General features: G+C 41.1%; 45 protein-coding genes and 1 riboswitch. Of the genes, 20 read left to right on the top strand and 25 right to left on the bottom strand.

The window, feature by feature from the left end; all coding sequences use genetic code 11:
- Positions 1-192 precede the first annotated feature (192 nt).
- Positions 193-519, bottom strand: coding sequence for a YbjQ family protein (locus tag GNF10_RS08515; protein WP_012411120.1), 327 nt, complete (start codon positions 517-519; stop codon positions 193-195).
- Positions 520-1162: 643 nt separating this feature from the next.
- Here GNF10_RS08515 and GNF10_RS08510 point away from each other — a divergent pair.
- Positions 1163-1843, top strand: coding sequence for a tetratricopeptide repeat protein (locus GNF10_RS08510; protein ID WP_114086120.1), 681 nt, complete (start codon positions 1163-1165; stop codon positions 1841-1843).
- Between the two features lie 378 nt (positions 1844-2221).
- Here the strand turns inward: GNF10_RS08510 and GNF10_RS38435 are convergent, their stop codons facing one another.
- From GNF10_RS38435 to GNF10_RS08485, 5 genes are all read right to left on the bottom strand, one after another.
- Complete coding sequence (locus tag GNF10_RS38435) at positions 2222-2329, bottom strand: hypothetical protein (RefSeq protein WP_260446237.1); 108 nt, start codon at positions 2327-2329, stop codon at positions 2222-2224.
- A 508-nt stretch (positions 2330-2837) separates the two neighbouring features.
- Positions 2838-3089, bottom strand: a complete 252-nt coding sequence (locus tag GNF10_RS08500; RefSeq protein ID WP_185585303.1) for a hypothetical protein — start codon at positions 3087-3089, stop codon at positions 2838-2840.
- Positions 3090-3091: 2 nt separating this feature from the next.
- A complete protein-coding gene (locus tag GNF10_RS08495) occupies positions 3092-3949 on the bottom strand; it encodes a hypothetical protein (protein WP_185585302.1) in 858 nt (285 codons plus the stop codon).
- 165 nt (positions 3950-4114) lie between these two features.
- On the bottom strand, positions 4115-4891 hold the full coding sequence (locus GNF10_RS08490; protein WP_114086117.1) for an RNA polymerase sigma factor SigF: 777 nt from the start codon (positions 4889-4891) through the stop codon (positions 4115-4117).
- An 809-nt stretch (positions 4892-5700) separates the two neighbouring features.
- Positions 5701-6534 carry a photosystem II manganese-stabilizing polypeptide gene (locus GNF10_RS08485; RefSeq protein WP_012411115.1) on the bottom strand — a complete coding sequence of 278 codons (834 nt, stop codon included), beginning with the start codon at positions 6532-6534 and terminating at the stop codon, positions 5701-5703.
- Between the two features lie 830 nt (positions 6535-7364).
- On the opposite strand from GNF10_RS08485, the gene GNF10_RS08480 reads away from it, so the two are divergent.
- A complete protein-coding gene (locus GNF10_RS08480) occupies positions 7365-7715 on the top strand; it encodes a hypothetical protein (RefSeq protein ID WP_114086116.1) in 351 nt (116 codons plus the stop codon).
- 100 nt (positions 7716-7815) lie between these two features.
- Here GNF10_RS08480 and GNF10_RS08475 read toward each other — a convergent pair whose 3' ends face one another.
- Entirely contained in the window at positions 7816-12861 is a 5046-nt protein-coding gene (locus GNF10_RS08475) for a hypothetical protein (RefSeq protein WP_185607138.1), read from the bottom strand.
- A gap of 99 nt (positions 12862-12960) precedes the next feature.
- Positions 12961-14292 (bottom strand): P-loop NTPase fold protein, encoded by a 1332-nt coding sequence (locus GNF10_RS08470; RefSeq protein ID WP_185585565.1) that lies wholly within the window; start codon positions 14290-14292, stop codon positions 12961-12963.
- Between the two features lie 703 nt (positions 14293-14995).
- Here GNF10_RS08470 and GNF10_RS08465 point away from each other — a divergent pair.
- The 3 genes from GNF10_RS08465 to ftsZ all read left to right on the top strand — a co-directional run bounded on the left by GNF10_RS08465 (position 14996) and on the right by ftsZ (position 18074).
- The gene (locus GNF10_RS08465; RefSeq protein ID WP_185585566.1) at positions 14996-15850 is read left to right on the top strand and encodes a cell division protein FtsQ/DivIB; all 855 of its coding nucleotides are present in this window, start codon (positions 14996-14998) and stop codon (positions 15848-15850) included.
- Between the two features lie 561 nt (positions 15851-16411).
- Positions 16412-16699 carry a hypothetical protein gene (locus GNF10_RS08460; protein WP_260446127.1) on the top strand — a complete coding sequence of 96 codons (288 nt, stop codon included), beginning with the start codon at positions 16412-16414 and terminating at the stop codon, positions 16697-16699.
- Between the two features lie 58 nt (positions 16700-16757).
- Positions 16758-18074, top strand: a complete 1317-nt coding sequence (gene ftsZ, locus GNF10_RS08455; RefSeq protein WP_185585567.1) for a cell division protein FtsZ — start codon at positions 16758-16760, stop codon at positions 18072-18074.
- 835 nt (positions 18075-18909) lie between these two features.
- Here the strand turns inward: ftsZ and gshB are convergent.
- From gshB to crtW, 6 genes are all read right to left on the bottom strand, one after another.
- The gene (gene gshB, locus GNF10_RS08450) at positions 18910-19875 is read right to left on the bottom strand and encodes a glutathione synthase (protein ID WP_185585568.1); all 966 of its coding nucleotides are present in this window, start codon (positions 19873-19875) and stop codon (positions 18910-18912) included.
- 211 nt (positions 19876-20086) lie between these two features.
- Complete coding sequence (grxC, locus tag GNF10_RS08445) at positions 20087-20350, bottom strand: glutaredoxin 3 (RefSeq protein WP_185585569.1); 264 nt, start codon at positions 20348-20350, stop codon at positions 20087-20089.
- Positions 20351-20721: 371 nt separating this feature from the next.
- A complete protein-coding gene (locus GNF10_RS08440) occupies positions 20722-21537 on the bottom strand; it encodes an XDD4 family exosortase-dependent surface protein (protein ID WP_311774138.1) in 816 nt (271 codons plus the stop codon).
- Between the two features lie 660 nt (positions 21538-22197).
- The gene (gene hflX, locus GNF10_RS08435) at positions 22198-23943 is read right to left on the bottom strand and encodes a GTPase HflX (protein ID WP_185586416.1); all 1746 of its coding nucleotides are present in this window, start codon (positions 23941-23943) and stop codon (positions 22198-22200) included.
- A 155-nt stretch (positions 23944-24098) separates the two neighbouring features.
- The gene (cofG, locus tag GNF10_RS08430; RefSeq protein WP_185586402.1) at positions 24099-25070 is read right to left on the bottom strand and encodes a 7,8-didemethyl-8-hydroxy-5-deazariboflavin synthase subunit CofG; all 972 of its coding nucleotides are present in this window, start codon (positions 25068-25070) and stop codon (positions 24099-24101) included.
- 199 nt (positions 25071-25269) lie between these two features.
- Complete coding sequence (gene crtW, locus GNF10_RS08425) at positions 25270-26031, bottom strand: beta-carotene ketolase CrtW (RefSeq protein WP_185586403.1); 762 nt, start codon at positions 26029-26031, stop codon at positions 25270-25272.
- Positions 26032-26866: 835 nt separating this feature from the next.
- On the opposite strand from crtW, the gene GNF10_RS08420 reads away from it, so the two are divergent.
- Positions 26867-27685 (top strand): SDR family oxidoreductase, encoded by an 819-nt coding sequence (locus GNF10_RS08420; protein WP_185586404.1) that lies wholly within the window; start codon positions 26867-26869, stop codon positions 27683-27685.
- A gap of 26 nt (positions 27686-27711) precedes the next feature.
- On the opposite strand, the gene GNF10_RS08415 is transcribed toward GNF10_RS08420, so the two are convergent.
- From GNF10_RS08415 to GNF10_RS08400, 4 genes are all read right to left on the bottom strand, one after another.
- Positions 27712-28161, bottom strand: coding sequence for an SRPBCC family protein (locus GNF10_RS08415; RefSeq protein ID WP_185586405.1), 450 nt, complete (start codon positions 28159-28161; stop codon positions 27712-27714).
- A gap of 19 nt (positions 28162-28180) precedes the next feature.
- Positions 28181-28369, bottom strand: coding sequence for a CPXCG motif-containing cysteine-rich protein (locus tag GNF10_RS08410; RefSeq protein ID WP_185586406.1), 189 nt, complete (start codon positions 28367-28369; stop codon positions 28181-28183).
- A 111-nt stretch (positions 28370-28480) separates the two neighbouring features.
- Entirely contained in the window at positions 28481-30136 is a 1656-nt protein-coding gene (locus tag GNF10_RS08405; protein WP_185586417.1) for a radical SAM protein, read from the bottom strand.
- 167 nt (positions 30137-30303) lie between these two features.
- Positions 30304-30501 carry a SemiSWEET transporter gene (locus GNF10_RS08400; protein WP_228038468.1) on the bottom strand — a complete coding sequence of 66 codons (198 nt, stop codon included), beginning with the start codon at positions 30499-30501 and terminating at the stop codon, positions 30304-30306.
- Between GNF10_RS08400 and GNF10_RS38430 the strand changes: the two genes are divergently transcribed.
- From GNF10_RS38430 to GNF10_RS08390, 3 genes are all read left to right on the top strand, one after another.
- Positions 30428-30613: a hypothetical protein gene (locus GNF10_RS38430; RefSeq protein ID WP_260445862.1), complete on the top strand. Its 186-nt coding sequence runs from the start codon at positions 30428-30430 to the stop codon at positions 30611-30613. The genes GNF10_RS08400 and GNF10_RS38430 overlap by 74 nt on opposite strands.
- 54 nt (positions 30614-30667) lie before the next feature.
- Positions 30668-30832, top strand: a riboswitch (cobalamin riboswitch).
- 21 nt (positions 30833-30853) lie between these two features.
- On the top strand, positions 30854-31273 hold the full coding sequence (locus GNF10_RS08395) for a DUF1636 family protein (protein ID WP_185586418.1): 420 nt from the start codon (positions 30854-30856) through the stop codon (positions 31271-31273).
- Complete coding sequence (locus GNF10_RS08390) at positions 31273-32016, top strand: cobalt-precorrin-6A reductase (RefSeq protein WP_185586408.1); 744 nt, start codon at positions 31273-31275, stop codon at positions 32014-32016. Before GNF10_RS08395 ends, GNF10_RS08390 begins: the two co-directional genes overlap by 1 nt.
- 88 nt (positions 32017-32104) lie before the next feature.
- Here the strand turns inward: GNF10_RS08390 and GNF10_RS08385 are convergent, their stop codons facing one another.
- Complete coding sequence (locus tag GNF10_RS08385) at positions 32105-35734, bottom strand: AAA-like domain-containing protein (protein WP_185586409.1); 3630 nt, start codon at positions 35732-35734, stop codon at positions 32105-32107.
- A 441-nt stretch (positions 35735-36175) separates the two neighbouring features.
- On the opposite strand from GNF10_RS08385, the gene GNF10_RS08380 reads away from it, so the two are divergent.
- Positions 36176-36637 carry a hypothetical protein gene (locus GNF10_RS08380; RefSeq protein WP_185586410.1) on the top strand — a complete coding sequence of 154 codons (462 nt, stop codon included), beginning with the start codon at positions 36176-36178 and terminating at the stop codon, positions 36635-36637.
- A 218-nt stretch (positions 36638-36855) separates the two neighbouring features.
- Here GNF10_RS08380 and GNF10_RS08375 read toward each other — a convergent pair whose 3' ends face one another.
- Positions 36856-37134: a hypothetical protein gene (locus tag GNF10_RS08375; protein WP_185586411.1), complete on the bottom strand. Its 279-nt coding sequence runs from the start codon at positions 37132-37134 to the stop codon at positions 36856-36858.
- A gap of 290 nt (positions 37135-37424) precedes the next feature.
- Complete coding sequence (locus tag GNF10_RS08370) at positions 37425-38567, bottom strand: BMP family ABC transporter substrate-binding protein (RefSeq protein ID WP_185586412.1); 1143 nt, start codon at positions 38565-38567, stop codon at positions 37425-37427.
- A 236-nt stretch (positions 38568-38803) separates the two neighbouring features.
- On the opposite strand from GNF10_RS08370, the gene GNF10_RS08365 reads away from it, so the two are divergent.
- From GNF10_RS08365 to cobJ, 4 genes are all read left to right on the top strand, one after another.
- Positions 38804-40303, top strand: coding sequence for an acyl--CoA ligase (locus GNF10_RS08365; RefSeq protein WP_185586413.1), 1500 nt, complete (start codon positions 38804-38806; stop codon positions 40301-40303).
- A 40-nt stretch (positions 40304-40343) separates the two neighbouring features.
- On the top strand, positions 40344-40733 hold the full coding sequence (locus GNF10_RS08360; RefSeq protein WP_174712835.1) for a hypothetical protein: 390 nt from the start codon (positions 40344-40346) through the stop codon (positions 40731-40733).
- A 147-nt stretch (positions 40734-40880) separates the two neighbouring features.
- Entirely contained in the window at positions 40881-41462 is a 582-nt protein-coding gene (locus GNF10_RS08355; protein WP_185586414.1) for an NADPH-dependent FMN reductase, read from the top strand.
- 97 nt (positions 41463-41559) lie between these two features.
- Complete coding sequence (cobJ, locus tag GNF10_RS08350) at positions 41560-43287, top strand: precorrin-3B C(17)-methyltransferase (RefSeq protein ID WP_185586415.1); 1728 nt, start codon at positions 41560-41562, stop codon at positions 43285-43287.
- A gap of 622 nt (positions 43288-43909) precedes the next feature.
- Here cobJ and GNF10_RS08345 read toward each other — a convergent pair.
- Both GNF10_RS08345 and GNF10_RS08340 read right to left on the bottom strand, forming a co-directional pair.
- Positions 43910-44455, bottom strand: a complete 546-nt coding sequence (locus tag GNF10_RS08345) for an RNA 2'-phosphotransferase (protein WP_185580876.1) — start codon at positions 44453-44455, stop codon at positions 43910-43912.
- Between the two features lie 71 nt (positions 44456-44526).
- Positions 44527-45714, bottom strand: a complete 1188-nt coding sequence (locus GNF10_RS08340) for an anion transporter (RefSeq protein ID WP_185580875.1) — start codon at positions 45712-45714, stop codon at positions 44527-44529.
- Positions 45715-45784: 70 nt separating this feature from the next.
- Between GNF10_RS08340 and GNF10_RS38425 the strand changes: the two genes are divergently transcribed.
- The 4 genes from GNF10_RS38425 to GNF10_RS08325 all read left to right on the top strand — a co-directional run bounded on the left by GNF10_RS38425 (position 45785) and on the right by GNF10_RS08325 (position 52116).
- The gene (locus GNF10_RS38425; RefSeq protein ID WP_260445861.1) at positions 45785-45919 is read left to right on the top strand and encodes a hypothetical protein; all 135 of its coding nucleotides are present in this window, start codon (positions 45785-45787) and stop codon (positions 45917-45919) included.
- Between the two features lie 198 nt (positions 45920-46117).
- Positions 46118-46948, top strand: coding sequence for a peptidoglycan-binding domain-containing protein (locus tag GNF10_RS08335; protein WP_185580874.1), 831 nt, complete (start codon positions 46118-46120; stop codon positions 46946-46948).
- 414 nt (positions 46949-47362) lie between these two features.
- The gene (locus GNF10_RS08330) at positions 47363-48550 is read left to right on the top strand and encodes a TRC40/GET3/ArsA family transport-energizing ATPase (RefSeq protein ID WP_185580873.1); all 1188 of its coding nucleotides are present in this window, start codon (positions 47363-47365) and stop codon (positions 48548-48550) included.
- 254 nt (positions 48551-48804) lie between these two features.
- Positions 48805-52116: a GAF domain-containing protein gene (locus tag GNF10_RS08325; RefSeq protein WP_185581618.1), complete on the top strand. Its 3312-nt coding sequence runs from the start codon at positions 48805-48807 to the stop codon at positions 52114-52116.
- Between the two features lie 240 nt (positions 52117-52356).
- On the opposite strand, the gene GNF10_RS08320 is transcribed toward GNF10_RS08325, so the two are convergent.
- Entirely contained in the window at positions 52357-53340 is a 984-nt protein-coding gene (locus tag GNF10_RS08320; RefSeq protein ID WP_185581617.1) for a CHAD domain-containing protein, read from the bottom strand.
- A 287-nt stretch (positions 53341-53627) separates the two neighbouring features.
- Here GNF10_RS08320 and GNF10_RS08315 point away from each other — a divergent pair, with 287 nt between their 5' ends.
- On the top strand, positions 53628-54695 hold the full coding sequence (locus GNF10_RS08315; RefSeq protein WP_185581491.1) for a DUF3616 domain-containing protein: 1068 nt from the start codon (positions 53628-53630) through the stop codon (positions 54693-54695).
- Between the two features lie 24 nt (positions 54696-54719).
- On the opposite strand, the gene GNF10_RS08310 is transcribed toward GNF10_RS08315, so the two are convergent.
- Positions 54720-55124: an NIL domain-containing protein gene (locus GNF10_RS08310; RefSeq protein ID WP_012411079.1), complete on the bottom strand. Its 405-nt coding sequence runs from the start codon at positions 55122-55124 to the stop codon at positions 54720-54722.
- A gap of 184 nt (positions 55125-55308) precedes the next feature.
- On the opposite strand from GNF10_RS08310, the gene GNF10_RS08305 reads away from it, so the two are divergent.
- Positions 55309-56883, top strand: a 1575-nt coding sequence (locus GNF10_RS08305) for a response regulator (RefSeq protein WP_185607137.1), incomplete at its 3' end; no start/stop codon positions are given.

Genomic DNA, 56883 nt, shown 5'->3' with positions numbered 1-56883 from the left:
ACAATATTAATCTTATAATTGAGTATTTATTTTTTAATAATTTTCTAGATATGTTTCAAGAAAATACTTAAATTAAAATACACTTCTCTCTTGGCATAATAAAACAATCTATCTGACTGGAGCTTTAACTTAGTAAAAAAGCTTGTAGTACTTATTAAATTCCTAACAAATAATTTAGATAGCCAATAAAAGCTAACGCATTTTTACAGCAGTGCCTGTGGCAGTAATCAGCAAAAGAACTCCTGATTGGTCAAGATTGATTGTGCCAGTATCAATTTCAATCCCGATTACAGCATTTGCTCCTAAACGTTGTGCCCGTTGTTCTAATTCTTCTAATGCCTTGCGTTGACCCTGCTCAAATAAACGCTCATAGCTAGCAGTGCGTCCACCGATAATATCACGAATACCAGCCAAAAAATCCCGTAAGAAATTGCTGCCGTAGACTACTTCGGCTGTCACAATACCTAAATATGACTCAATCACGGCTCCTTGAATTACATCAGTAGTAGTTATAATCATAAATTAACCTCCTAGATAATATACATATTGATTATTCAGATCTTAATCCAAATGTGTGAAAAATTGTAACTTTGATTACAAAATATTAGGTTGAATAAACATCTTCTCCCACAACTTGAGATTGCGCTTTCAGCTTTAGTATTGTCCTCACCAGAAACTAGGACTTAAAGGAACATTTGACTGATTAAATTTATCTTACCGTGTAATGACCATAAAAAGATGTTAATGCCGGGATGATTACTTCTAAAAAGGTAGTATAAAAGACTAGAAATAATATGCAGAGTTAGCAAATTATTAAATTAAATAATAAACATCAATGAATATCAAACCCTGTAAGGTTGACCTATCAAGATATAGGATTAAGTTAAGTGCCTATTGATATTTTTCGAGGAATGCGTATAAATACCGATTAAAAAACGTGTCGTTTTGTTGCTGTACTGTTTTATATAGGATAACTGCATTCGATTGTTGATAGTTTATACTTATTCTTCAGTCAAAACTCTCTTATGGAGTGCTGAATGTAAAGGAACAGTGAATGAACTATTAACATCTAAATTCATACGAATAAATACAGTTTTCAAAAATCCATATTTTTGTTTTAATGTACAAGAAAAAAGTCCTCTAAAATTTCAGGAAATTTACTGTGTACAAGCCAACATCATTCGTGTTTAGTGTGGTGTTACTAGGATGTTTTGCCTTCACCATACCTTCAGTAGCTCAAGCTCAGGTATTAGTGGCGCAAGCCAAAAACCCACAATTAAAGCAACTACTAGAAGAAGGACGGAGGTTAGTAGATAGTGGCGATTATGGTGGTGCGATCGCAGTTTATCAGCAAGCAGCTAGTCTAGATCCCAAAAATGCTAAAATCCATTCAGGTATTGGCTACCTATACGCTCAACAGGGAAATTACCAGGCAGCACTAACTTCTTATCGTCGTGCGATCGCCATCAACCCTAACAACAGTGATTTTTATTACGCTGTGGGTTACATCAAAGCCAATTTGGGAGACACCGCTGGGGCAAAAGAAGGTTACCGTCGGGCCATACAGCTAAACCGTAATAACGTTAACGCCTATTTAGGATTAGCTGTGACCCAATCTCGTATGGGAGACTATAATGCTGCGACTTGGGCATATCAACAAGCAATAGATTTGGATAAAAACAACGCCCAGACTTATGAGTTGATGGGTTCGATGTATAAACAGCGACGACAAACCAAACAAGCCAACAGCTTGCTTCAAAAAGCCCGCGACTTATACAAGCGGCGCAATGACTTACAAGGAGTGGACAGAGTAGAAGCTATGCTGCGGCAGTTAGGAGGATGAGGTTAATCTAACTAGCGTCCCGTTAATTCCACAAAAATATCTTCCAGATTAGAGGGACGCAGCACCATTCCGGTTTGATCGGGCTATTCGTTTAAGTAGACATTTACTGCTTCCAAAGATTGGGAAAAACAAATATTCTCAACTACGAACGCTATCATTTCCCACTTCAGACACACCCAATTGCTTCATCACAAACCTTTTCCGTTAACAGAACAGAGCTGTTGTAAAGTTCCCAAACAAATCAGCCTATCGCTATCCATAATACCGATGTGTCCTCGCTTGGTAAAGCAAAAAGCATCGCAGAAAAATTCAACCTCATCCATATAATGGGTCGTCAGTAGCATCGTCTCCTTGTTTATTTAAATACCGAATAATTTCCTAGAGACTTCGCCTGGTTTGGGGGTCTAGTTCTATCGTTGGTTCATCCAAAAACAGAATTTGCAGTTGATGCAATAAGGCTCTCGCAATCTGCAACTGTCCTTTCATACCCCCAGACAGGATTTTTACCAAATCATTACATTTTTCTGCTAACTCAACATCCTTCAGCCATTACCTCAGTACTAATACAGATTTTCTCTGAGGTTGCTCCCAAACAAGGGGCAAAATTCCCAAGTTTCACCAAGCTTGGTTTTGTGCAGTTTAATAAATAATTGGTAAGTATCTAGGCATAAATAAATTTAAAGTTTGTAGTAAGGACTTTAGTCCTGATAATCCTTGCTCTGAGCGATAAATCGCTCACTACAAACTAAGAGTTTATTTTATATTTAATTATGTCTACCTACTTATTAAGTCGTCAAACACCATAGTCCTACTCGGTCATTTATGAAGTAATACAGTTCAGATCAGACCAAAACACTTGTAGAGACGGCGATTTATCGCGTCTCAAAAACCCAAGATTTTATATAAGTAACGCTTTGAACCATATTGATTTATGAACAACAAAATTCCCGACTTCTTAGAGAAATCGGGAATCTAAGGCTTGAATTTTCACAAATCAAATAGGATTTATATAGCGATTTTGATAGTAAGCCAAAATTTGCTTAACTTGTTGCCGACTTTGTGAACCAGAATTCGCTGTCCACGAGATGGACAAACCACCAATTTGACTTTGATTATAATCAAACTGTTGGGATGATTGGGGAATTAAATCCACTTCCACCCCTTCAACTTGACGTAAATGAGCTGCTATCTCTCTATAGACAGCTAAAGGACAACCAGCGAATTCAATTTTTTCCTTAGTCTCCATCTCTATGAAGCTCCAACATTAAGAGGATTCGAGGAGGGCGTTGCCACTGAAATAGGATTGCCATTAGCAGATGTAGCTGATGGTGTTGAGTTGACAGGCCCTTCCCCTACCATTTTGGCAACTTCGATACCAAATTGTTCGAGAATTACAATCGGGTTAGAGCCTCCATTCATTTCAATCCGCTTAATCAGTACGCCATTTGCTAATCGCTGTCCCGCTTGCACATAGCGACTCGTTGGCTCATCTGGTACTTTGATAATTGCCTGCGGTTCCTTACTAATTAGAACTACACCAGTCACAATAACTGCCCTTGCTAACTCAGGTTGTGCTGCTGGTGGCAATACAGATACTAAAGTCGGGTTGGGGACAACTTGAGGCAAAACCTTAGGTAAGACTGAAGTCAAAGTAGAATTAACTTTTTTTGGTACAGAAGCAATATTATTTTTCTTCTGATTTAAAGCTATGCGAGGTGTTGGAAGTTTGCGTCCTGCTAGAGATGCAGTCGGTAGCTTAGGCAAGATAGGAACAGGTTTTCCAGTCCCGGATGTTTTAGGTATTCCCGAAACCGCCTGTCCAAAAATTTGGGCAAACGGGTCAGTCCGCTCTTTTGATACTAGAATTAACGGTGCCCGCTCTGTAGGATTAGTGGATTGAATCAAGTTAACAGATGCAGGAGTAACTTGTGAAACCTGTTTGGCAGGTATCACTGGATTCTTAAAGGATTGAGCCGTTGGTGGAGACTTTGCTACTATTTTAGGAATCGGCGCAGGATTAACGGCTTGTTGTGTATCTTCAGAAGCACATCCAGCGATCGCTAAGGCTAAAATAGCTGCAATTGTAATTTTTGAATTTCTGCCCATGAGCTGTTCTCAAAAGCCATTGGAAAATTGAAAAATGGAAATATACATGCCTAAAATTTGTATCAAAGGCAAAGTATGTTACCTTTATAACCTAATTTTTTACATTTCAAGGGTTATTTTTAACACTAACATCCCAGCATAACTGCGGGTTTAGTTTATTTGCAGTTAATCGTCTGCTACACCCATAAGCTGTTTCATCAAATCCAGACCTTTCTTGACTCTACGGGAAACTGTCACGACACTTATCCCGAGATGTTCTGCAACTTGTTTTTGTGTCAAATCTTGTAAAAACACGCATTCCAAGACATCACGGGTGCGTTGTTCGAGTTGAACCAATGCTTGTTGCAAGCGAAGTTGGTCTTCTTGTGCCAATTGAAAGCTGCGATAGTGAGGATCGGGAACCAATTCTCCTAAACAAGTAGAACCTTCTTCTCCATCTTGGATTGGCACATCAAGACTCAAGGGAGCGCGATTTATCCACGCTAACTTAATTTCTTGCCATTCATTTGGAGAAATTTCTAGCGCTGTTGCTAATTCGGTATCTGTTGGTTGGCGATTATGCTTTTCACGCCAAGAACGTGACACTCCTATTGCTTGCTGTTGGAGTGCTAACCACTTCCGAGGAATTCGCACAGTAACACCTTTATCTCGGAGATAGTGTTGAATTTCACCCCGAATATAAGGAAGCGCATAGGAACTAAAGGCATGTCCCTTGGAAAGTTCAAATTTTTCAATCGCTCTGATTAAACCCAAACATCCAACCTGGAGCAAATCATCGTAGGTTTCATGACATTGATTTGTCCAGTAGTGAGCTTCTTTTCTTACAAGTCCAAAATTGAGTTTTACGAGTTGATTGCGAACATTTTCTGACCGAGATTGCTGATATTCTCGCAACAACTGCCAAATTTCATGTTTTAGTTCATTGGTGACTGTGGTAGGCATAGCACCGTGTTTATTGAGTAAATTAACAATCAATTACTCACTTTTAAATAGTTGCGATTGTGCGATATTAAACAGAATATCGCGCTATATGTAATAGCAATTACTATGGGATTAACAACTTTTTTTCAGCAAAATTCCAATAGAATTGTTTGACAACCGCGCAAAATTTAAATGGGTGAAGTTGGTATTTAGTTTGTTATTTATCTTTGGGATAATCTGTAGCTATTTTTAGAACTACATAGAAATAAAATATAAAATTAATCACTAAATATCAAACCGAGATTTTACGTAACTTTAATTAATTAATGGTGAAGCTAATTTCCCAAAACAAAACAACAATAGTCGGAATTTTATTAGATAGTAAAAGTTTGATTTACAGTAAAATTACCTGTCAATTAAACCGAAATTCATCTAACAATTAAAATTAACTAATAATATTTGAAAAATAGTATGTATATTTACGCAAGTAAACACAACAAAGAGCAATCTCGCACTTTGTTGTACTGAAGAGATATTGCAGGGCAAAATATCACTAACCCAAGCATATTAGGCTTTATACTTTCCCCGCTTTGTGAGAAACCTATGTACTACCCTGAAAAAAGGCAGGGCTGTTTCATTCTTTCAAAGCCTCTTGAAAAACTGGGGACAAGGGAAGTATAAATTCTTCTCTTGTCTCTTTTCGTCTCTGTAAGGCTTTTATAGGAATGAAACAGCCCTGAAAATGTGGGCAAAGAAGTTAGTTTTTGCGAACAAACCTGATATTTACAGAATTGTAGTTCTGAATGCCAGGTTAGTTATCTAACTCTAGATTAGCTACGAGTCGATTCAACCCGTGCAAAAAATAGACCGCGAATCTTGACTTCTTTCGGTTCGCCAGCACCTAAGTCTGTATCAGATGGCTGTTCGCTCTCGAAAGTACCAGCAATTTCACCACTAGAACTATCTACTTTAGCGATTTGCAGAGAAATCTTACCGTTAAGATTTTCAGCACGCTTGACGTTAGTGCGGGTAAGTTCTTCATCATCCGCTTGGGCGGGGAGAGCTACGGCATTATCGTAGCCACTGACGACACCACGGCCTTTGGGATCTAGGAAGGCAGCACCACGGTAGGAAGGAACTTTGAAAGTGCCTTCAAAGTCCGTAGAGGTGTTAATACTGCTCAAACTGGGTTGGGTTTGAGCAACCAAGTTTTTGATGGTGAAGAGGAAAGGTACTCGCTCACCGCCAGGAAGTTGTACGGTGATGGCTTGGAAGTCAAGACCATCAGTTTCTTCAAAGGTCAAGCTATTATCTGAGTTGATTTTTAGGTTGCCTTGTACCTGGTCAATAGTGGAAGTGTATCTAGTTAACAATTTACCAGCAACAAATTCTGCTTCTTGGCGTTTATTAGCAGGTTCTTCTTTGATGAAAAAGCTAGTTGGTTCTAAGCAAAGTTCTTTGATGGCATAAGACTGGCTAGAATCAATGGGAATGGAACCACGGCTTGTTTCGGCTAGTTGGGGGCATTTGTTTGCCAAGCCAGTGCCACGAATTTGGTCGTAAGTAAGTACATCTCTACTACTAGTAGCAGGAGCATCACTACAAGCAGTTATTAGTCCCAGGCACAAAGCCAAGAATGCAACAATTAAAGCGCGATACCTCATGGTCAACCTCAATCTCAAAAATTAATATCTAAGTTGTAAAACTGCATCGAAGCTTTGATTTATGACGAAAAGCCATCTTCGAACTGACACTGCGTTGCTCTGATTACCAGAATTGAAACAAATGTCAGGGCGTATAGGCTGGAAGTCGCCAGTCAAACTTTTCTCTGCTAAACGTAGTTAAACGTGTCGTTCTCTTGAGCTTGGGGAGTAAACCCCAGAATAAGTCGCACACTGTATCCTTTTTGGATGTGTGTAACTAAGGAGCAAAAAACCAGCAGTTTTACTGTTGGTGGCATTTGTTAGAGTTGGGCGGGTAGATGAGTAAGCGCTACACAAAGCAGCATAAGTGCTTGCCTCAAAGAGTGCGAAGAGAGTTGTCTGCTTTGCACTTTGCTTTTGCCAATTGCAAAAGCAGCGTCGCCCAAGTCTTTTTGTATCATGTATGTGACGCTACTACATACAGCCCATTGTTTGATGGGTAAATTAGCCAGATCATACGATTTTTTTTAACTCAAAATCAAAGTACTCTTAATTAACAAAGTCTCGTCCCCATCGCATCTAGCTGATGTGGAGGCTATGCTAAAGGTTACTACGCTCTTTTGGGAGCGATCGCAATTGCTTTTAATAAAGATACAAATCTAGTTATATTCAACCCTTACTTAGGTAAGTGCAGGGAAGAGCAAAGGCGTCGACTCTAGCAAAAAACCATCTAAAAGCTTACATTAGCTTCATTTTCTTGGCTCAATGTCTAGAGTAAGTACTGGCAAACTAGGGAAAATTAAAAATCTCCGGTAAATTTGAGTTGGCCTCATTTATACGGAAAAGTTGGCATGAACCATAACAAAAATCTGGAATCAGGGGAGTTGTCCTGTAAACTGCAAGCGATCGCAACTGTGGTGTATGATGCCGTGCAGGGTTGTGAAGGTGAGACTGTAGCTCTTTTGGCTTTGCTTAGGCAATTGGAACAGTTACACAGAGAGATCCGAGATGGGGTTTTTCAAGAGAGTCTGCCTGTTAACCGTCGGCAACTTTACTCACTCCTAAAAGATATTGAGTCTGAGGGAGGCTGGCCTTATATCGAGCGTATGAGACTACAAGCTTTTCTAGCGAATTTGCCACAAGAGGCTTCCCCAGAAAATAGCCGTGAAGTTTTAGAGAGCGATCGCTCCTTTGCTGATTAGCTCGAAAATTATTTTCTAGCTCTGAATTAACAACTTTGATCGCCTCATCAACCGCTAAACCAAGAGCGGTTGCTCATTGAGGCTTCAACTTAATTCATAATTAAAAAGAGTTTTTAGTGGATATGCCATTACAAAGAAAGCGATCGCGCTCCTCAAGATTACGGTTGTGCTTGAGATAATCACCCACCCAGTCGCAACCACGAACAAGCAGATCGTCAAGATTTAAATTCCACAGAATTATCGTGTTGTCATCACTAGCTGATGCTAGTGTTTGACCATCTGGGCTAAAACTGACACTTAACACTGGGGCACGATGCCCATTCAGACTTTTAATTAATTTGCCTTCATGACTCCAAAGTTTTACTGTACTATCCCAACTGGCGGCGGCAAGCAATTCACCATTGGGGCTGAAAGTTACAGCGTTGACGCTATCGCTATACCCTTTTAATAAGGTTTTTAACAACGTACCATCCCGTCGCCACAGTTTTACTGTGTTATCCCAACTGGCAGAAGCCAGCAACTCATCAGTGGGACTAAAGCTGACACCTAACACCCAACTGTCATGGGGCGAAAAAGTTTTGAGCAATTTGCCTTCACGGTTCCACAGTTTTACAGTTTGGTCATCACTGGCAGAGGCTAAAATCTGACTATCAGGGCTGAAATTTACGCTATTTACCCACCCTTGATGCCCCACCAAGGTTTTGAGTAACTTACCTTGACGATTCCAAAGTTTCACGGTTTTATCTTTGCTAGCTGATGCCAAAAACTGACCATCGGGGCTGAAATTCACGCTCATCACACTATCGCTATGTCCGTGAAGAGTCATGATTAAAGTACCGTCAAGCCGCCAAAGTTTCACGGTTTTGTCATAACTTCCTGAAGCCAGCATTTTACCCTTGGGGTCAAAACTGACACTAGGAACTTTACTTGTGTGCCCCACTAAAGTTTTGTAAAGTCGAGTTTTGACCTCGCCATTACTAGTGTATTTCTTCCAGAGTTTTACAGTGCGATCGCTGCTACCAGAAGCTAGCATCTGACCGTTAGGGCTCCAAGTAACGCTTAAAACTCGATCTTGATGCCCTTGAAGAGTAGAGGGTGTGGGGGCATTTAAATTCCATAGTTTCACACTTTTGTCGAAACTTCCTGAAGCCAGCAATTTGTTATTCGGACTGAAAGCGATAGTAACAACAGCATCACTGTGTCCTTTGAAGGTTTTGAGTAAAGTACCAGTTATACTCCAGAGGTTTATGGTATTGTCTTCACCTGCGGAAGCTAACTTTTTACTATCAGAACTAAAGCTCAAACTCCATACTGTACTGCTATGTTGTCGTAAATTTTTGTAAAGACGAAAGTCAAAACCGTCTTTAGTATCGTTAATCTCCCTCTGCCAAAGTTTTACTGTCTTGTCTCGACCTGCTGAAGCTAAAAATTTACCGTCGGGGCTGAAGACAGCTATAGTTACACCCTGCTGATGTCCCTGCAAAGTTGTAACCAGGCTACCATCCCGTCGCCAGATTTTCACTGTCTTGTCATCGCTGGACGAAGCGATTAATTGACCATCGGGACTAAAGTTTACCCAGTTAACCCACCCTTGATGTCCTCTCAGGATTTTTACTAATGTACCGTCTTTGCGCCAAATTCTTATGGTTGTATCCTTACTGGCAGTAGCTAACAACTCGCCATCAGGACTGAAATTAACGCTATAAACCCAATCTTTATGTCCTTTCAGGGTTTTATATGGCTTGGGATCAAAATCACCTGTAACCGGGTTTTTACTCCAGATTTGTACTGTTTTATCGAGGCTGGCGGACGCTAGGGTTTGACCATCTGGGCTGAAGCTTACACAGGTAACAGCATCAGTGTGACCTTTGAGGGTTTGGAGTAAAGTACCATCAGGATGCCAAATTTTCACAGTCTGATCTCGGCTACCTGATGCTAAAGTTTGACCATCTGGGCTGAAAGTTACTCCCCAGACAATATCAGTGTGCCCTTCCAGGCGGTTGACTTCTGTCACCCCATAAACCGCCTGTTGCAGGGCTGTTATCACCCGCATTCGCGTATCTGGTTGCACTCCGTCTGCGTGTTTTAGTTCTCTCCAAGCCCGCAAACTTTCTAATAAAGCATCAAACTCTTTATTAGACGCAAATAGAGCTTCGCTAGCAGCTGTGATTCCACTAATCCTCAAGTTGGTTTCACTACGTTCAGCCCGTAGAGTTTGGTGAATTGCTGCTGTTTTCTGCAAGTCGGCTTGCCACCATAATGCTGCTATTGTTCCCCCCATGATTGCCAACATTGCGCCTACAAACCGTGCTTCTCGTAGTCGCCGTTGCAACACTAAATTGAGTTGCTTTTGACTCAGTTGTTGAGCTACTTCTGCTTTAATCTTTTCAAGTTTGATTTTTTCAAACTCGGCGAGCATACCATAGTTGTTTTTTTGGCGAATTGGTTCAACTAAATAATCATGAACTAGCTGGTAGCGATCGCCCAACTCTTCTCTGACTCGCAACACCAAACCTGAACCCACCAATATTTCTAAAATCAGTTCCCCAACTGTGTTAAAGCTTGATATTGTTTCTATATCATGGTTATTAACTAATGCAGCTGCTAAATCAGCTTTACTTTTTAACGGTCGCGTCCCTTTTTCATCAGTTAACTCAAATAATAATTTCCAACTTAACTCTTCATTCTCTGGGCCGCAGTCTTTGATCACTTCCCCTAGCCAGCGTTCAACCAATTTTGCCGAGCCCCCGCAAAGCTTGTATTGTCCAAGGGTAGTAATATTTTCTATTTGTAGTTGAGCGCCAACTATTTGTAATTCAATTGGATGTACTTCATCTAGTTCTCCTGTCAAATCCTGGACTAATCGGTTAATTAATTCATCACTCAGTTCATAATGAGAACGTTGAGTAAGACTATGAATTATGGCTTTAGCATCCTGACTAGAGAATTTTCCTAGATAGTAGCGAATGTCCTTATCGAGAATATTTTTATTAATTATACCTAAATCATATAGTCCAATACTATTTTTTTGGCTCAAGCGTTCAAATTCTAATAAATGATGTAAGTAATCTTCTCTTAACGAAAGAATAATTTTTACAAATGAAATATTTAAACATTCACTAAAGAATTGATAAAATTCTATTCTTTGCGTAGGAGGATTACTTATAAAAAACAATTCTTCAAACTGGTCTAATATGATAATTATTGTATAGTTGCGCTCGGTTGCTAAACGAATTTTTTCTAACAGTATATTGAATGTAGAGTCAGGATTAACTGATATTCCTGTGTATGCCAGTGCTTGGTTGAGACTGCTTATTAAGACTGTGAGCCAATCAGTATAAACAGATAAAACAATAGGTATAGGAATGCGTTCTCCGATAACTTTTCCTGTCAGTGCTGGGACTAAACCAGCTTTGAGAATTGAACTTTTACCTACGCCTGATGGCCCATAAATTACTGTAAGTTTATAGTCAGCACGACTAATTCTTTCAATCAAACGATTAACATCTTGCTGTCGTCCTGAAGCTGATATTTCTTGGGCAACTCCTTCAGGAATAAACGGTATTTTTTGAGGTTCCAATGCTGGGTTAATTCTAGATCGTTGCGGCTGTAACTGACTTGCGCCAATGAAGGCGCGAAACCCATACTGATGTTCTATCTGAATTTTTTCTTGCTTGAGTTTAAAGGCTTCTGTATAGTTATGACGCTCAAAAAAGTAAAGCGATCGCAGTTCCTCTAAAATCTCTAAATATAGTGATGGCTGATGTTGTAGCTCACAAACTACCCTCGCCCATTCTAGGTTATTTATCGCTTCTTCTGATTCACCTAAATTTCGCTGTGTACGTGCAAGCAACAGAAGATACCAACTTTCTTGTCGTCGTGTTTGCAAAGCATCTCGCAGAGAAACTTCTGTTGCTTCTTCAGAAATAGAAAGTGCTGCATTCGCTAATTCATGAGCTAGTACCCAATTCGACTCTGAAATTGCCACATTTGCCAAAAAACCATAATTTTGAGCAATTTGTGCAGGAGTTCCATAGGTTTTATTTAAAAGTAATGACTTTTGAGCTAATTTTTTTAAGTCGTCCCAAGTTTGTAACCGTTGCAGCATTTCACAAGCAGGCAAAATAAATTTAGCAACTAAGTCTTCTCTTTGTACTTCCTCCAATACATCCAGGCATTGTTTAAACCACAAGAGAGCATGTTCACAATACCTAGTATTACTATTGTGGTGTAAGTCTGCCATGCGGTGATAACACAGCCCCAGGTGGAATAGTACTATTGCTTGCTTGAGTAAAAGCGAGGGAGGGTGAGGAAATGAGAGAGGTAAAGCAGAATTACTCTCCAACTCAGCTACTCTCTTGGTTTCCTGCTGCCATAATGCTAGGCTTGTTTGATAATTACCTAAAGCACCATTAAGTTGATCGTTGGCATATTTATCTCGTCCTAACACAAATTCCAAACTAGCTTCTAATCCTGGTGTTAATTGAACACCATATAGGCGCAGCAAATCATTACGGGCTGATTCTATTTCGTGGCGGTGTTGAGACTTAGGATCTAAATCTAGAGAGGCATTAGATAAAAATGTTTCAGCACCTGCTTCTAAAACTTTGGCAAATAAAGATTCTGCTTCTTGATGGATCAAAGCAATTAAATCTGCTTTTGCCATTTCAAATTTAATCGTAGTTGCAGCCCAACTTTTAAAATCAGGTGCTAATCTGGACAACAATGATGCAACTTCATCTTGTAGCCACAACACTACTGGAAATGGGAAAGTTGCCGCATAGATATCTCGCGCTTGGTTAATGCCTGTAAGTAAGTTTTCTAGGTCGATTGCTGACTCAATACCAAAAACCATAACAGCAGATGGCAAAGAGTCTGTGAGAACAGCAGGATTATCTAAGGATAGTTCTGTGACTATTGTGTTGTGTAAGGAAGTTGTTGATGAATTGAGGACGATTTCTCTGATATTGGTATCTTTAGTGATGAAGCGAATATTTCCTAACATTTGCTCACGCAATTGCCCATAGTTACACCGAACTAAAATTAGGGCAAATTGACCTTCAGAAAGTGCGATCGCTCTAATCAGTCTTTGCAAGGTATACTGATTTTCTTTTGTGGAGACGTGTAGCTGCTTGTCAGTAATCATTTGTTATTGGGTGGGCATGGGGTATGGGACATGGGACATTAGTTATTAGTCCAATGGCCAAGGACAAAGGACTAATGACTATTAACTTACCCAGCGCTATTACTTGTTTTGTTGCCAAGCTAAAACTTTTTCTGTTTCTGCCAAGGCTGGACTGATGCCAAACCAGCGTCCCACAGGGTCACGATATTCGAACAAATACATACTTCGTAGTAAGCTTTGATAGTCAGACTCACCTTTGACTCTCTGTTGTTGCACTACTTCAAACAATAATTCCCACTGGGATTCATCAATAGCTAATAGCAGATCGTCGCGGTAGTCTTTAATCACAGCTTCTAAGCATTCTCTAGAAAAAGGTGGATCTTGTCGTTGCAGGCAGCTATAAAGTAAACCCAATAAGTTGCGAATGTGGCCACCGCTAACGCGACATATCCGATCCAAGGTTTGGGAATGATCGAATAATTCTGTAATTAGTAAAAGCCTTTCATTCAAAGAAACTTCTGGAAAAGCTCTCGCTAAGACTAACTGGCGTACTAGTGACATCCCTGGTTCGTAGTCACTGCCATCTCTTTGCCGCACTAATACCATTGGCAAGACTTTTGGCGCAATGCCTCCCCCCAAGCGGTTTTTCAGTGTCTCATACTCATTGGAGAAAATTAATGTTAGGGGAATTGTGTAAACTAGGTGGCATTTGAGCCGACGTAGCTGTTCGCCTCGGTCTATAAAGAGATATTCTGGTTGCGATCGCCCTGATGCTAAGGGACGCATATCAACTCGATCCAAATTATCTACGATCACTACCAGTCCTTTTTGACCTCGCAGCTTTAACTGTTCAATAGCCCTTTCTAAAATTTCTTCGTTAATCGCTTGTAAAATACTATTGGTACGTGGTTCTAAATATTGCCTCAATTGATTCCGCATCTGAGTGCTATCTTTGGTTTTGGCGGTAATTTTGGCAATACCCAAAGATAATTCTGCTTGTCCAGAAAGCTCTATAGGGCTTTGTAAAAAATCGCCTACTTCTTTAAACAAATTGGTAAAGTAACCACCTTTAAATTTGATGTTAATGCCTTCTAAACTGGCACTGACTTGACGGGCTACACTCAGCAAAATATCGCTGATATCAATATCCGCCATGTCTAAGTCTTGACTGGACTCAAAATAAACCACATGAAATCCTGCCAATTCTAATTCTGTTTTGAGGCGCTGTAATTCCGTTGATTTACCGCAGCCAATGTGACCCGTAAATAATTGACAGGTTGGCTCATCAGGAGAAATCCGAACTATAGTCCGTTGCAATTCTTCGACAATTTTGCAACCACGGACATCAGCAAAATCTATGTAATACTGGCGATCTAACACGTTGCTTATATTAAGCGTGTAGCTTGGGTTACATGCTTTATAAAAACGTGACAAATTGAATGTCGTTTTCATGTATGTATAGGTGTATGTAGACGCGCGTGTAGATGCAATTAACTCGTATTTTTTATACAAACAATCTCTAACTTTGATGTAGGCACACAATTAATTCGCAAGTTGGTAGTGTCTTGCAAAAGACAGCACTTATTACAGGATCACTGTCAGTATCTGTCAGTAGTATGATAGAGATTTAATTGACCCTAATAACCTTAAACATATCTGTCCTTTTTACACCTACTATTGAGGTTTTGACAATCTCATAGCTTTTCTTTAACCTGACACAAACCTGGATGACGGAGTTAATCAGTAAAAAAAGCTACTCGATTATATTATTCCCTGTTTGTATAGTTGATGAGACATGACTAGTATGAATTATAGCAATCTATACAGAGATAAAGGAAGACTTATCTATCACTTCACATTCTATTTGTCAATAAAACAAAATCAGAAATATTTAAATTAAGATTTTGTAATCTTTAAAGAAAAAATGTTTTATGTCCCTTGTCAAAAAGACAACAGTGAGTTAAGAATGGACACCGGAAACTTTAATAGGAAGGATAACTAGAGACTACGTTCGTTGTGTACTTACTGTAAAGTGTTACTAAAAATAAAAAAAGTCTTGAGGAGAGCGGCTAAGAGATGCCGACAGTGTTTACTGAAATTAATTAATGATACAAGCGCGTCAAGGAATTTGGATTGTAACCAGAAAGGGGTTTGAATGGCTGGCATAATATCAGTTTCCCGCACGGATCTTGCCCAGCGTCGTAAAAAATTACGTCGGCGACGGCAGATGAGAATTATTCAAGCTATTTGGCGAACCTTTGCCATTACCGGTTTGGCAGGTGGATTGTTGTGGGTAGCAGTTCAACCAGTATGGGTGTTAAAAACTCCCAAACAAGTAGTGATGAAATCAGGCAATCAATTACTGTCAGATGAGACGACTCAATCCCTATTAGTGCTATCTTACCCCCAATCTTTGTGGCGGATTGAACCAGCAGCGATCGCAAACTCTTTGAAAAAACAACCAACTATTGCTCAAGCGATCGTGAGACGTCGCCTGTTTCCCCCCGGATTAAACATCGAAATTCAAGAACGAGTCCCTGTTGCAATGACTCAAACAGCAAGTGGGGTAAATCAGGGCACTGGCAATAAAAAAGTCACAATCGGCTTATTAGATGCAAGTGGGGCCTGGATACCTTTAGAAAAATACACATCACTGAATCCCACTAAGAAATTACCCAATCTCAGAGTAATTGGATCGCCCAAACAATACTGTCTCAACTGGACTCAAATTCATCAAGCTATCAGCCAAAGTACTGTGAAAGTAGTGGAAATTGATTGCCAAAATCCAGCGAATTTAATTTTAAAAACAGAACTAGGAAATGTGCATCTTGGCGTTCCAGGTACCCTGTTATCTGAACAAATTAAGGTACTCGCCCAAATGCGCCATTTATCAGCGAAACTCGATTCTGGTCAAATAGAGTATATTGATCTGAAAAATCCCGATTTCCCCTTAGTACAAATGAACCAAAAAGACCAAAAATTAACTCCCAAAAACCCTAAAGATATCTAGCGTGTTTAATGTATTAATAGCTCTTAGTAAATTAAGAAGCTTTATGCTGATAAATATATTTATTATTTTCAGTTTTCTAGCAACTCACGCGAAAATCGGCATTAACTTCTAATTAAAATGAGAAGATCAATCATGAAATCTCTCTTGTGAGTAAAACACTCTCAAATTGTTACCCTAACATCTAATAGTAGGGTGCAAGATGTCTGACAATCGAACTTTGGTCTGTTGAGGATAGTTCCAAAGACAGGTTACTGAAATTAAAAACTGTAACTTAAAGTACTACCAAAGGTTGCGTAAAGGCTACTTTTGGGCAATCAGTTTGGACTATTCTGTACCATAATTCTTAATTGGGTTACGAAACCTCTAGGAAAATCTTGATTTGTTGACCACACTAGTGAGGGTTCTCGTAAGATAGACTATTGCTCTAACAAAGTGTCCATTAAGACCACCCAAACAACAAATTAATCAGGTATAGTCTGACAAGTAAATTCTTGCTTGCTTCAACCTTAAGAATAAGTAAGTATCAGGTAAATATTGTGTCTAAAGTTGCAATTATCCCCAATGGTGAAACCTATTAACAATATTATTGAGGCAGATAAGATACGCTGTAGTGTGTCTTTAGAAGTTATGCCCTCCGATGAGAAGAATGAAGAGATTAATGTCTGGTTGAAGTTATACAAGTCACTTTTGGATAAATATAGGTATACTTCTCTAGAATTGGCTGTGCGATCGGCTGCATTAAAAGCTGATCTCATAGCAAATTTTCATACCGCCAATTCTGTTAGGCTTGGCAGTAGTGAAAACAATAAAGAACAGTGCCATAGGATTGTGGCAGTGTCAAACTTATAGTTGACTCTTAAGTGAATAGCACCTGGAAAAGTCGTTTATCTACCCTCTCACAAATCTAATGACACTTGATAATAACCAAGGACTCACCTATAAAAATTCCCAATCTCCGGGACAGCCTGGGTTTTCTCTGGCAGTTAACTCGACCAATCCCTTTAATAATTCTGGGATGAACTTCGGACAAAATCACGATAATAAGAAAATTTTTACGGAAAATAGCCGCATTGGGGAAATTGTTCCTGGTAGGGTTGCCAACATCAAAGTGATTGGTGTCGGTGGCGGCGGTGGCAATGCCGTTAACCGCATGATCGAATCTGATGTCTCTGGTGTAGAGTTTTGGTCAATTAATACTGATGCCCAAGCTTTAACTCTGGCAGGCGCTCCTAGTAGATTGCAAATTGGACAAAAGCTAACGCGGGGCTTAGGAGCAGGTGGTAATCCTGCGATTGGTCAAAAGGCAGCTGAGGAATCACGAGACGAAATTGCTACAGCTTTAGAGGGTGCAGACCTAGTATTTATCACAGCTGGTATGGGCGGTGGTACTGGAACAGGTGCAGCCCCAATCGTGGCAGAAGTAGCCAAAGAAATGGGCGCTCTCACTGTTGGGGTAGTTACACGTCCATTTGTGTTTGAAGGTCGCCGCCGTACCAGTCAAGCGGAACAAGGTATTGAAGGGCTAAAAAGTAGAGTAGATACACTGATCATTATTCCCAACAACAAATTGCTGGAAGTGATCCCCGAACAAACACCTGTGCAAGAAGCTTTTCGCTATGCAGATGATGTGTTGCGTCAAGGGGTACAAGGTATTTCTGATATCATCACAATTCCCGGTTTGGTAAATGTTGACTTTGCTGATGTTCGGGCTGTGATGGCAGATGCAGGATCGGCATTGATGGGAATTGGCGTTAGTTCTGGAAAATCTAGAGCCAGAGAAGCTGCGATCGCAGCTATTTCTTCACCGTTACTAGAATGTTCTATTGAAGGTGCTAGAGGGGTTGTATTTAATATTACAGGTGGTACTGATCTTACTTTACATGAAGTGAATGCAGCCGCAGAAGCAATCTACGAAGTAGTTGATCCCAACGCCAATATTATTTTTGGGGCTGTAATTGATGACAGGCTCCAAGGTGAGGTCAGAATTACTGTAATTGCCACCGGGTTTACAGGTGAAGTGCAAGCTGCGGTACAACAAAGCGTGGCTAGCGTTCGAGTCGCACCTAATACCTCCAAGCGACCAACAACACAACAACCCGCAGTTAATCCCCCAAACTCAACTCCAAGTTCAACTCCAACTCCAACTCCAACTCCAGAACCAAAAGAAAAACCTGGATTGGATATACCTGACTTCTTGAGAAACCGACAAAGACCACGGAATTAAAAGATTTTGGATTTGAGATTTTAGATTAAATTAGCAGTCTCAGGTTAGGCTGAGTGCTGTATAAAATCTGTTAGTTTCAGGGTTTACCAAAAGCAGGGATAAGCAATCCGTTGCCATCCCTAATTTTGCTAATTGGTAAAGAAATTTGTTAACGCTACTTATAAAATTAACTTGGGCAGGGTTCTGCTGGCTCCCATGTCTAGCTTTGCTTTTGGAACAAATAAATCAGAAGACCTGGCCAACTAGAAATGCTTAAATGTAGCCCGTCGTACCCGGATTTCTCATGCATAGTGTAGGCAGAGGGAGAAGAGGAGTGTGGGGAGTGTGGGGGGTAAGACTTCTTCCTCATCCTCCCACACTTCCCACACCTCCTACACCCCTTGGATTTCTCACTTGTGAGAAATCCAGACGTAGACATTGCACATCTACCACCGCCATTCATTAAACTTATATTCTGTATAAACAAAGCTGCGTGGGTGCAATACTTTTCGGGTTTTGGGGGAAAGGGGAAAGGGAAAGGGTTTAAATTTACCTTTCCCCATTGCCCTTTAACCTTTCCCCAGTCCAAAAAAGAGATTATTGGGTTTAACCGAAAAGTATTGTGCGTGGGTGGGTGAGTTGCCTACGCAAGCACCCGAAGTAATTGTATTTTTTAGAAAATAGGACACCAAGTAAAAATAATTTACATTTATCAATGAAGGCAAGAGGCAGAATGAAAACCGCCTGTATTTTTGAACTGCCTTCACCAGTAGATAAGACCTTGAGTGAACTTTAATTCAGTGGCTTCAAATCAGCAGGGGATTTGACCCCTACTGATTTACTCTTCCTGCGTTCTTCAATTCAATGACTGTTCAATCCATTGAATAACCTGATGACCAAGGTTAGTACCATCTAGACGATCAATTTCACGAATTCCCGTAGGACTGGTGACGTTAACTTCAGTTAAGTAGCCACCAATAACATCTATACCCACAAAAATTAAACCGTCTTGGCGTAAGCGTTCGGCTACTTGAGTACAAATTTCATGTTCTCTTGGGGTAATTTCAGTTTGAGCGACTGTACCACCAGTTGCCATATTATTGCGAAAATCACTTCCGCTAGAGAGGCGATTGAGCGCACCAATCGGTTCGCCATTGAGCAGGATAATGCGTTTATCACCTTCTTTTGCCTCCGGTAGATAGGTTTGTACCATTACTGGCACTCGACCTTGGAGGGTACTGAGTTCGACAATGGAGTTAAAATTGCGATCGCTCGATTGCAAAAATAAAATTCCTTCCCCGGCTTTGTTCCCCAGTGGTTTGAGAACAGCTGCCCCCTTTGCTTCGACAAATTGCCGAATAAACTGCTTATCAGCACTGACAATCGTTTCTGGAATCACTTTGGTAAACTGGAGGGCATACATTTTTTCATTTGCCCCTCGAATACCACTAGGACTGTTAATCAGCAGAGTTTTATTTTGGTCAACATAATCGAGAATGTAGGTGGCATAGAGGTAGGAATCATTGACAGGTGGATCTGTCCGCATAAATACGGCATCCATTGTCTCTAAAGAAGTTAACGAGGAATCGCTCAACTTATACCAAGGATTCGCCGCTATCCAGCGTCTCTCCACCAACTGCACTGGTACAAGTTCGACTCGCTGTAGGACAGCCCAAGCTTTGCCCTCCACTACACTCAGCAGATTTCCTTGAGTTACCCAAACTTCGTGTCCCAGGATTTGCGCTGCTTCGATCAGGGCAATGCTGGTATCATGACATGGGTCAAGCAGATGGATGGGATCAATGATAAAAGCCAGTTTCACCCTGTATACCTCAATCACCAAGAAATTAAATGGTTGTTCAATTATTATCTCTTGATGATCTGACTAATTGACGTACATCTGTACTGCTGAGTAGGAACTGGAGGGTAAAGTCTTGTGGACAAATACTTTTGCGAGAAAAATTCGTAAACAGAGTTGTAGCGACTGCCGTGTAATTTGCAGTGGCTTGTCGCTAGTGCAATATCTTCTAGACTTACACGGAAGTTAGTAGCTCATCTAGCTTGCCTTGACTGTCTAAAGCGTGGATATCATCACAACCACCAATATGGTCATCATTGATGAAAATTTGCGGTAAAGAGCGCCGTCCATTTGCTCTTTTAGCCATTTTATTTCTGGCTGCCTCATCTCCGTCAATGCTGTATTCTGTAAATTCAACACCCTTACTCTTCAGCAAACTTTTGGCACGGATACAAAACGGGCAAGTCCTCCAAGTATAAATTTCTACTTTTGCAGCCATAATGTCCTCAACTTGATTTAATACTTTTTAATTTTAGAACGTTGCAACTGGCTGTAGGTGTTCTATGCCGTTTTGACTTTACTTTCAGAAGTGGCTAACTAAATTCAGTTATTGGTTTCGCTGAGTTCCTTCGAGATGCGTTACACTTAGCCAGCTTTTTGTGCAGAACTATGCAAAACGAAAAATCGTTGAAAAGCCTAGAAACAATGAAAGCTTTGCAACGATTTATAATTATTAGCCTATTTACACCATGTTGTACTTAATCAATTTTTACAGAATATAGGGTATGCACACTTGATTTTCTAAAAACAGTATTTACTTTTATGGAAGTATCTAGTATCTCTCAGTATTGAGAACTAGAAAACTGTCACTTAGGCTACTACTAAAGATTTTTTCCTCATTACTTTCAATGCACCCACTGCAAATAAACCAAGAGCGGCTGTTGTCCCAGGTTCAGGTACTTTTTTAGGTGGAGGAGGTGGAGGACTATAATAATTTCCTTGTGCTTTTATAATGCTAGGCTCACTTAAATTGGTGCCATATTGGAAGCGAACACTACCAATTTTGCTTATATCAAAGTTAGTGGGCAGTCCTGACAAAACGAACGTGGCCGAATTGTCAACAAAGCTTCCTCCTTTAATTGGTGAATTTGCATTAGCATTGTAGCCATCAATAATGCCGTAATTCACTTGCTGCTGTCCACCAATATCTTGAAAAATACCCAAGCCGGCAGTACCTAAACCATAGTCTTGAGTTATTCCCTTAAGTCCTGCGGAATTGGTAGTAGATGCAAATGCCCATTCTTTGCCATTAGGAGTATTGAGAAGATTTACATTATTTGTAGTGGTAGAGGGGGTTTTTTGAGTGACCGTTGCAGCTGTTGCTGAAATTAACGATAAATTTAAGGGAGATCCAGCATAGTCCCAAAAGACTGATGTAAGAACATCAGAAGGGACTGATACATTTTTCATGTTCGTCAGGGTCACTGTCAACTTACCTGGATTGAGTAAGTCATCAAAGACAACTGATGATGCCAAAGCATTCTTTGATGCTGAGTTAGTTCCTGTGACTGAGAAAGTCATAGAGGCTGCATCTGCTTGGGACATCTGTGAAACTGTCACCACAGCTAATGCTGATATACAACAGACTGCATAACCCGCTATTTTCTTGGAATATGGTTGAGACACTCGATTGAAACTCCTTTTCTTTTTATTGAGGATATTTAAGACCTCTCAAAATAACTCTTTGATGGAAGTTACCAATGTCTAAATTTACACAAAGTAATACCAATTGTCTACGTTGTTTGTCGAGGTTAGCTAAAAATTTAAATTTGGAATTATCAATATATTTTTTCTGAATTAATGGAGATTTTCAGTATTTATACTTGATATAATTTTTAAATTAAAATTGTTTATATTCACGCTGAATAATCAATATTTTGTTTCTCACTATTATTACTTAATCAACAGATTTTTAGGAGTGTTGATTATTCTATGAGGAAGAGTTGTAGGTTAATAGAGTGCAGCCTTACCTGGATAAAACCAGGCTGTAACAGGTATCTCACGCCAATCTACACGATTAGATATTTTAATATTTCACTAAGTAGATGAGCTAAATTAAATATAGGGCTCCTATTTGATGCTTGAAAACATACTGAGGTGAAAAGACAGCTTTATCAGGGTTTTATTTAAAATATTATTCAAAATCAGACTTGATTTTTGAACAAACTCACTGGAACTCAAATATAAAAATGCAATAAATAAGGGAAGGCAATTTATCGCCTTCCCAAAAGTTGAATATTCACGACACTAATATAAAGTGCTAACACTGAATTAGTTACTCAACATTTACCTACTGTCAACGGCATATTCAATTAGTTGAGCAAGGCGGTGACGTAGGGTTTCTAATCCCAAGCGCTGACTCGCTGAAATAAATACCGCTAGGGGGAATTCTTCTCTAGCTAAAGCTAGTGTCTCACTATTTGCTTGATCGATCTTGTTAAAAATAACTAGCGCCGGGCCAGGAGTTATTGGCATTTGCGCTAAGATTTCTCTGACTGAGCGAATATGACGCAACCAAGCTGGGTGTGACAAATCCACCAAATGCAGTAGGGCATCAGCTTCTGTGACTTCCTCCAAGGTGGCGCGGAAGGCATCCATTAATGATGCAGGCAGTTCATGTATGAACCCTACCGTATCTGTAATCAGAATTTCCTGATGTTCATTGGTTTCGCCATAAGGAATCACCAGGCGGCGGGTGGTAGGATCGAGAGTGGCAAATAGTTGGTCGGCTGTATAAACTTCTGCATTTGTGAGAGCATTCAACAGGGTAGACTTACCAGCGTTAGTATATCCAACCAAAGCTACTGAGGGAATTTCTCGATGCTGCCTTCGTTGCCGTAACCGCGAACGATGGGCTTGCAACTGGGTTACTTCTTTTTGTAGCCGAGAAATACGCTGCCCGATCGCACGGCGTTCGGTTTCTAGTTTTGTTTCACCAGGGCCACGAGTTCCTATGCCACCACCCAATCTGGACATGGTGCGACCTCTACCAGCCAGTCGCGGTTGCATGTATTCTAACTGTGCTAGTTCTACTTGCAATTTACCGGCACGGGACTGAGCGCGTTGAGCAAAGATATCCAAAATTACTTCGGTGCGGTCAACTACCCGGATACCAATTTGCAATTCTAAGTTGCGGACTTGGGAAGGTGAGAGGTCGCGGTCAAAGACGACAAGATTAACTCCTAGTGTTTGGGCAGTTAGGGCAATTTCTTGCACTTTACCTTCACCAACTACTGTTTGGGGATGAACGCGCGATCGCTTTTGTTGTATTGTCTGTAATACATCTCCCCCAGCAGTATCAACTAAACGTGCCAATTCTGCTAGAGTATCTTGGAATTGTAGGGGAGTTGTCTCACTGGTCATCAGCCCCACAATTAGCACGCGATCGTGGTCAGCATGTACTTCCTGGGCAATAAATTCGCGCTGGAATTCTGCTTCCAGATTTTCTACCAAGTCTACTAAATCTTGGTCTGCCAAATCATCCAAGCCCATAGGTGGCGATATATTCCAACTTGGGGTTTGAATTTTGCTCTCTTCTACTTTGAAAGCAGCAGGACTAGTAATCAGGGTGCGAGACTCTTGGGGTATTAGATGAGCTAGATAAGCTTCTTTGACATACCCAGTTGCACCGCCTCCCCGCCGTGTAAAACCGGTTCCGGTAATATTTAGGACAACTAGGGCATCTAAGCGTTGCAGGGCCATAGCCGTGAGTGCCGCTTCATTTGGCGGTTCTGGCTTCAGATGGGTGGCAATACAACGAATACCACTGAGTCGTTCTGCACCGTAACGGGGCAATTCCATCGGTGGTATTTGCGTTTGACGCGGTGTGCCTACCCCGACGCGAATCACTTGTCCGCGACGGTTGATGTAGGCGCACACAGGCTGATTGACTTCTGTGCTAATTGCTGCCAGACGCTGGGAAAACTCAGGCGTGGTGATGCGATCGCCTGGTATACGCTGGTGATACAGCCGCTGTAGTTGCTTCAGCTGGCTGGACTTTAAACCTTGGAGATTTCCGTAGATAGTTTCTATAGGCGTTTATGACCAGTAAATGGCCCCCCAATCCTTCTTATGTCTATTTTACAACAGGGTTTAGGCTGTTATCTATATCTTCTGAGGGATGCATTGGGAATTTGTCGCCTATAGTCTTGATTTGAAGCTAGTTTGGTGGTATGGGTGTAGCAATGTTAAACCAATAACATAGCATTCCGCGATCGCTTCACTGCGGTTTGTAATTCTGCCGATAGCCAGCTGTCAAATTGCGGATAAACTGGCGATCGCGGCACTAATTCCCACCCAGCAGGTTGTAAAATATTTCTCAAAGTCTGTTCCTGAAGATGGGGATAATCAGGATTCACTTCATCTTTTGGCCCAATTCCGCCTAAATCTCGCGCACCAGCTTCGATACAAGCGAGTAACCAGGAGTTATCCTTAACTAAATTCGGCGGAATTTGAATAGTAATATCTGGCGATAAAATCTTACGTGCTTTAGCAATTACTTCTGGTAATTGATGGGGATTAAAAGGAGGTGCATCAAAAGTTTGCTGATTTCCTGGGCTATGAGGTTGCAGGATAACTTCTTGAATGTGATGGTAACGTTGGTGCAAGTTAGATATAGCTTCTAAAGTTTCCCACCAATCATCAGAGGTTTCTCCAATTCCTAAGAGTAAGCCAGTAGTAAAGGGAATTTGCAACTCTCCCGCCCATTGCAATTGTTGTAAACGAACTTCTGGCAATTTACTTGGTGCGTGTCGATGTACACTATTTAATAATGTTGGCGTTAGCTGTTCCAACATCAGCCCCATCGAAACATTAACATTCTTGAGTTTTTGCATTTCATCAAAACTCAATGGACCTACATTGGTGTGTGGTAAAAACTCCATTGAAAGTGCTAAATTGCACAAATCATAAATTCGCTCGAACCACGCCTCACGCCTTGACGAATGGGGATGCACTTCACCACTGAGTATGAGGATTTCGCAGACTTTTTCGTTTTGAAGTGATTTTAAACTATTCTTTGCATCTGAAAGACTCATCCAGGGACTTTTACCAGGTTCACTACGAAAGTTGCAGTAACTACACCGATTAAAGCATTCGTAAGTCGGAACGATTGTATAAGCAGGGCTATAGGTGACAAGATGAGAATTATTAGTTGGCATTATTAGGATAATCTCAAAGAATGCCTTGTTCAAGCTATATGTAGCGATTTTATCTGAGTTGTGAGAATTACTTTTTTAATGAACCACAGAGGCGCAGAGAACACAGAGATAAGAATCAATAGAAATTTAAAAAAATGATCTGCTAATGCTAGAGATTACTGTGTTATTCTTCTTGCCAAGATATTTAGATAAACGAGAACTATTTTGTTTTGTAAATTTCTGGTAACTGCCACCAAGGAACATGGGGATACTCATGATGTTCCTCATGGTAGCCGAAATGGTAGCACGTGATAAATGACCACCAAATTGGACGGTTAATTGTTTGTGAACGATGAGGCTGAATATAACCTCCTATTGGTTCGCTATGGGGTAGGAAAGTACCAAAATAAAATAATTGGAATGAACTTAAAAGTGAAGGAATCACCCAAAAGTAAGTTAAATTAGCAGTTGGTATATGGAGGACATGATTATTAAAGTGATAGATAATAGTCAAGGCAATGATTTGTCCCCAACTCCAGTAACCCTTCATAAAATGAAAATACCACGCGAAGAAATTTTTGTGTTTACCATTATGAAAATCTGGGTCGATTTGGCTTGCTGGATTGTGATGGTGTATCCAATGTTTTTTTAATAATTTTTTATATGGTAAAAGACCATATAAAGATAAGGTTAATGTCCCAATCAAATGATTAATTTTGGTGTTCTGGGGAAAGACTACCCCATGCATAGCATCATGAGATGTAATAAATAATCCTGTATATAAGAATGTTTGCCAAAGTATGCTAGGCAATAGCATCCAAAATGTTAACTTGGAGATGTCAAGGGAAAGTAATAAACTCAGGCTAATGATCCATGTAGCAACGATAATCGTAGCAATGAAAGTTCCCTTAAACTGAGATATATTTTTCACTACTGGGGTCAGTTTTGTTTGATGATTAGGTGGTTGTTCTAATTGAATCATGCTTTTACTCTGCCTAGTATTCAGATGAAAATTCCTAAAATATAGTCACGATAAAAAGCACTAACTACCATCAAGAAAACTCTATTAGTGGTCAGTGTTTTTAATTGGACAGTGCGAATACTCTAATTATATGTACAAACATTAAGATACTTTAACTATTATTACACAAGCAACTGCTATTCTAAAAACTGTTTTCGCTTAAAAGGTTGGGTGATATGAGCGAGGACAGTGTTCAACCTGGTATCTGCAATAACCACGGTCTTCTCTTTGCTCCTTTGCAATCCGTCTGTAACAAAAACAGTCAGATTAATGGGGAGTAGAGGAAATGAGCCCCGATGCATACTGCACTCGGCTGTAGCCGTTCCCAAAGTAGGTAAGATAGAAAACAAATAATACTTAGGCGGTCGTTCCAAATTTCAGGGTGAGGAGTCAGCACAAGTTCAGCAGCATTGCAGTTTTTGGTGTTGATATGAGGTTTCAGTTTTATCACTAAAGATAAAGTGCAATTATTAAGTTAATTTAAGGAGCTAATTACATTCTTCATATTACTTAACTTACCCATTTAATGCTATCTGTCTCTAGTTTCAAAGTAAATGCAACTCTAAAGAATGAGATTTTAAGGGGGTTGAGAAAATATTTATCTAACAAAAGATCAATAATAGCTTTGAGGAACCTATAGTTCAGAGGTATTTTTACCAAACAACTGCTATTGAAAACTTGTAATCTCACTAAAAACCTATTTTGGATACAATCAAAATCCAACGAAAGTTAGAAGGTTTCTGGAATGTTATTATCCAGACTAATAAATAGTAAATAGGTTTTTTAAACTTAAAGTATGGCTCCTACGGTACTAATTACAGGTGCTTCTGAAGGCATTGGCAAAGCAACGGCTCTTTTATTTGCGCGGCAAGGATATGACTTGGTACTTGTAGCTCGTCATGCTGACCGCTTGGAAGCCTTAGCGCAGGAAATCCAAAGCATTGGCCGTCCAGCACCATTAACGGTTACTTGCGATGTCACTGACTCATCTCAGGTAAACGCATTAGTGCAAAAGGCATTAGAAAATTATGGCTATATCGACGTGCTGATAAACAATGCGGGTATCTTTGCATCGGGGACAGTAGAGCAGTTTTCTCTTGGTGATTGGCATCAAATTATAGACACTAATTTATGGGGATATATCCACACTATTAATGCCCTTCTGCCTCATTTCCTTCAGCGTCGAAGTGGAACTATAGTTAATTTAAGTTCCATCGGTGGGAAGGTACCAAGTGCTTACTTGGTTCCCTATTGTACTAGTAAGTTTGGCGTAACAGGGTTGACGGAATCGCTACAAATAGAACTACAGCCAAAAGGTATTCATGTTTGTGGGATTTATCCGAATTTGATTAAGAGTACTTTAATGGAACGGGCAGTTTTTCGAGGTAAGGATGAGCAAGATACTCATACTCGTCGTGGACAACTTGAGAATGTGCTGAAAAATCCGGTGGTGGAGAAGCCTGAAGATGTAGCAAATGCTATTTGGGATGCAGTCAAGAATAAGAAGTCAGAAGTGATGGTTGGTTCTGCAAATTTCTCGCAAGCTTTGTATCGCCTGTTTCCTGGGTTGATAAAGTGGGTTTCGCGGCAAGGGTTGAAGAATCAAGATAATTGATTTTTGCTACCAAACAAAATATTTTCCTATCGTGACTCACATTCTCGTTTGGTTACATAATGGCGATAGCGAAACATTGCTTCTAGTTGCGCTTGCACTAACCAACCACTAACAAATTCAACTGTTTCTCCACCAGGCATGGAAAAGGAAATAGCATCAGTCAGCCTAGTTTTGCCAGCTTCTGGTTCAAATTCATGTCGATGTACCCAAGACTCAAAGGGGCCAGATACCTGTTCGTCGGTAAACAGGCGATATTTGTCGCATTCAGTATGACGCGCTAGCCAAGTTAGTGGTAATGGGCCGAGAAACAGGCGAAATTCTGTGATAGCGCCCACGTTCAGCCCTCCCTCACGACGAACCACTTGGACTGGCTGCCAAGGTGGATTCAGCATTTGCAAAATATCTGGCCTTTCATGAAATTTCCAAACTACTTCTGGTGTGGCATTAATAACTGAGGAATGTTTAAAGTGCAGCATGGAAAGAAAAACCTAAAATTCAACTTTCTGATTCTGTATCAATCTCGATATTTAGGGTATCTTCGTCAACCCTTACATACAAAATATTTGGGTTACAGCAAACTTGACAATCTTCTACATAAGATTGCTGTCCTCCAGCACTCAAATCAATAAAAGTTAAGTTCGGTTCGCCGCAATAGGCGCAGTAATACTCAGCTGTGTTTTGCATCAATTCATGGGTACTAGGTACTGGGTATTGGGTATTGGGTATTGGGTACTGGGTATTGGGTAGTGAGTATTAACTTTTAATTCCTAGTTTCTATTCCCCAGTCCCCAGTCCCTAGTCCCTAATCCCCAATACTGGCTGTAGTTCTTTTGGAGATGGGTTGATATAACTCTTAGCATCAGCCAAATGCTTTAGTAGTGTAGACTGTGGCAGAGGCCCTTGCAAGTGGTTCCAAGGTAATACTTGTTCTGTAGACCAATCAGCGTGGACGTAGAAATCTAAGTCAGGGATTTGTCCTTTGAGTTGCTTGAAAGCACGTTTGTAGCTACCCAAAGAGTCGCCAAAGTCACGAGTCATCAGAAGAAGTTGGGACACTCTGCGATCGCCTCTCGATAACAAAGCTTGTATAATCGACCAATTATAGCTTTCTGGGCGAAACTCTATCCCCTGCGGTTTTAGCTGTTTTTGCAAAAACTGTAACCGCTTTTCTGCTTGACGATTTACTCCAAACCATTGAAAGGGTGTGTGCGCTTTGGGTACAAAAGTGCTACATCCGTATGTTAACCGCAATCCCGGCGCAGCTTTTTTGATATTACGCATCATCGTCACTGTTTGGTCTAAATCATCTGCTTCTTCACCAGGAATTCCTGCCATTCCGTAAAGTTTCAAGCTTTTTAATCCGCCAGCTTTGGCATTTATCGCCGCTTGGATAATTTCGTCGTTATGCAGCTTTTTGTTGATGATTTGCCGGATTTTCTCAGAACCACTCTCTACAGCAATGGTAAGCGATCGCGTGTCTCGTTTTGCCAAAGTTTCTGCTAACTGGACTGTTACAGTATTAGTTCGCACTGAGGCAATACTGAGACGGACATCATCATACTTTGGCTGACTTATATAATCTAGCAAAGCTTCAAATTCTGGATGCTGAGTTACAGAAGCCCCTAATAATCCTAGCCGATTTGTGACTTCTAAACCTTTTGCGATCGCTGGAATTAAGGAATCTTCTAGACTGGCTGTTCTAAAAGGCAGTGTGAGATAACTTGCCAAACAAAAACGGCACATTTCTGGACAACTTCTCACCACTTCCACCATGTAAATATTTTCCCATGCCGCTTTTTCGGTGACTACAGTTGAAGCCGATAGAGTATTTCCTCGATAAGTCTGCTTTTGCACCACTGCGGGAATTTCTGGAGAAATTGGTTTAATTGACTTTATTGCACCATCTTTTGTGTGGTATTCGACTTCATACAAACTGGGAATATAAATTCCTGGTATTTGTGCAAGTCTTTTGAGTTGAGTTTGTCTTGAGGCATTTCTTACTTCTTTGTACGCCTCAATGAAATTTCCCAGTAAATTTTCGCCATCTCCCAGTAAAATTACATCAAAAAAATCTGCAAAAGGTTCTGGGTTAGCTGTGAGAACGGGGCCACCACCAAAAATTATCGGATGAGAATCATCACGAGAAGTTGCTTGAATAGGAATTTCTAAAGATTCCAGCAAATTTAAAATATTCACATAATCCAGTTCCCAGGAAATCGAAAATCCCACAATTTCTGGCGTTCTGGGGAGTTGTTCGTGAGTATCTGTAAACAGGCGACTCACCTGCACATCATCACGCATTGCCAAGGTTGCCCAAACTACCTGATAGCCAAGGCTAGTGATACCTACGCTATATTCATTGGGAAAGGTGAAGATTATGGGGATAGCGTTGGTGTCTGGGGTGGTGGGGGTGAAAAGGAGGCGTTCAGAGTCAAATACAGATGATGTCATGATAATTCGTAATACCTCGACTTCGCTCGGCACAAGTTTGTAATTCGTAATTCGTAATTAATACAGTTAGAGCCAGGTTATATACAGGCAGCATTAATTGTTTTTCTTCCTGCTATTCACAGAATATATCCTTTTTATCCTGTCAGAGGTTTTAGTTATAAGCAGGGTTATCTATATTTAATTTTAAGCCATAGAATTATCAAGTTAAAAAGCAATGTAACGCTATTAGCAAGAATAATTGGTAAAGATTGTAGATATATCCCATAAATTAACCATAAAAAAATACCAGCTATGAATGTAATCAGCGTTAAAAAAGAAACATCTTTTGCTGATTTTGTTTGCCATGTTTTAAACATCTGTGGCAAAAAAGAGATTGTGGTTATTGTGGCAGCCGCTAATCCTAGAATTGTCAAGAAATCCATTCCGATACAAACCTATAAAATAAAGTTTTTAGTGGTTGAAAAATTTAAAAGCTGATTTTTATAATTTTGTTGCATAGGTAATATCCTTTTCTTAGATAACCCTAGTGTATGATCGATAAGGTTATTCGGTTCTGGTGGGGAGCAGCTACCAGAGGTAACGGGGAAAGTTCGGTGCAAATCCGGCGCTGTCCCGCAACTGTAAACCAATTTGAGATGTAATCTAAAATCCCAAATTGAGTGAGTCAGGATGCCCGCCGAAATAGATTTACTAGTTCCACATATCTGCGAGGTACAGATGACTACTACTGTGAATATTTCTCCAGCGAATCCCTTTGGTGTTGCTGACCATACTTTATTTGTTTGCAAAACTTGTGCCAGCGTTTGGCAAGAGGGAAAACGCTTAGGTGAAAGTGGTGGTGAAAAACTTCTACACCAACTTCAGCAACTTGCACAAGATTGGGAGTTACGAGATGAATTCCCAATTCAAGAAGTTGAATGTATGAGTGCTTGTAATCGTTCCTGTGTGGTTGCCTTTGCTGCCAAAGGTAAATTAACATATTTGTTTGGTGATTTAGCCGTTGATGATAGTGCATCTGCGATACTAGAATGCGCTAGTCAATACTATGTCAAAGCAAATGGTTTGCTGCCTTGGTCAGAGCGTCCAGAAGCCCTGAAGAAGGGCATTTTAGCAAAGATTCCACCTTTATCTCACTAATGCGCGTTTTGATTCTGGGTGGTACAGGAGATGCCGCAGAACTAGCTGCTAGAGTCGCGACTATCCAAGGGGTAGATGCAATCACGTCTTTAGCCGGTCGCACCCGTGAACCATCAGTTCCGTTGGGCGATTTACGGGTTGGCGGCTTTGGTGGTGTGGCTGGATTGGCTAGCTATCTGCGAGTAATGCAAATTGACTTATTAATTGATGCAACCCATCCTTTTGCTAGTCAAATTTCTTTTAATGCGGCAGATGCTGCAAAGGAAGTTGGAGTACCCCGTTTGATGTTAATACGCCCACCTTGGGAAAAAGAAAGTGTCGATCGCTGGATGGAAGTTGATAACGTTGAAGCCGCCGCCGCATCTCTAGCAAAACAAGCACATCGGGTATTTTTGACGGTTGGCAGACAAGAACTCGCCGCCTTTGCTCACCTAGAGGAAATTTGGTTTTTGATGCGGATGATTGACCCTCCTACCGATGATGCCTTAGTGCCACCGGGGATGGTATTGTGCGATCGCGGGCCCTTTACCCTCAATAATGAAAGGCAAATCCTGATTGATCACAAGATTGATACCATAGTCAGTAAAAATAGCGGTGGCGATGCCACAAAGCCCAAGATTATTGCAGCGCGAGAACTGGGTGTGAAGGTTGTGATGGTAAATCGTCCAGCCATACCGCCAGGAGAGCAAGTTAGTAATGTTGATGGTGCTTTAGCATGGCTACTTGACAAATTGCATGACTAGTGAATAAGACAAATTCTCCCTTTAAAACAAGAGAATTTTATAGACGAAACGCGATCGCATCAATAAAAACCCACCCCAACGAGAGAAATTATTTATTTAATATATTACAAAGGGAGCGATCGCCCTCTTCCACTGTAGTGTTAGTTTTCAAATAATCCTGCACCAGAGTGCAACCATAATTCAGCACATCTAGATTAAGAATTCGCTGTAAATTCCACAGGATGAGCGTGTTGTCATCACCCCCTGAAACAAGCAAAGTTCCATCAGGGCTGATCGCAACCACCCTAATCGCTGCGGTATGCCCGGTGAGGGTTGTTACTTCCGTACCATCTAGCTTCCAAAGTTTGATGCTGGCATCAACACTGCCAGAAGCAACAATTTTTCCATCAGGAGTAAAGGCTATTCCCCAAATCCCAGCTTTATGACCTTTGAGTGTATTCAATAACTTACCGTCTAACGTCCACAACTTAACGGTGTTGTCGCCACTTCCAGTAGCTAGCATTTTACTATCTTGGCTAAAAACAACTCTCCATACTGCCGCCGAGTGTCCTACAAGGGTTCTAAACAAATTGCCGTCAAGCGTCCACAATTTAGCAGTAGTGTCACCGCTAGCTGAACCAACAAGCCGACTGTCTGGACTAAATACGACGTGCCAAACTTCCGCCTGATGTCCTTTGAGAACTTGCGGAGTCACGGTGCGATGGGCTACGCCCCGCCAGAGGCGATCGCGCCTAGATATCTGAACATTTTTGTCAACACCTGCCATTGCAATTGTTTGCCCGTCAGGACTCAATACCCCTGATGTCACTTTGCTGTGAAGATATTTGTAACTAGCAATTAAAGTGCCATCTCGCTTCTTGATTTTTACCGAATCATCGGAAGTGAAAAGCGCGATTAACTTGTCATCGCCACTGAATGAAACCTCGGAGACTTCGCCCTTGGATTCAGTGATAGTTTTGAGCAATTTGCCTTGACGACTCCAAAATTTCACCATATTTTCGTGGCTGGTTGTAGCGATAGTTGAACTGTCAGATGCGATCGCTATTGACCAAATCCCCGCCTTATGAGCAATGATAGACTTTTGAAATGGATTTTGGCTTTGCCAGAGTCTAACAACGTTTTCTGCACCTGCCGAAGCAATAAAGCTACCATCAGGACTACAAGTTACACCCCAAACTGATGCACTGTGCCCTCTAAGCGTCTTCAATTCTGTACCATCAATATTCCAAAGTTTAATCGTTTTGTCGAGACTGGCACTAGCAATAGTCTGACCATCGGGACTAAATGCTACTCCCGAAATTCCGGCATCATGCCCTTGCAGAGTTTTATCAAGGCGGTAGCTTCTACTTATGCTGTCTCGCCGCCAAAGTTTAACAGTTCTGTCTTCACTCGCTGAAGCAATAGTCTGTCCGTCAGGGCTGAAAGCTATTCCTACAACCCAAGCAGTGTGACCTTGGAGAGTTTGTAGAGTCTTGGCGTTTTGCCAGCCTGAATCATCTCGTTTCCAGAGTTTTACTGTCCTGTCTAGACTGGTGGCAGCAATAGTCTGGCCATCAGGACTAAAAGCGACTCCCCAAAACGCACCTTTAGAACCTTGGAATGTCTTGAGTAAAGTACCATCTAGCTTCCAGAGTTTCACTGTTGCGTCCCAACTAGCAGAGGCGAGGAATTGGCCATCAGGACTAAATGCTACTCCCCAGACTGAAGCAGTGTGACCTTTAAAAGTTTTGAGCAGAGTACCATCTAGCTTCCAGAGTTTAATAGTGCCATCTTCACCCACTGAAGCCAGTATTTGACCGTCAGAACTAAAATCTACTGCCCTAACTGCTCCCTTATGACCTTTGAGAGTTGCAACTTCCGTACCATCACGTCGCCAAAGCTTAACTGTATTGTCTATACTGGCTGAGGCAATTAAAGAACTATCAGGGCTAACATCTACCGCCATAACACTTGCCGTATGCCCAGAAAAACGATTGTATTCATCTGCTCCATAAACTGCTTGCCTGAGTGCGTTTTCAACTTGAGGCGCAAGATTTGAGTTAGTTATTCCTAGCTTATGCAGTCTGTCTTGGGCTTTGATTGCTTCTACAAGTGCATCCAATCTCCGTTGGGAAGCAAATAGTCCAGCAGAAGAAGATACAAGCGCTCTAATTTCGCTGCTCTTAGCTTGACTTTCGCTTTTTTTGCTTTGACGATACATGATGAAACTTCCCACCCCCAAAATGCTAGAGACGAGCAAGCCAATACACACTGCAACTAGCAAAAACCTTTGAAATTTAGCAGTTTTTTGCTCTTGTGCTAATCGTGCTTCTACCTCTTTCGCCCGTGCTGCCTCCAATGCTGTTTGCACTTCGCGCTGTTCGCATTCTTGACTTGCAGCTAAAAATTGATAATCCCAATCGCTTAAACTTTTGCCCTGTATCCAATTTTGAGTATCTTTGAGAGCCTGTCCTCGCAATAAACGCGATTCATCTTTATACCCTGATCCTACCCAAGCATTGAATGTCTGTGAATAAGGGCGGAGATTGTCTAATTGTTTTAACACCCACTCGGAATTGAAAACACTCCGATAGATGGGATTTTTAATTTTGAGATAACCGTTGTGTTTTTCTACTAAACCAGATAACAAAAGTTCTGTTTGTTCTCGACTATCATCAATCGGAACAGGAAGATGAGGCAAAGTGAAAAACTCTTCTCCCCTACTCGATGACATTTCCTTTTGGGAGAAGCCTCCACTACTAGACTGCTCCTCTGCTTGCAACACCTTCTGATAAATACCTAATAACCGCCCTGCTCGTTGGTCGTTGAATAATAGGCGATCTCTTATAGTACGTAGATGTTCTGGTTCATCTTGTGATTGCCAATTTTGAATAATATGCGTTTTCACTAATTGCTCAATCCAAAATGCTTCTGTACCTGGAATGAGGCTAATCATTCCTGTAGGATTTTCAGCAGCAAGTTGAATAACTAAGTTACAAAGTTTTTGTGTGAGAAACGGTTGTCCCTCTGTCCAATGAATAATTTCTTGCAGTATTGCTTGTGGTTGACTGACTACTCCCTTTACTCCTTGAAGTAGAGGAGTAGCTTCATAGAGTTGAAAGCCGTGTAACTCAATAGCTCTACCAAGATTAAAGGGTGTGCGGCCTTTATCAGCGATGAGGTCGGAAGGACTAGCTACACCAAATAGTGCAAATCCCAAACGATTAAAGTTTGAATTCTCTGGTCGCTGATTATAGCATTGACGAATCCAAGCAAAAAAGTCGTTAATTGGGAAACTTAAACTAAGAAGGCTATCAATCTCATCAATAAAGATGAAAATGCGTTCGGCTTTGGCGTTTGGCAGTAAAACTTCTTCAACAAAACAGTGTAGTTTTTGTACTGAGGAAATACCTTTTTGCGTCTCCCACCAACCTTTAAAATTGATTTGTCCTGCTAAATTTAAGCTGTAGAACAAGCTAATAATGATGCCTTTGTACCATTGTTCTGGTGTAGTATCCTCAATACCTAAGATGGTCATATCCAAATAAACACAGCTATAGCCTTCTTCTTTAAGACGATAACTGGTGCGCTGTAGTAAGGATGACTTACCCATCTGGCGAGAGTTGAAAACGTAACAAAAATCCCCAGCTTTCAGGCTAGTATAAAGTTTTTCGTCTGCGTCACGGATAACATACGTGGGATCGTCACTGCGGAGACTACCTCCTACTTGATATCTCATATTGAAGTGTAATTATCAAATACAGAGCTTACGTAAACAATAGCCGAAAATAAAGATTTTCAGGTAGAGGCAATGCCCTACGGGAAGACGCTTTGCGTCTACATGAATTGCCCCTACCTTTCGTGTATATCTTTGCCAGGTTAGGATTTTTTGACACTTTGATCAAGTGTCGCCATAAATGATAGTGATAGATGTGAGTTGGGAGGATATAAAAGCGTCTGGGATAACTCTACAAGACTCGTGTGTAAGCCATCACTTACTAGGATAGAAGAATACAAGAGAGGTTTTCCAAATTCAATCAAAAGGAAATTTGTTTTATTCTCTGCATAAATTAATTAAAATGGAATGAAAGATAATTAAGCTAATCGTGGAAGATAAGCACTCCACAAAACAAAAACTTTATAAGCCTCATTATGATTATGGGGTACGAGGTAATTAAGTATGATTCATCACATATCTATTTCTGTTAAAAACCCCCAGCACGTTGCCGAGGTTTTAGCTGAAGTCTTGAATGGCCAAGCTTTTCCCTTTTTCCCTCACCCAGGCAGCTATATGGTTTTTCCACTTGACGAATATGGAACAGGGATTGAAGTTTACCCTTTAAAAACTCAGCTAATGCCTGGTGAAGGAGATAACCAGTGTACATTTGCAGAAAATCCTACTTCTTCTGGGTTCACAGCTACTCATGCAGCAATTTCAGTTTCTTCTAGTCAAGAAAAAATTGAGTTAATTGGTAAACGTGAAGGTTGGAGAGTGTTAAGTTGTAACCGCGATTCTTTTTTTGATGTTATTGAGTTCTGGTTGGAAAACACAGTCATGATAGAACTACTCACACCGGAAATGTCGGCTCAATATTTGGCAGTAACGCAGCCAGAAAATTTGAAGAAAGCTTTTAATTTATAACTCTGCTACTGCTAATTTAACAAAACTATTAACTAATTTAAAATTGTTCGCGCAGCCTGTTTTAGAAATTGAAGAATACATTCTCTGTAGAGACGGCGATTTATCGGGTATCTTTAACGTATTAGTCTTTTAGACGCGATTTATCGCGTCTCTACATGAGAGATTTCTGGCTTATCCTAAACTCACAGCAAAACACTTTTTAAACAATCTCTAACATCTCAGTAATTTTTTGTATTTTTACTTGAGTGAATAGCTTTATTCAATTCTTGGAGCAAGTCTTCTTCCGCATCCCGCTCTTGCTTGAGTTCTCTAATCATTTCCTGACTAGAACCAATTAGCAAACCAGCAACTGCACCGACAAGGACGTATTTTTGCTCCAAATCTTGATACATTTGACTTGTGTAGGGACAAGGAAGTAAATTAGCAGCAATAAAACCAATTCCTGCGCCCAAAAATACCGTCACAAAGCCAGAGAAAGCGATCAGTTTAGCATTCATTTGCTTTGCTCCAATGCTTATAACTTTGCTAAATTACTAGAAGATACTCTACATTGTCTCCGCAGTTGCCAAAGTTGCTACTTAATCTTTACCTCTTGTAATAGTAGACAGAGTGGGGGGATGAGTGAGGTGAAAAGAATAATTCCCAATTCTTAACTTTTAACTCTCTATGTATGGCGGTTTGCGATCGCATGGATCATAGATAATTCGTAGGGTAGTATCTAAACTTCTCCTATAATTGCCGTTTCTCTATAAGACGCTAGGTTATACGCTAACGGTGGAATTGCTTACTATAGTTTCTTCTGGGGAATAGACCCTTCAACTCCCTCAACATACCAATCCATCGCCAATTGTCCTCGATCTTCCAACACCTTACCATTTGGTACTCGCACCATCCCTTTTTGGTCTTTCACTGGGCCATCAAAAGGATGTGCAGTACCCTGAATAAACTCATCGCGCTTCGCATTCACTAGTTGTTGCACCTCTAACGGAATCGCCTGATTCATCGGCGAAATATCCACCATTCCTTCACCAATGCCATCCCAAACGTTTTGAGGTTTCCAAGTATTACTCATTACAGCTAAGGCTTTATCTGTATAGAACTTGCCCCATTTGTTAATAACTGATGTCAGGTGGGTTTTTTGAGCAAACTTACCCATATCAATGTTGTAGCCAAAAGCATAAATGCCTTTTTCCTCAGCTAATTGGACAACAGCGCCAGAGTCGGTATGCTGGGTCAGTACATCTGCACCGGAATTGACCAAAGCAATAGCGGCTTCTCTTTCTTTAGCTGGATCGTACCAACTTTGTACCCAAAGTACCTTAACTTTTGCTTGGGGATTGGTTAGACGCATTCCTTGTGTAAATGCACCAATTCCCCGAATTACTTCTGGAATTGGGTATGCGCCAATAAAACCAACTACATTTGATTTTGTCATTTTGCCAGCAATCATGCCGGTTAAGTAACGCGGTTCTTCAAAACGTCCTAGATAAGTGCCGACATTGGCAGCACGTTTGTATCCTGCACAGTGTTCAAAAATAACATCACCAAATTCTTTAGCGGCTTTAATTGTTGGGTTCATATACCCATAGGAAGTGGTAAAAATCAACTTGTTACCATCTAATGCTAGTTGGCGAATTATCCTTTCAGCGTCAGCACCTTCATTGACATTTTCGACAAAGGTAGTTTTTACTTTATCGTTAAGATTGGCTTCCATATCTCTGCGACCTAAATCATGGGCATAAGTCCAACCAAAATTACCCACAGGCCCCACATAAACAAATCCCACCTTGAGAGGTTCATTTACCGCCACAGGCGATGCTGAGGGAGATACCTCACCCGGCAATTTGGAACTTTTGCCTTGAACACAACTCGTTAAAGCAAAACTAGATCCTGCTAAAGTGACATACTTTAGAAAATTCCGACGATCCATATTTTATTGATGGGTTTTAGTTGCTGAAAAATATTTCTCTGATTTCTAGTAACGACAGATACACTCTTGACTTAATTTTAGCTCTTGTTTTTTGCCGTTAACTTACTACCAAAAGAAATCAAATAATGGTTGATATTATACAAAAGCACAATACTTTTTAATAAAAATAAGGGAATGAGGTAGAAGCATTAATAACCAATGTCCAATGCCCAATTTTACTAATCTGGAGGTTTTTGATGAACTTATTTGAGCTTTTAGCTGGGGAAGATAATCATTTAGCCCTGGTTACACCTGGAGGGCGATCGCTAACTTATAAGCAATTGCGCGAGAATGTTGTTGGCTTAGTATCCCAACTCAACAGCTTTGGATTGACACGGGGAGAACGCATAGCCATTGCCATGACTAACGGTTCGCCAATGGCTATTACCTTTTTGGCTGCTGCCCTATGTGGCACTGCTGCACCCTTAAATCCCAAATACAAACAAGACGAATTTGCCTTTTACTACGAAGATACTCAAGCAAACGCACTGATTACCTTGTCTGATGAACCAGAAGCAGCTATGGCCGCCGTCACACCCAGTATGATGCTGATTAATGCCAAGGTAAACACTGACGGCACATTGAGCTTTGAATTAGTCAAAACAGGCTCAAAACCAAGAGAATCATCGAATCCCGCAGCCCCCAACGCCGACGATCTGGCGATGATTCTCCACACTAGCGGCACTACCAGCCGTCCGAAACGTGTGCCAATTCGTCATTGCAACTTAATCGCCTCAGCCAACAACATCATTGCTGCTTACTCACTCACAGCAGCTGATACTACACTTTGCTTAATGCCCCTGTTCCACGTTCACGGATTGGTGGGTTGTTTGCTGTCAACCCTAGCATCGGGCGGCACACTAATTTGTCCCAATGGTTTTAATGCCTTGGAGTTTTGGAAACTAGTAGATACCTACAAACCTACCTGGTACTCCGCAGCACCAACCATGCACCAGACAATTTTGGCCCGCGCTAGCCGCAACACAGAAATTGTCAAGGCTAACCCCTTTCGTTTCATTCGCTCTAGTAGCGCTTCCTTACCTCCAATTATCATTGAACAGTTGGAGGCAACTCTTAATGCTCCTGTGGTGGAATCTTACAGCATGACTGAAGCATCCCACTTAATGACTACCAACCCCCTACCGCCAAAAGTGCGAAAGCCAGGTAGTGTTGGTTATGGCTTTGGTGTGGATGTCGGCATTATGGACTCTGAAGGCAACCTATTATCTCAGGGAAGCTTGGGTGAGGTGGTGGTAAAAGCACCCAATGTCATTGATGGCTACGAAAACAACCCAGAAGCCAACGCCACAGCTTTTGTCAACGGTTGGTTCCGCACGGGAGATCAGGGTACTGTGGATGCAGACGGCTATCTCCGTTTGACTGGACGCATTAAAGAATTGATTAATCGGGGTGGGGAAAAAATTTCTCCCTTAGAAGTGGATGATGTTTTGCTTCGTCATCCCGCCGTCGCCGAAGCCTTAGCTTTTGCCGTCCCCCACAAATCTTTAGGTGAAGATATCCACGCTGCTGTTGTCCTCAAGGGAGAAGTTGGCGAAAAAGAACTTTTAGCTCACTGTTCAACTATGTTGGCAGACTTCAAAGTTCCGAAACAAATTCACATTTTGGAGCAACTACCTCGTGGTGCTACGGGGAAACTGCAACGGTTAGCTATGGCGAAATTGCTTAACATAAGCTAAATCAGCGATACACTAAGGAAAATTCCTTGAGGAAGCGTCAATGGCACGGTCAAACGGGGTTCAAACTGAAATGTCTGCACAGGAATTGCCTACAATCTCAGATGAAGATACAGTGACAGTTGAAGATTTGCCGGAACAAGTAGAGGATGTGCAGGATATTGACGACATCTTGAACTCACTCAAAACCTTGCTGAGTAGCCTAGAAAAGCTCCAAAAAGTCCGGCAGGAAGTGGGCGACATCAAACCGTTAATTGGACGGATGCTAGATGGCGAATTAGTTGCTGGTGAAGAACTTGAGCAACTCAAGGCAGGTGTGAGCAGTCTTTCTCGCCTTGTGCGGGCTTATAATGACCATCAAATAGCGTTGGCTAAAGCCCAACCTGCAAGAAATTTGCTAGATCAAGTCCTCAAAGAACGGAAAGCGAATTGATACAAGAAGCAATCGCATTTCCTAAAAAAATGCGATCGCACCCCTAATTACCCAAATGTCTAAACGCACATCGGCTTGTCGCGATCTAACGCTGTAAGTCGATGGTAAATTCAACTTGTGGCTAGACGTTGTTAAAGATTATTGATCATGAGCTTTAAAACAGTAGTCTTCTATGGTTCCTACAGGAGCGATCGCCAGGGTATCAAAGCTGCCAGATTCATAATTAATCAGCTTCAGCAAAGAAACCATGAGGTGATTTTTGTGGATGCAAAGGAGTATGACTTTGGCATTTTAGACCGGATGTATAAGGAGTATGATACAGGTCACGCTCCTGCAAAGATGGAAGAACTGGCAGAACATATCCGAACAGCAGACGGCTTTGTAGTTGTTGCGGGAGAGTATAACCATTCCATTCAGCCAGGGTTGAGCAACCTGATGGATCACTATTTAGAAGAATACTTTTTCCGTCCGGCTGGTATTGTTTCTTACTCAGCTGGTGGCTTTGGAGGAGTACGGGCAGCCATACAGTTACGTTCTTTTCTGTCAGAGATGGGAATGACTACGATTTCAAGTATTTTTGCTATTTCCAAAATTGGGGAATCTCTGGATGAAGCAGGTACTTCACAGGCGATCGCTTTGACGAAGAGAGTCGGTCAATTTTTGGATGAATTAGAATGGTACGAAGAAGCATTGCAACGACAAAGATTTGAAAAAGGAAACCCGTTCTAATCAAGTCGGGATAAGTATTGAACAACAGTTATGATTTTTTCATGACTAAATCTGTGGTTTCATTTGAAGGATATCGAATGTTGCAAGATATCTACTTATGATCATGAACGTTGCACCCGCCATTGTAGTACTAGGTCAAAATAGCGTGACAGTAGCACGCAAAATAATCAGCGTTCTACCAGGAGCGACGCTATACGGTCTAGCGGGTCGCACATCGGGAGTGGATGTCAGCTTTACTAACTTTGGCGACACGTTACGCGAGTTATTTGCTCAGGGAACGCCGCTAATTGGCATTTGTGCCGCCGGCATTTTAATTAGGACGCTAGCTCCCATACTCTCGGATAAACAACAGGAACCACCTGTGTTAGCTGTGGCTGAAGATGGTAGTGCTGTTGTCCCACTCTTGGGCGGGCTTGGTGGGGTAAACGATTTGGCCCGCCGTATTGCCGAAGCGCTTGATGTTAAACCTGCAATTACGACTACAGGCGATTTACGTTTGGGTACAACGCTGTTATCTCCTCCCCACGGATATCGTTTAGCAAACCCAGACGATGCTAAGAAATTTATTTCAGATGTGCTAGCTGGGGCAGAAGTCAGACTAGAAGGCATAGCGCCTTGGTTGAGCGATAGTAAATTACCCATAAATCCCAATGGAGATTTGACAATCCAAGTTACGGAACGTTTGGTAACTCCTACAGCCAACTGCCTTGTCTACCACCCAGCAACGATCGCGATCGCAATTAATGGCAGCATTGATGATGCAGTAGCTTTAGTACAGCAGCTACTAGTTGATACCAAACTAGAAAAAACATCAGTCGCCGGGATATTTACACCCATCGCTGCCGCAGCCGATCCCGCAATTCGTGCTGTAGCTAGCGCCTTGGGAGTACCTGCCCGCTTTTTTACCCCAAATCAGCTAGAAGGTCTGTTATCACAAGGTTATAGCCCCGTCCAAGCAGCTGCGATCGCAGCTACAGGCACATCCCCCTTATCTTCGTCATTAGCCGACGTTGCGATCGCTATTGCCCCTCAACCAATTGACCCCAACACCATCGGTCAACCACGTGGAAGGTTAGCGATTATTGGTACGGGGCCTGGTGGATCGCAATGGATGTCTCCCGAAGTCAAGGAGATACTCAAGTCGGCAACTGATCTAGTGGGTTATAAAACTTATTTAGATTTAATCGGTTCTCTGGCTGACGGCAAGCAACGGCATGAGTCTGACAACCGCGAAGAAGAAGCACGGGCAAAAATGGCCCTTGATTTGGCAGCATCTGGGCGATATGTCGCTGTGGTTTCATCTGGCGACCCTGGTATCTATGCAATGGCAACAGCAGTTTTTGAAGTGTGCGATCGCTATGCCAAACCTGAATGGGATAGTATCGACATTCATGTAGCACCAGGTATTTCAGCTATGCAGGCAGCAGCAGCAGCCATTGGTGCGCCCCTTGGACATGACTTCTGTGCTATATCCCTCTCTGATATTTTGAAGCCTTGGTCTGTCATCGAACAACGAATTGCTGCTGCTGCCGAAGCTGATTTCGTAATCGCTTTCTATAATCCTGTTTCCAAAGAGCGTACTTGGCAACTAGCAGAAGCAAGAAATATTTTGCTGCGACATAGAACACCGGATACCCCAGTAGTGTTGGCGCGGAATCTCGGCAGACCAGGACAGACGGTAAAAGCGATCGCACTTGACCAGTTAACACCAGCAAGCGCTGATATGCGAACAATTATTCTCGTTGGTTCCACAAAAACCCGAACCATCAAACGCAGCGATGGTAATCTCTGGGTTTATACGCCGCGCCGTTATACGGAAGAATAAGCATGATCGCTGTAAAAACAAGGTAAACTTCTCCTTTGTTGGGGTTAAATCCATTTTTCTCTGCGATCGCATAATAAAACCCCAGGGCTGGGAATTCATTCCTGGGGCTGTTATACCTGACCACCTTTACCTTTTTAATCTAAAAATCTTGTAAATATTGCACTTTCAAAAGACATATATCTCTGTCTTTTGTCCAAATATACTTTTGCAATTAAGCAAATTCGTGTTATTATAAATTCGTTTTTCATGAAAACAAAATAAGAATAAAAATCATTTTATACAATTAAAATTTAATCATTTCGAGTATTTGTGAAAAGATATAACTCCAGCAAATATGTCCATTAATCTAGCTGAAATATCTTGATTTTTTTTGGTCGATCATTAACAATAAAAGCATCATGATTCATACATGATTGTAGCCGAAAAAGTGACAGAAGCCCTTATTTAAGTCCGCTTTCGCGGACTTTTTTGTATCTATATATAACATAATTGATTGCTATCTTTATAGCCCAACACAGTTCATTTAAGGGCTACTCGCAAAAAATTTTGGTTTTTGAGACGCGATAAATCGCCCTCTCTACAAGTGTTTATTTCTAAATCACTATTAACAACCGATAAAAATTCAAATTTTTTGGAGATACTCAGGTGGTACACGATCCACTAACCAAACACCATTATCAGAACAATAGAAGATGTAACCTGCCTGATGCATTGCGGCAGCAGATATAGCAAAAACCACTGGTTTTCCATGTCTTGCACCAACAGTTTGTGCTGTTGCAATATCCTTGGATAAATGGACGTGATGCCGTGACATTTTGCAAAGCCCTGTTTCCATAATTGAATCCACAGATTTGTGTCCTGTGCCGTGATAAAGCTTATCTGGCGGAATAACAGGTTCTAACTGTAAATCGACTTCTACACTATGTCCTTGGTTAGCTCGAATCAGAGTACCTGTCGAATCAAAAGAAAAACGTTGTTTCTCGCTAGATTCTACTACTGCCTCTAATTCTTGACGGGTAATTGGAAACTTATTTTTGGCACAAGCGGTAATTAGTTCATCAACAGCAACCCAACCACCAGGAGCAAGTTTAATTCCAATTGCATCCGGTGTGTGTCGCAGATATTTGCTGAGATATTTGCTGATTTTGACGAGGCGAGAATCACTCATTTACTTGTGATTGATATACGTATACTACAGATATGTATTTATATATTACATTACGATTTTCATTGATGATTTTAAGCAATCCAAAAATAGGTAAGTATCAAGGTGATAACAGTTAACGGTAGCCCAAATCGCAAATGTTCCCCAAAAGTGAGTCGATATCCCTGTTTGGCAACAGCCTCCGCCACAATCAAGTTTGCCACTGAACCCAGCAGGGTGAGATTTCCTGCCAGTGTTGAAGCCGCCGCTAGTAGTAGCCAAGTGCGGGTGTCAGGATGGGGAATTAGGTGATGTAGTAGCAGTACAGCCGGTACATTAGACACTAAATTTGATAGCAACGCTGTTATCCCCAAAATGCTCAAGGGATTGTCAACAAAACGAGAAAGCCATTCTAAGGAACCAAGTTTTTGCACACCCTCGGTAAGGATGAACAGTCCACAAAACATTAATAGCAAATCCCAATCTACCTTTTGTAAAATTCGTTCAGGCTTGAGGCGGCGCGTTACCAATAATAGTGCGGCAGCAATTAAGGTAACTTCAGCAGTAGGAATTCCGATTAAAAATGCTACTAGTAATCCGGTGGTAATCAATAGACTTTTAATTAACAGTGGCTTGAAGATGTGATAACGCGGGGGTTTTACTTTTAAGTAAGGACGAAGCGATCGCACCTCTGGATATAACCACCACAATAAACCTACCTGAATCGTCAAACAAATCAACGCAAGTGGTGTTAAGGCTTTCGCAAAGTCTAGATAATTAATGCCAGAGAAGGAACCGATCAAGATATTTTGGGGATTACCGCTCAAGGTGGCAACAGAACCGAGATTGGTTGCACCTGCTAGCGCCAGCAAATAGGGAATAGGTTTAAGCTTGAGCAATTGGGTAATACCAACTACTAAAGGTGTCAAAATTAGAGCAATAGTATCATTGAGGAAAAGTGCTGAGAGGATGCCACTACCAAAAGTTAACACCACCAGTAACCCAAATGGGCTGTGGATGCGGCGGATTGTATAATCAAGGGCAAACTGAAAAAAACCAGAGGCAGCGAGATTGGCACTGATTATCATCATGCCAAATAGAAAAATTAGTGTTTTGTAGTCGATCGCACCCCACGCCGCAGGCAAATCTAGTACTCCCAATGCCATTAAGAAGGCAGCACCAACAATAGCGATCGTCGCCCGATTCATCCGCAGTCCGGGCAAGTATCCTAATCCTAGCCCGATGTAAGTGATAATAATCACGAGATATCGCAAAACTATCATTGCTCATTCCCTAAACGTAGCAAGCCCCGATTTAGAGCTTACCGGATAGGCTGTAGATTTAGTTTCGGGCATGAAAAACCAGAAGAAAATTAAGGCAAGAGTTGCGATCGCAGCCATAGATCCTGAATATCTGCTAAAAATACATTTAACCAATCAAGTGCTTTCACGCTTCGTTGATGCGTTACCGAAGGAGTGCGAAGTGTAGGAGTATGTCACTTAAGATGTATGCCCTTAGCACGTAGTATCATCATCAATAGTTGAGAATAAGCGATCGCGATCGCTCACCAAGACTTAAAACCACTTTTCTTTGTCCAGGTGTTTAGTTACTTACGCCGAACCTCTTCTAGAAAAGCAACTTGGTGTGACACATCGCTTAACGTTTGGAACGCCTGGCAAATAAGATATGTTAGATTTATTTATCTCTACTTACTTAATTTTTGTAAAACCAGATACATTAAATGGTAGTTTAGTAGCAAAGGAATCGAAGAGCATGGCCATTAGTAGCCCTGAAGTCATCCGTCATATTTTGATCGGGCTGGGATATTTAGCCCCTGAGATTGATCCGAAGCCGGATCTCACTAAATTCGCTCCCTGGAAGCGCAATAACAACTCATTGACAGACGATCTTACTGAAGAAGCGATTAAAAAGTTTCAGAAGCAGTACTCAAAAAAACTTGTGGTAAATGGTAACGCTGATGCTGAGACTCGAACTGTAATGGAAGAGACAGTCAAAGGGCTTCAAAATAGATTGAAGTTTCACGGTTTTGCAACCCCTGCCGAAATTCCTCCAGACAAGCCTTTTTATGGGCCAGCCACTTATACAGCAGTCAAGAAATTTCAGAAATCTCAGGGTTTAACTGAAAATGGCATTGCCACTTTTGAACAGCGTCAAATTCTACAGCAGCCTAACCTAACAGATAAGCCTCCAACCCCGCCACAATCACAACTCAAGCTGATAGATTTGTGCTTCCAGTTCAAAAAGAATCCTCAAAATCCTTCTTACATCGCAGCGTTAAATAACTTACAACAAAACCTACCCAAGGACGTTTTACATAAAGTTACCAACAAATGGAGAGGGACAAACGACCAAAATCCTGAGATTATCAAGCTGACGAATTTGTTCATTTATTATGACGACAACAATCAAAACCATCGTGATGCACTAAATCACTTACAAAGTCAGATTACCCCAGCTATCTCTCAAGCATTTTTAAGTCTCTGGAATAAAAAGTAAACAAAGCGATCGCTCTTGGAGAACTTCCAAAGCCTCTAGTAGCCTTGGTGGTGAGACTAAGAGGTTGTTTGAAAAGTGTTTTGCTGTGACTTTAGGCACTTTGAGATCCCCCCTAACCCACCTTTTTTAGGGAAGATTTAGGAGAATCTAGAACTTTTGATACCGACAAAATGACTTTTCAAACATCCTCTCAAATGGATGTGGATATTTGCGATCGCAGTTCTAAAAACGAAACTGGCTGAGAATTACAGCGATTTTCAGCTAAATAGACTATACATTAGGGGGCGCAAGGCTTTTGCCGCGATCACGCCCTAGATTTAGACGCTGTTAATGCCTAGAGACAACATTTATTTTCGTTAAACAGTCGATAATGTAAATAAATGTAAAAAATTCTCAGGCAGGATAAAAGCATCTATGCGTGTAATTTTAATGACTGGTAAAGGCGGCGTGGGCAAAACTTCCGTCGCTGCTGCAACTGGGCTCCGTTGTGCAGAACTAGGCTATCAGACATTGGTTTTAAGTACAGATCCGGCTCATTCCCTAGCTGATAGTTTTGACATAGAACTAGGACACGCACCCCAAAAAATTCGTCCAAATCTATGGGGTGCAGAACTAGATGCGCTGCAAGAACTAGAGGGAAACTGGGGTGCTGTAAAGCGTTACATTACCCAAGTTTTACAGGCGAGGGGTTTAGACGGCGTACAGGCGGAAGAATTGGCGATTTTACCCGGCATGGATGAGATTTTTGGCTTGGTAAGGATGAAACGCCATTATGATGAAGGTGAGTTTGATGTATTAATTATCGACTCAGCCCCTACTGGCACTGCACTACGCTTGCTGAGTCTACCTGAAGTCGGTGGTTGGTATATGCGCCGTTTTTACAAACCATTTCAAAATATCTCGGTAGCACTTCGCCCTCTGGTTGAACCATTTTTTAGACCAATTGCTGGTTTTTCGCTACCCGATAAAGAGGTAATGGATGCACCTTATGAGTTTTATGAACAAATTGAAGCTCTAGAAAAAGTATTAACAGACAATACCCAAACTTCTGTACGTCTAGTCACCAACCCTGAAAAGATGGTGATTAAAGAGTCTCTGCGTGCCCATGCTTATCTAAGTTTGTATAATGTTGCAACAGATTTAGTAGTGGCTAATCGGATTATTCCAAGCGTTGTCCAAGATCCCTTTTTCCAACGTTGGAAGGAAAATCAGGAACAATATCGCCAGGAAATTCATGATAATTTCCACCCTCTACCTGTGAAAGAAGTTCCCCTATTTTCTGAAGAAATGTGTGGATTAGCTGCATTGGAACGCCTCAAGGAAACTCTTTATAAAGATGAAGATCCGACTCAGGTTTATTACAAAGAAACTACTCTTAGAGTCGTGCAAGACGAAAACCAATACAGCTTAGAAATTTATCTACCTGGTATTCCTAAAGACCAAGTTCAACTAAGTAAAACCGGAGACGAATTAAATATTACTATTGGCAACCATCGTCGTAACTTAGTTTTGCCACAAGCCTTAGCAGCGCTACAACCAGGAGGGGCAAAGATGGAAGATGACTATCTAAAAATCCGCTTTGCTGACAACACCAGAGTTTAATTTTGTTGAATGTTTCTCTGTCAACAACAAGTTATAACTAACAAGCAATAACTCTATCTTAATAGCTAGTACAGACGCAATTTTAGCGTCTGTTTTTATGATTTTTTGATGAATTTTTATATAAGGCAAATAAATATTTTCACTAGTAATTAGACCGTAGTTTTACTGAAGACAAATTGATGAAATAAATTTCACAATGTTGTTAGAATTAATAATTTCATTTTGCAAACTACTAATTTATTTTTCTATAAGCGATGACCTCCCATCCTGAACCAAATTTGCCTTTATATAGCCAGGAAGAAAGTTTACTACGCCGGATTACAAACCGTATCCGCCGAAGCTTAGAGTTAGAAGAAATTATCACAGTCACAACGGCAGAGGTGCGATCGCTACTAAAAACTGACCGAGTGATGATTTACAAATTTCATGCCGATGGTAGTGGTCAGGTCATTGCTGAGTCAATTTACAATAATCGTTTACCGTCATTACTGGGGCTGAATTTCCCCGCAGACGATATTCCACTCAGCGCCCGTGAGCTATTTATAAAATTACGAGTGCGTTCTGTTGTGAATGTTGATACTCAAGAAATTGGTCAAATTCACTTACGCGACTTGGATAATGGAGAAACTGTCTCAGAGCAGATCCGTTACCGCTCTGTAGACTCCTGCCATATTGAATATTTGACGGCAATGGGGGTAAAATCCTCTGTGGTAGCGCCTATTCTCTATCAAGATCAACTTTGGGGGCTACTGGTTTCTCATAATTCTGAAGCGCGTTTGATTTCAGAATATGAGCTAGAAGCAGTGCAAATGGTGGTAGAGCAACTCTCTGTAGCGATCGCTCAAAGTACTCTGCTCACTCAAGTCCGCAAAACAGCCGAACAAGAAACTATCATTAACCGCATTGCTACTCTGCTGCATTCACTACCGACCATTGTATTACAACCAGCTTTAGAAGCGGCTGTTACTGCCTTTAATGGTGTTGGTGGCAGGCTTTGCATTAGAAATGAAGCTTTTGATTTTAACAATGGCAACATGACCAGCTTAACAGAATGCTTAATACCAGGAAATACTTGTATCAAGCTTTTTATCTGTGGACAGCAACCTGTGATGCCAGAACAAACTATATATCCACTAATAGAGCAGTATGGTATCTGGCAAGAACACTATAAGTCTGGCAACTACGATGTTTGGGCAATTTCAGATATATATAATAGTCCTGAGTTGCGAAGTTTACAAATTGCTTTTCAACCAACTAAAATTCGCGGTATATTGACAATCCCACTCCAGTATCGTCAGCAATTGCTGGGCTACTTAAGCATTTTCCGCAATGAAGTAGATACAGAGACTCTATGGGCAGGACAGTATGGCAGCGATCAAAGGCAACTGTACCCCCGGCGATCGTTTGAGGTTTGGCGCGAATCTAAAAAAGCACAAGCTCAAAAATGGACGAATGAAGAGATTGAACTGGCTAGAAATCTAGGTAAACACTTTGCTTCAGCAATTCAGCAATATGAATTACAGCAACAAGTACAAGTCTTCAATGAAAATTTAGAAAAACAAGTTAAAAGACGCACAGTTGAGTTAAAACGATCATCGGAACAAGAACAAGCTGTGTTTAAGGTTATTGCCGAGATTCGAGAATCTCTGGACACAAATACCATTTTTCAAACCACTACTAAAGAGGTTTGTCAATTAATCAAAGCCGATCGCGTTTCTGTTTATCGTTTCGATTCTAATTGGGGTGGTGAATTTGTCGGAGATTTCGAGGCTGCTAGTCCATATTGGTCGAATGAGTCAGAACTAGGTATTAATACAGTATGGAATGACACCTACTTACAAGATACGGAGGGAGGACGCTACCGCAAGAATGAAACATTTGCAGTCGATGACATCTACAAGATGGGATTTGCTAAGTGTCATATCGACAATCTAGAGCAGTTTCAAATTCACGCTTTTGTGCTTGCTCCGATCTTTGTTGGGCAAAAACTTTGGGGTTTGCTAGCAACTTATCAACACACCGGCCCCCGACAATGGAAAGCCTCTGAAGTTAATTTTCTCAGCCAGATTGCGGCCCAAATGGGTGTAGCACTCCAGCAAGCTGAATTACTCACTCAGACACGACAACAGACGTTAAATTTACAACAAGCAGCAGAACAACAACGGGTATTGTTTGAAGTTGTCGCCAAAGTTAGAGAATCTCTCGATCTAGATGCGATTTTTCAGACAACCACCCAAGAAATATGTAAATCACTCCAAGCAGATCGAGTTGCAGTCTTTCAATTTCAGGCTGATTGGAGTGGTGAATATATTGCCGAGTTTGTGAGCGATCGCTGGGTAAAACTAGTAGGTTATGATACTAAGACAGTTTGGCAAGATAGCTATTTGCAAGAAACCCAAGGTGGTCGATATCGTCACAATGAAACCTTTTCAGTGGATGATATTTATCAAGCTGGACATTCTCAATGCCATATTTCAGTTCTAGAGCAAATTCAAGCAAGGGCTTATGCGATCGCACCTATATTTATCGGGCAGCAGCTATGGGGCTTGTTAGCAGCTTATCAGAACTCTGCACCCCGCCATTGGGAACCCTCGGAAATTAAGTTTATCACTCAAATTGCCAATCAGCTTGGGGTTGCACTCAAACAAGCCCAATTACATAATCAAACCAAAGAGCAGACAGAAAAGCTGACTCAAGCTCTGCATGATTTAAAGCAAACTCAAACCCAACTGATCCAAACTGAGAAAATGTCCTCATTAGGTCAACTGGTAGCTGGTGTTGCTCACGAAATTAATAACCCCGTCAACTTCATTTATGGCAACATCAATCATGTCAACAATTACGCCCAAGATTTACTGAGTATACTAGACCTCTATTTACAAAATACACCTAATCCTAGCCCTGAGATTCGCGATCGCACCTTCGAGATCGACTTAGAATTTCTCATCGAAGATTTGCCGAAAACTCTATCTTCCATGAAAATTGGGGTTGATCGCATCCGTCAGATTGTCTTGGGTTTACGGAATTTCTCTCGCCTTGATGAGGCAGAAATGAAGCCGGTTGATATTCACGAGGGGATTGATAGCACTTTGCTAATTTTGCAACATCGTTTGAAAGCAAAACCAGAAAGTCCGGGTATTACATTAGTCAAAGAATACAGCGAGCTTCCCTTAGTAGAATGCTATGCCGGGCCACTGAATCAAGTATTTATGAATATTTTAAGTAATGCGATCGATGCTCTTGAAGATTACAGAGAATCTCCATCAACACTTCATAACAGTCAAATTACCATTCGTACTGCTCTTGGAGAGCTTGAAGGCAATATCAAGAGCGTAGTAATTCGCATTACAGATAATGGCTCAGGAATACCCGAAGCTCTGAAAGCAAGAATCTGCGACCCATTTTTCACTACTAAACCAGTGGGAAAAGGCACTGGTTTGGGGTTATCAATAAGTTATCAAATTGTCGTAGATAAACACGGTGGTGTGTTGAAATGTGATTCTGAGCCAGGGTTAGGTACAGAATTTTGGATTGAAATTCCGGTGAGCCAAATTACCAAATCTTAGAGAAAATTAACTTCCACAGTAAAGCTTAAAGCAGCAGAAGAAATCATTCTTTGATGAGAAATACATCAGCATTGTAGGGGCAATTCATCAATTGACCCTACCGCGTGTAGTTTTGCGTAAGTCCGAAAAGAGCAACTTTTAACTAATTCGGCGGAATTCCCCACCCTCAGTCTAAGTTTAGGCACTCCCCCGTGATTACAGAAGCCCCAACTTCAACCGTACTCGGTAAATTGGGGTAGTTCACTTGATTACTCCTGAAAGTGGGTGCAATATTGTTAAATGAAAGCTATGCCTAGTTTCAGCTTTCAAATACCGTTCTTGCAAGGGTTGCCACTGCTGCCACGACTGATAACGATTTTCAGTTAACAAACTAGCAAGGGTAGGCAACTCAGTCTTAATTTCTGATTTAAATACCTTTTCAAGCCAGTCAGTTAAGACTGCACTATCTTGCATCGTACCCAAAATTTCTTGGATATTTTTCACTTCTGTCATATAAGCTCCGTAAGACTCACCATATAAGTCTGTAAATAACTCCATCTGGTAGCGTATACGTTTAGCTTCTTTTCGCAAACTATGCAGAATTTCGCCTTGTGTTGTTAATTGTTTTTCTATCTTTTCTGGTTCCCAATTCTTCTGGATTTGTATCTCTGCTTCCACAAGTTGAGTACCAACTAGCCAACCTGGATGTAATAAGAAATTACTCACTTCTGGCAGAAGTAAATCTGGTAGTACTTGTTGGATAGTAATAGATGCTAATGGTTGATAAGTTGGTTTGTCTAACCACTTATCTAATGCCTCTTTTAAAGATTTATAAGATTCATCTTTTAACGTTTTCTGTACACTTAATGCTACATCTTCACGTTGTTTAGCTAAAGCGTTGAAAGCTGTTTGTAAAGATTCTTGTTCTTTGTGGGGTAAGTTTGGTTTGTAATTGTTTTCCAAACTTTCTTTGAGTACGTCTAAATCTCGCAGATTACCAAGACGACGGGCTATTTTACCAATATTTTTATCGCTGATTGGTTTTGGTACATCTATTGCTAGTCCAAACCTAGTTACAGCCGTGCGTAAACGACGCATTCCTACTCGCATTTGATGAAGCGCTTCCGGATCTTCATCTTTCTTTACTGATTTTTCCCACTTCAAGGTTTTCTTAAAGTGTTTTTGAATCGCTTGGTAGGCGTAGTCCCCTAGAGTTTTTACCGTGGTTTGTGTGGCTAATTTCATAATTGAGCTTAATTACTACCTCATGAGGTTATTGCATAATAACATTAGTTAAAAATTTATATCTAGTTTCAATATATTTTTTATTCAATGAAGTTGTTCCGCTCTTTATTACTATTGATAGTATGCAACTATCAATAGTAATATACACTATCTACCAAAGGTCTAAAAAGCCGATTCACCTTTGCGATTTAATATGTACGATAGCTGATAATATTTAATATTTTTTATATAAATAATTTATTATGTTAGCATGATTAACCTTTTTCCAATCATCAGGATGATTTAGAATGCCAAACTCACATTTACTGAATCAAGTTATCTTGACTTTTATAGATAATTTTAAAGAACATAGAGAAGATTTGTCAGCATTGCTGCTAACACATCAGAAGTATTTATGGTTAGGGTCAGATGAAACTTCAACTATTGAGCGTCTGTCTTTAGTTGATACTGATAAATTTACAGACCATCAACAATTTCGGGTAGCAGAATTTATCAATCTACCTGCACCAGAAAATGAAGAAATAGACATAGAGGGACTTACTTACACTGATGATTATCTATGGTTTGTTGGTTCTCATAGCTACAAACGTAAAAAGCCTAAACCTGATAAGACGGATGCACAAAACTTGAAACGGCTAGCAAAAATTGAATCAGAACCTAATCGTTACGTCTTAGGACGGATTCCTTTAATAGACGGTAGCTTATTCTCATCTTGTCCACATCCCCAAAATCCAGATGTGCAGTTGAATGCCGCAAAAGTAGAGGTAACGGAACAGGGTAATTTGCTGATGACAGCTTTGGCAGATGATCCTCATTTAGGCTTGTTTATTAAGGCATCAATTCCAGGAAAAGATAATGGCTTTGATATTGAAGGAATAGGCGTTTATCAAAATCGGATTTTTTTGGGTTTGCGTGGCCCTGTCTTACGGGGTTGGGCTATGGTGCTAGAAATTGAGTTAGAAGATTCTAGTGCTGGAATTTTAAAACTACGGCAAATTGGGGAAGCAAAGGAATTATATAAAAAGCATTTTGTCTGGTTGAATGGTTTGGGAATTCGGGATTTATGTGTAGATGGGAAAGATTTGTTGATTTTAGCGGGCCCAACGATGGATTTAGATGGGCCCGTACAAATTTATCGTTGGGTAAATGGTGTGAATCTGCGAGAAAATGTCTTTAGCAATCCAGATTTTGTCCAGGATATTCCATTTGGAAATCGGGAAGATCATGCTGAGGGAATGACGCTGTTTCAGGATGTGGCTGGTATACCTTCACTATTGGTAGTTTATGACTCTCCAGCAAAAAGTAGGCTGGTGGGTGATGGTGCTGTAATAGCGGATGTGTTTAAGATGGAATGAAGATGAATTTTGGTTTTTGGATTGTTAAAGATTAGTGGAGATAGCTTGTACGGGACAAGTGGGGATACATTGTTCGCAGACGATACAACGCGATCGCGTGAATGTCAGTTTGTATGTCTCTGGGTGGAGAGTGAGAGCTTCGGTAGGACAAACCCCAGTACACAAGCCACAATGGACACAGACATCCTCGTCGATCGCAATTTCGCCTAAAGTATAAGAAACGTTAACATGGCGCGATCGCATCCACTCAATGGCAGCATCTAGTTGATCGATATCTCCCGCTAGTTCCACTACTAGTTTACCAATTTGATTTGGGGCAACTTGGGCACGGATAATATTAGCAGCGACGTTAAATTCTTTGGCCAGTACATAAGTGACTGGCATTTGCACGGCGCGTTTCGGGAAGGTTAGTGTTACTCGTTTTTTCACAGGTTTAGCAGAGGGTTTTTTCTGTTGTAGCGTATTGGAAGTTTTATGGCTCGAAAGATTTAGACGATGTAGGGAGTAGGGAATGATGTGGTTTAATTATTTAAAAAGCACTATATTTTTTTTTCCAATTTAAGTTTATTAGTTGTTATTTGTTGTATCCATTTTAACTTGGAAAGCTTTTAACATGAAAATATTAGTTGTAGAAGATGACGAGTTAAATGCATATACACTGACCAACCTTTTGACCAACCAAAACTATGCGGTTGAAGTTGCCACTGATGGCGATGCTGCTTGGGATTTTATTCAAGCTTACGATTATGATTTGATTCTCCTGGATGTAGTTTTGCCCAAGCTGGATGGCATTAGTCTTTGTCGTAAAATCCGGTCTAATGGTCTGCAAATGCCGATATTGTTGATGACAGGTCGCGATAGTAGTCATGAGAAAGCGATCGGCTTAGATGCAGGTGCAGACGATTATTTAGTTAAACCTTTTGATATAGAAGAGTTAGTTGCTCGTGTGAGAGCGCTGTTGCGTCGCCCAGCCGTAACCTCGCAACCTGTTCTGGTGTCTGGGAAATTGCGGCTAGACCCTAGTAGCTGTGAAGCGATTTATGCTGGAAATCTGCTCCCGCTTACCCCAAAAGAGTTTGCTCTGTTAGAACTATTCTTGCGAAATAGTCGTCGGGTGTTTAGTTGTGGCATGATTTTAGAACATCTTTGGTCTTATGAAGATACTCCCCAAGAAGAAGCTGTTCGCACTCATATCAAAGGGTTACGACACAAACTTAAAGCTGTAGGAGCGCCCGGTGATTTGGTTGAAACAGTTTATGGTATTGGCTATCGTCTGAAACCTCTGGAAGAGGATAAGCAGAGGGGCAGAGGGGCAGAGGAACAGGGGAGCAGTGGGGAAGTAGATAGGGTAAAATCGCCAGTCTCTAATCTCAAATCACAGCAGCAAGCGCTAATGGCAGTTGCAGAAATTTGGCAACGATTTCAAGGGCGGGTGGAGCAGCAGGTGAGGGTGCTAGAGCAAGCGATCGCAACTTTAAATCAAAATAATAGTTTAAATCCCGAATTACTCTCCCTTGCAGCCAAAGAAGCTCATACTTTGGCAGGATCTTTAGGAACTTTTGGCTTACCTCTTGGCTCAAAATTGGCCCGCAATATCGAACTGCTGCTGAGTTCTGGTCAAATCTTGAGTAAATCTGAGATTGGCAACCTCCAAAGTTGGGTAAATTTATTGCGTCGAGAAATAGAGGGAAACGATGCAGGGGCAATATCTGTATCACCAATTCCGCAAGTAGAAACAATGACGCAACCACTGCAAAATCATTCCGATGCAGAAACTAAAATATTGGTTGTGGATGACGATCCGCAAATTCAGGCATTGTTGCAAACCTTACTTAGCCCTTGGGGACTCAGAGCGATCGCTCTTGAAAATCCGCTTCAGTTTTGGGAAACTTTAGAAGCAGTTGCCCCAGATATGCTGATTTTAGATGTGGAATTGCCTTATATCAATGGGATAGAGCTTTGTCGATTGGTACGCAACGATTCACACTGGAGTGAGTTACCCATCTTATTCCTCACTGTTCATAGCGATGCCGAGATGGTAAATCAGGTGTTTAGCGTTGGTGCTGATGACTTTGTAAGCAAGCCCATTGTCGGGCCAGAACTTGTAACTAGGATCGTCAATCGCTTAGAACGAATGAAATTACGGCAGCGTGTGACGCAGGGAGGTAGAAGAGCAGGGGAGCAGAGG

Origin of the sequence: Nostoc sp. UCD121 (assembly GCF_014222285.1) — a bacterium.
Taxonomy (GTDB): Bacteria; Cyanobacteriota; Cyanobacteriia; order Cyanobacteriales; family Nostocaceae; genus Nostoc.
This window is presented reverse-complemented; position numbering and strand designations above follow the sequence as displayed.

Coding starts and splice junctions, on each gene's coding strand:
- GNF10_RS08475 (WP_185607138.1), bottom strand. CDS start 12,861: ATGATTACTGACAAGCAGCTACACGTCTCCACAAAAGAAAATCAGTAT.
- GNF10_RS08345 (WP_185580876.1), bottom strand. CDS start 44,455: ATGAGTGATTCTCGCCTCGTCAAAATCAGCAAATATCTCAGCAAATAT.
- ftsZ (WP_185585567.1), top strand. CDS start 16,758: ATGACACTTGATAATAACCAAGGACTCACCTATAAAAATTCCCAATCT.
- GNF10_RS08375 (WP_185586411.1), bottom strand. CDS start 37,134: ATGAATGCTAAACTGATCGCTTTCTCTGGCTTTGTGACGGTATTTTTG.
- GNF10_RS08465 (WP_185585566.1), top strand. CDS start 14,996: ATGGCTGGCATAATATCAGTTTCCCGCACGGATCTTGCCCAGCGTCGT.
- GNF10_RS08415 (WP_185586405.1), bottom strand. CDS start 28,161: ATGCTGCACTTTAAACATTCCTCAGTTATTAATGCCACACCAGAAGTA.
- GNF10_RS08500 (WP_185585303.1), bottom strand. CDS start 3,089: ATGGAGACTAAGGAAAAAATTGAATTCGCTGGTTGTCCTTTAGCTGTC.
- GNF10_RS08355 (WP_185586414.1), top strand. CDS start 40,881: ATGAGCTTTAAAACAGTAGTCTTCTATGGTTCCTACAGGAGCGATCGC.
- GNF10_RS08410 (WP_185586406.1), bottom strand. CDS start 28,369: ATGCAAAACACAGCTGAGTATTACTGCGCCTATTGCGGCGAACCGAAC.
- GNF10_RS08470 (WP_185585565.1), bottom strand. CDS start 14,292: ATGAAAACGACATTCAATTTGTCACGTTTTTATAAAGCATGTAACCCA.
- GNF10_RS08390 (WP_185586408.1), top strand. CDS start 31,273: ATGCGCGTTTTGATTCTGGGTGGTACAGGAGATGCCGCAGAACTAGCT.
- GNF10_RS08485 (WP_012411115.1), bottom strand. CDS start 6,534: ATGAGGTATCGCGCTTTAATTGTTGCATTCTTGGCTTTGTGCCTGGGA.
- GNF10_RS08365 (WP_185586413.1), top strand. CDS start 38,804: ATGAACTTATTTGAGCTTTTAGCTGGGGAAGATAATCATTTAGCCCTG.
- GNF10_RS38435 (WP_260446237.1), bottom strand. CDS start 2,329: ATGAAAGGACAGTTGCAGATTGCGAGAGCCTTATTGCATCAACTGCAA.
- GNF10_RS08480 (WP_114086116.1), top strand. CDS start 7,365: ATGAACCATAACAAAAATCTGGAATCAGGGGAGTTGTCCTGTAAACTG.
- GNF10_RS38430 (WP_260445862.1), top strand. CDS start 30,428: ATGAATGTAATCAGCGTTAAAAAAGAAACATCTTTTGCTGATTTTGTT.
- GNF10_RS38425 (WP_260445861.1), top strand. CDS start 45,785: ATGAAAAACCAGAAGAAAATTAAGGCAAGAGTTGCGATCGCAGCCATA.
- GNF10_RS08460 (WP_260446127.1), top strand. CDS start 16,412: ATGGTGAAACCTATTAACAATATTATTGAGGCAGATAAGATACGCTGT.
- GNF10_RS08340 (WP_185580875.1), bottom strand. CDS start 45,714: ATGATAGTTTTGCGATATCTCGTGATTATTATCACTTACATCGGGCTA.
- GNF10_RS08420 (WP_185586404.1), top strand. CDS start 26,867: ATGGCTCCTACGGTACTAATTACAGGTGCTTCTGAAGGCATTGGCAAA.
- GNF10_RS08315 (WP_185581491.1), top strand. CDS start 53,628: ATGCCAAACTCACATTTACTGAATCAAGTTATCTTGACTTTTATAGAT.
- GNF10_RS08370 (WP_185586412.1), bottom strand. CDS start 38,567: ATGGATCGTCGGAATTTTCTAAAGTATGTCACTTTAGCAGGATCTAGT.
- GNF10_RS08360 (WP_174712835.1), top strand. CDS start 40,344: ATGGCACGGTCAAACGGGGTTCAAACTGAAATGTCTGCACAGGAATTG.
- GNF10_RS08515 (WP_012411120.1), bottom strand. CDS start 519: ATGATTATAACTACTACTGATGTAATTCAAGGAGCCGTGATTGAGTCA.
- GNF10_RS08395 (WP_185586418.1), top strand. CDS start 30,854: ATGACTACTACTGTGAATATTTCTCCAGCGAATCCCTTTGGTGTTGCT.
- cofG (WP_185586402.1), bottom strand. CDS start 25,070: ATGCCAACTAATAATTCTCATCTTGTCACCTATAGCCCTGCTTATACA.
- GNF10_RS08490 (WP_114086117.1), bottom strand. CDS start 4,891: ATGCCTACCACAGTCACCAATGAACTAAAACATGAAATTTGGCAGTTG.
- GNF10_RS08405 (WP_185586417.1), bottom strand. CDS start 30,136: ATGACATCATCTGTATTTGACTCTGAACGCCTCCTTTTCACCCCCACC.
- cobJ (WP_185586415.1), top strand. CDS start 41,560: ATGATCATGAACGTTGCACCCGCCATTGTAGTACTAGGTCAAAATAGC.
- GNF10_RS08495 (WP_185585302.1), bottom strand. CDS start 3,949: ATGGGCAGAAATTCAAAAATTACAATTGCAGCTATTTTAGCCTTAGCG.
- crtW (WP_185586403.1), bottom strand. CDS start 26,031: ATGATTCAATTAGAACAACCACCTAATCATCAAACAAAACTGACCCCA.
- GNF10_RS08335 (WP_185580874.1), top strand. CDS start 46,118: ATGTTAGATTTATTTATCTCTACTTACTTAATTTTTGTAAAACCAGAT.
- GNF10_RS08330 (WP_185580873.1), top strand. CDS start 47,363: ATGCGTGTAATTTTAATGACTGGTAAAGGCGGCGTGGGCAAAACTTCC.
- GNF10_RS08320 (WP_185581617.1), bottom strand. CDS start 53,340: ATGAAATTAGCCACACAAACCACGGTAAAAACTCTAGGGGACTACGCC.
- grxC (WP_185585569.1), bottom strand. CDS start 20,350: ATGGCTGCAAAAGTAGAAATTTATACTTGGAGGACTTGCCCGTTTTGT.
- GNF10_RS08385 (WP_185586409.1), bottom strand. CDS start 35,734: ATGAGATATCAAGTAGGAGGTAGTCTCCGCAGTGACGATCCCACGTAT.
- GNF10_RS08380 (WP_185586410.1), top strand. CDS start 36,176: ATGATTCATCACATATCTATTTCTGTTAAAAACCCCCAGCACGTTGCC.
- GNF10_RS08325 (WP_185581618.1), top strand. CDS start 48,805: ATGACCTCCCATCCTGAACCAAATTTGCCTTTATATAGCCAGGAAGAA.